Raw genomic sequence first — 57,671 nt, forward strand, 5'->3', positions numbered from 1 at the left:
GAAAAAGAATTTGAGTTAAGTTTGAAAAAGAATTTGAGTTAAGTTTGAAAAAGAATTTGAGTTAAGTTTGAAAAAGAATTTGAGTTAAGTTTGAAAAAGAATTTGAGTTAAGTTTGAAAAAGAATTTATAGAATTTAGAATTAATTCTAAATTCTATTAGCTAAGCTTATTGCTTAGCTCTTTGTTTTTCCCAATCTTCCCAACTATGTGGAGTTGTGTCCTTTAAATCATATAAAGTTTGTGCCAAATCTTTATGCCCTACATGTTTATGACAATCGGTGCATTTCATCTCATCAGCACTACCTTTAAAGCTTAGATAAGTAAGATGGATTGGTAATGTGCTTTCATTGTCTTTTACGAAAGCATTTTCGTGGCATTTTAGACAAGAGCTATCAAAAGTATAATTTTTTCTAGCGTGTTCTCTATTTGCTAGCCAATCTTTTTTAGTTGGGTCTTTTGTTAAAGTTGTAAAGCCTTCTGCTATTCCGTTTTTAGCTTTAGTCAATAAGTATTTTGCCAAATTATCGTGTGGTAAATGACAATCAGCACAATTAACTACTACTCCTTTAGGATTTTTAGCCCCGTGTATATCATCATTAACATTTGTGATTGCTATAGGTCCATCCCAAGAATGGCAACTCCCACAAAACGGATATTTGCCTGTTACATGAACAATTTTTTCTCCTAAGAATACTAAAACAAGAGTTATGATTACTATCATACAAGTAAAAGCTATTTTATTTTTCATGTATTCTCCTTTATTTTACTTTTAAATTTTTTAAGATTTCTTGGCTATGGCATCTAGCACACATATTAACAGATGGTTTGTGAGTTTTATGACAATTATCGCAGTCTAATTTATCATAATGTGGGCTTTGATGAACATTGTTATTATGTCCGTAACCTGCAGTATATTCTGCTAGTTTTGAATAATCCCCGTGGCATTTTATACAACTATTTAGCATAGCTGATGAATAATCTTTCGCTTGTGCTTCTAGGTGGCAATCATTACACTTAAGATTTAATTTTTTATGAATTCCTTTCACTTCATAGGCTTTTTCACTAAAATCTACATTTACTTTTCCTAACGAATCCTTTAATACATTTTCATTTGCAAATAAAAAACAGGCAAATAAGCATATAATGCTAATAAATCTCATTGCTAACCCCTTAATAAATTATAATTTTTTGCTAGAGTATTTCCAGCTCTTTTTCCATAAACTAAGCAATCTAAAACCGCATTAGAACCCAATCTATTGTATCCGTGTCTTCCGCCAGTAATTTCTCCACACGCATACAAACCTTGAATTAATTGCATATCATTATCATATACTTCACAATCTTTATTAGTTTTTACTCCACCCATACAATGATGAACTTTTGGTCCTGGTCTTGCAGCAAAAAATGGAGCCTGTTCTATTTTTATATACTTTCCTTTGTAATCTGAAAAATTGCGATTAAATTCTGGGTCTTTATAATCTTTATCTTTTGAAGCAAGTTCAACATATTCATTGTATCTTTTTAACTGCTCTAAGAAAGGCTCTTTATTGATATTATAATGAGCTATTAATTCATCCATTGTTTCAAATTGTTTTACAGCACCAACCAATAAGCCCCTATTTAAATCTTCTATATCAACCGTTTTAGTGCCATTTATATCCATAATTAAAACAGGTGGATTCAAACCTTTTTCATTCATAGCTAATATTGCATCGCTACCTTGTTTTCTATCCGTAATTTCATTTACAAATCTTTTTCCTGTTTTAGGATTTACCATCATTCCATAAGCATAAGCCCTAGTAATCCATCTATAAGCAAATCCAAAACCGCCTTCATCTTGACTTGTTACGTGCATACTTTGAATATATTGCATATCTATGAATTTAACATTATCATTTATTAGTTTTTGTGCTGTGTAGCCAGTAGCTCCTAAATGATTTGTGGTTAATACATCATCTCTTAAACTAGAGTCAAATATTTGTCTAAATTTTAAATCAGCTCCCCAACCACCAGTAGCTAAGATAATACCACCAAAGGTTCTATAATATTTAGTAATTCCACTTTCATTGTTTTTTTCTTCATATCCACGCTCAAAGTTAAATTGATATTTTTCTCTTACTTTAATTCCAACAACTTTATGATTTTTATCATATAAAATATCATCCATTATAACTCTTGTTAAAATCTTACCGCCTCTATTAAGAATTTGTTCTTGTAATGGTCTTGTGATATAACTACCTGCACCTGCTGAATGAGAGCGTGGAACGCTATGACCACCACTTCTGCTAACCCACTTAAAATTAACTCCATTATCTATAAGCCAATCAAGAGTTTTTACTCCATCATTCATCATAATATTTACTAATTCTAAATCATTTAAATTCTTACCACTTTTTAATGTATCTTGTATGTGTAGATTAATATCATCAACTATTCCATCTCTAGCTTGTAATTTTGAGCCAGCAACAGCCATTGAACCACCTGAATAAGCCGAGTTGCCACCTAAATAAGGCATTTTATCAATCATAACAACATTTTTAATACCATTATCCAAAAGACTTAGCATAGCTGCACTTCCTGCAAAACCACTTCCAATTACTATTGCATCATAATATTCATCCCATTTTATATCATCAATATCTATACTATTAGATAAAGCAATATTAGGCATTAAAATAGAGCCATACACTAAGCCAGAAAACTTTAAAAAGTCTCTTCTATCTTTAGTTTTCATAAAACCTCCTAATTAAAAAATAAGTTTAATAATAATTTTATTTTAAAATAAAATATACTTAGTAAATAATAAAAATTTTTTAATAATATTTTTAGTTTAATAATTATTATGAAGTAATAATAAGGATTTTTGATAAGTGATATTAATTTATTCTTATATAAATAAATTAATATAATTAAGGTTTTTGTAAAAAGAATTTGGTTAATGATTAACAATAATTTCAAATGGTAAAATTATGTCGCAAATCAAATTAAGGAGATAATTATGTCAGTAGCAGTAGTTTTCGGAAGTGCTATGGGAAATACAGAAGGCGCAGCAGAAAAAATTGCAGAAGCACTAGGTGCTGAATTATTAAATATCGCTGATGTTGATGCTGATAAACTAAATGGTTTTGATAAATTAGTTTGCGGAACTTCAACTTGGGGTAGTGGTGACTTACAAGATGATTGGGATTCATTTGATTTTAGTGGTCTAAAATTAGCTGGTAAAACAGTAGCTGTATTTGGTATGGGAGATAGCTCAAGCTATTCTGATACTTTCTGCGGCGGTATGGGTAAATTAGCTGCGGCATTAAAAGAAGCTGGTGCAAATTTAGTTGGAGCAGTTTCAACTGATGGTTATGATTTTGAAGATTCAGAAGCAGTAGTTGATGGTAAATTCGTTGGTCTTGCATTAGATAATGACAATCAAGAAGATTTAACAGACGAAAGAATTGCAAACTGGGTAGCACAAATTAAAGCTAACTTCTAATCACGAAATAGCAAGTTTTTTACTTGCTATTTTAAGGATACTTATGAAAAAGTTTTTATTATTATTTTTAGTATTTTCAATTAATTTTTTATCTGCTGATTTAATTAAAGTAGCTATGAAAAATCAACCAAATAATATAAATCCAATTTATAATCCAAATGATGATTTAGTAAATTTATTATATTTAGGTTTGTTTTATAAAAATAATAATAAAGAATTAATTCCTGCACTAGCTAATTCATACAAAATAAGTAATGATAAATTAAGATACGAATTTGAATTAAAAAAAGGTCTTCATTTTATAAAAAATAATATAGATTTTGGAGAATTTACTTCAGAAGATGTAAAAACTACTTATGAAATAATTATAAATCACTTTTTTAATTCAAATTATAGTAGATTTTATAATAATATTTCTCAAATAAATATAATTGATAAATATAAAGTTGAATTTGTATTGAAGTATCCAGATAATGAGTTTTTAAATTCTTTAACGCTAGGGATTATGTCAAAAAATGCTCTTATTAAATATGGTTTAAGTTGGTTTAATAGTGATGCTATTGGTCTTGGTACTTATAATTTAAAGCAATTTAACAATGAACAAATAGTTTTAGTAAAAAATCCTAATGCTATTTTTAAAGCACTTAATGACGGGGTAGTTTTTAAGTTTTATCAAAATGAAGTTCAAATAAAAAATGCTTTAAATAATGACATAATTGATGTTGGCTTGATTAATTATAAAAATATAAAAAATATTGATGATGATTTAGTATATAAGACTTTAGAATCAGATCATGCTATAGCGTTACAATTAAATAATAAAGTAATTTATGATAGGAAATTAAGATATGCAATTTCTTTAATTATTTGTAACAAATCTATTTTAAATCAATTGCCAAATTTTAGTATCAATAAACATATTTTAAATCTAAATAATAATGGTTGTGATAGAGCAGAAGCTAGAAAAATTATAAATGAATTAGGATTTTATAAAGATAAAAAGAGTATAGAATTAAATATTAATAAAGAAAGCACAGCAAATTATTATAAAAAATTAGATTTACCTTTAAAATTAGAAATTTATGTAGATAAAAACAATAAAGACTACTTAAGTATAGCCGAAAATCTTGCTATGCAATTAAAAGATTTTGGAATATTAACAGATGTATTACAAACCAACAATGATGATAATGAAGCTAGTAAGATTGTAGATATTGAAGTATATGATAGTATTAATTTTGCAACTATTTTAAATACAAATAAGATTAATAAAACTCAAGCAAAAAATACCATAAATCAAGTGCAAGAGAATTATTACAAAGAGTTTCAAGAGCAGATTAAAATGAACCCTTCTTATGTATTTTTGGTAAATTACAATTATTTTTTAGCTTATAATAAAAAAATTAAAGGTATTGAAAATATGCCAATAGGATTTAATGGAAACGGATTATTTTCTCAAGTAATTAAGTGGTATAAATATGAATAATTTCATTATTAGCCTAAAAGATTTTTTTACATTTAGATTTTTAGCATTTTCTTTATTTCCACTAATTATAAGCTCAATTATATTTATTAGTTTATTAACACTTGCATTTAGTTATGTTAGTAGTTTAGATTTTAACGAAGAAGCTTTTAACTTTTTTTTAGGTGCGATGATACTACACGCCATACAAATATTTATTATGATAATTACTATTTCAGGTGGCGGTTTTTTAGCTTTATATTTATCTATATTTTTTGCTTTAGTTATTACTTCATTTTTAACTCCAATGATAGTTAGAGAAATCAATTTAAAGCATTATAATTACAATAAATTAGATGAAATAGGGTTAATTCAAATAACTTGGCTTTTGTTTAAAATCGTATTGAAATTCTTATTTTTTTTATTTTTTGTGCTTTTATTTCACATAATTCCTATATTAAATTTCATAGCATCATTTTTAATGTTTTGCTTAATGTTTTATTTATTTTTTAATTTTTTAATTTACGATGTGGCTAGTTGTGTTTTAAATAAAAATGATTTTTTAAGTTTTAAACCTTTTAAATTTAAATATATTTTTTGCGTATTTTTATTTTATTTGGCTTCAAATATTCCTTATGTTGGGTTTTTTCTACCTGTATTTTTTGTAATATTTCTAGCTCATTTATTATTTCAAAATGAATTAAGATTAAAACAGCCTTTAAATTGATTAAAAATAACTTTTATATTTTGATTTTTTTGTAGTATTTAATTTTATTTTTAAGGAGATTATTATGGTTTTAAACAATGAAATTATTTGTAATGTATGTAGTCTAAAAGCTAGCGAAGACGAGCACGCAGTATTTATTAGAGCTCATAAAAACAATAAGCCAGTAGATATTTGCACAAGTTGTATTCCGAGCGTAATTCACGGCTCTGGAATGGTTGTAAAAAGTGATGAAGAAATCATTAAAGATTTAGATTGATTTTAGGAATTTCATTTGAAATTCCTATGGTAATTGTATGTTATTTAGCATTTTAGAATTTTTACATAATTACTATGGCTTAATAATAACTATTTTTTACTTCATATTACTTGGTATATTCGTTGTATTTATAAAAAAGGCAGAAAAATTTATAAATGACAAAAATAAAGAAATTCAAACATTAAAAATAGATAAAGAAGATTACGAAGATACAAAAACTAATAAAAATATTTTGCTATACAAGAATTATAAATATGAAGAAGAATTATTAAAACTCAAAGATGAGTTAAAACGATTACAGACTTTAACAACTTCAGATATTAATAAAATAGCCATTGAAAAAGCACAAGAATTGATATTAGAAAAAGAAAAAGATTATGAAGAAAAATTAAAAGAATTAAATAGATATTATAAGCTAGAAAAAGATAAACTAATTCAGTCTTATGAATTAAAAATAAGTGAAGAAAAAAACGCACAAAATAAAATCAAATTAGAAAATATCAAAAAAGGCAAAAATTACGAATATCAAATAAAAATATACTATGAAAATATAGGTTATAAGGTTTTTCCAAATGGTTTTGTAAATGGTAAAAACGATAAAGGCATAGATTTAATAGCGTATAAAAATAGTGAAATAAGGCTAATTCAATGCAAGTGCTACACAAATCCACCAAAACAATATCTGCTTAGAAAATTTATAGGAGATTGTGAAGTTTTTATTAGAAACAATCCATCATTATGTGATAATAAAATAATTTATAAAGATTTTATAACAAGCTGTAATGATAAAGATTACGGAGTAGTGTGTTATTTAAGAGAATATCCAAATGAAATAAATTATCAAATCATTAACTATATAAATTAAAGCATTAAGACAATAAATAATAGATTAATAATTTTTTTGTTTGCTATAATTAACCTTATTTTTAAAGGTAAGATATGAATGAGTTTTTAATATATCTAACATATTTTTTAGATAATTTACATGATTTAGCTAGTGGGATTATTAGTATTTTAATTCCTATACCATATGCAAGTTTTATTACTTACCCTATTGTTTTTACTCTTACTTTATTTATAGGATTAAAGCTCTATCCTAGATTTATAATAGCTTTATATATTTTATTTTTATATTTGGTTATAAGAATTGGGCTTATTGATAGAGATGCCGGTGGGTGGTTTGTAGTTTTACAACTATTGCTACCAATTGTATTTTCACTATTAATTTGGTGGTTTTATAAGTTAATAATGAAACAAAATCAAAAATTTATTAAAGTTACCTTTTATTTTTTCTCATTTTTAATGATTGCTTTTCACGGAATATTATTAATAAGTCATTTTAATTTACAGCAAAGTCCAAAGCACGAAGTAACAGAACTTAAAAAACCAAATACCTTATTATTAAGCACAATTGAAAAGCAAAACTATACGATAGATGGAAAGTTTTTTAAAAGCGTAAATTTAATAGTTGATAAAGAAGTGCAATTATATGAAGATTATTATGAAAAAATTTTTGAAGAAGAAGCTTCAGAATTACCAACTAGACTTAGTAAAGATAAACTAATAAATTATGATATTTATGGTTATTATAAACCTTGTAGTTATGCAATAACAAATTTAAATAATTTGAGTTTAGAACTTAGCCCTAATCTTAATAGAATTTATGATTCTTTTACTAGGTTATTTATTGATAACTATTATCTTAAATTAGGTAATTATTATAGAAGAGGTAGTTGCTCTAATGATGTTTATACAAATTATTTAAATAAATTAAAAGGAGAATTAAAATGAAAACAAGTTATAAAAATATTAGTAATTTTTATAATTAGTCTTATTAAAAACAAAGGATAAATTTGAATATAGATAATTTAAAAGATTATAAAATAAAAAACGATTATTTATATAGCTTAGAGCTTATTAGATTTATTAGTGAAATTTTCGTAATTTTAATTTTATGTCGCATAATTTATGTTGGTATAGATAATTTAATTTTTTTATATAATAGACCAGAACGAATAATGTCGGATTTATGGTGGATAAAAAGGATGGATGAAGCAATACTTCGTAGCATATTCTTTATTATATTCTTTTTAAACCTTAGACAAATAAAAAGACTTAGATTTGTTAAAAATAATGATTTTTATATTAGCATAGATAATGAAAAGATATGTTTTGATACTTATGAGATAGATAAAGAAGGTCTTTTTGGTATAGCAAAAAGTTACAAAAAAGTAACCACAACAATAAATAAAAGCGATATAGTTTTTAGATTGCAATCTAAACGACCTGCTTTAGCTTATTCGTATATATTCAATAAAGACGCTTTCAATACTCAAGAAATGGAAGTAAAAAATTTAAATCATAAATCAGATTTTATATTAATTAGAATATTATTCTTTCCTATACTTATATTTTTTGTAATATTAGATATTTTATCAAGTTATTTAATATTGTTTTTATTAAATGGTAAAAACTTAAAAACTTACACAATATATCAAACTAAAACCAAGCTAGTTTCATTGCCTTTTGTTGATGATTTATCAGTTTATTTTTTATACACAGAGTTTAGACAAAAGTATTCTGCAATGAGTAAAGGTGGATTTGAAATGGAATTTAGAGAAGAAGAAGCACAACCACTAGGCGAAAAATACATAGCAAAACAACAAAAGAAAATTGAAAAGATTTTAAGTGAAAAGTCTTCAAATACAATTAAATAATTTTAATTTTTATATAAATTACCTTTAAAATATAATGTATTATAAAATAAATTCTAATTCAAATCACAAGAATTTGAATTAGATATTTTTGTCAATCAAGAGAATTAATATCGCTTATTTCGTGATGGATATATCTTTCATCGTTTTCTAAGGTATCAACGCTTTTAAACATTCTTTCCCAGCGGATATTATAATCATCATCCCAGCTTAGATAAACAAACCAAGGCTTACCTTCAATATATTTATAATCTACACTTCCCCAAAAGCGGCTATCGTTTGAGTGGTCGCGATTATCACCCATCATAAAGTATTCATTGCTAGGCACCTTATAATAATACGCTTTAATATCACTTCTTAATTCACTAACATAAATTGGCTTCATTACAAACTCACCCTTAGCCATAAAGTATTCTATGACCTTATCAAAATCCACTCTTTCATCATAATGAATACCCTTTTTAGTATAAGGCTCTTTTATGTATAATTTGCCTTGTAAAATCACTTGTTTATTAGCAGGATAATTTGCTCTCATGTATTCATCTCCTTCGTGCATTCTCACATAAAGGGTCTTATTTGCAAATATTATCTCATCATCTCCTAAAGCAACGCAGCGTTTAACATAATGTAGCTTTGTATTGTGCGGATACAAAAACACCACTATATCATCTCTTTTAGGCTTAGCATAGCTTAATAAATGCCCATCGCCTTTAAAATCAGGCAACACAGGAACTTCTAGGAATGGAATTCTAGGAGTTGGTATCCCGTAGGCGAATTTTTTTACAAATAAATGATCTCCTACTAAAAGTGTGTTTTTCATAGAGCCACTTGGTATTGTAAAAGCTTGAGCTACGAAAAATATAAAAACAAGAACAAATACAATAGTCCCTGTCCATGAATTCCAAAAATCAACTAATTTTTGCCATTTTGTTTTATTTTCTTGCATTTTCTTCCTTTTTTAATCTTGCTTCATATGTGTTTTGCATTAGTGCATAAATAGTCATAGGTCCTACTCCGCCAGGAACTGGAGTAATCATACTAGCCTTATTACTTGTCTTAAGATAATCTCCTGATAGTTTTTTGCCATCAATTTCTTTGCAAATCCCAACATCAATTAAAATAGCTCCATCTTTTATAAAATCATCATTTATTAGATGAATTACACCTGTAGCACTTATTAAAATATCAGCGTTTAAAGTATGCTCTTTTAAATCTTTTGTATATTTGTGGCATACGCTAACACTTGCACCTTCATTAATCATCATAGCAGCAAGTGGGCGACCTACTATGATACTATCGTTTATTATGCAAATATTTTTGCCTTTTACACTGATACCATAATGCTTCATCAAAATATCAATTCCAAGCGGGGTGCAAGCATAAAAATGTGGTTTTAAATTCGCTAAAACTAAACCTAAATTAAGTGGAGTAAAACCATCTACATCTTTAATAGGATTTATAGCGTTTATGATATTGTCTTTATTGATATGATTTGGTAAAGGTAGCTGCACTAAGATAGCATCTACACTATCATCATCATCATTTAAATCTCTTATGATTTTTAATAATTCTTCTTCGCTAATACTACTATCTAGCTTATAATCTTTACTAATTATTCCTAATTCATTACAAGCTTTTAATTTACTTCTTACATAAACCCCACTAGCATAATCATCTCCTACTAAAATTACAGCTAAGCAAGGTTTGGTTTTTAGCTCATTAATTTTGAGTTTTAATTGTGCGTATAATTCTTTGCTTAATTTTTTTCCATCTAGTATCAATTTGTAACCTTTATAAAAATAAAGATTGTATTATAACCCTTAAAAACAACGGATTATAAAATGAAATCAAAATTAATATTATTAGTTTTTAGCGTATTTGTTTATGCTAATAGTGATTTTTTAAGCAAAGATGAATATCAATTAAGCTTGTATCAAAACCCAAGGGGAATTGGCTGTGATAAATGCCACGGGCTTGATGGAAGTGAGCAAATATTTGCTACTTATAAAGAAAATAGAAAAACCATTCAAGTAATAATCCCTAGTATTAAAAATATTAGTTATGAGAATTTTTATAAAGCCTTAGTTAGTAAAACAAGTTCAAAAAATATAATGCCAAATTATTATTTAACAAATGAAGAAATAAAAAATTTATACTTATATATCAAGAAAAAAGGAGAAAAAAATGACAAATAAAGAAGCTTTCGCACAAGCACAAACATTAATAGCAGGTGGGGTTAATTCTCCTGTAAGAGCGTTTAAAAGTGTAGGTAGTGAGCCTGTATTTATAAAAAAGGGAGATGGCGCTTATATAATTGATATTGAAGATAAAAAATACCTTGATTTAGTTCAAAGCTATGGGCCTTGCATTTTAGGACACGCTGATATAAATGTAACAAACGCTATTATTAATGCAGCAAAAGATGGCACAAGTTATGGTGCTCCTACATTAGCTGAAAGCAAATTAGCACAAAAAGTTATATCGTTGTATCCTGCAATAGAGCAAATTAGATTTGTAAATAGTGGGACAGAAGCTACTATGAGTGCAATTCGCTTAGCAAGAGCTTATTCTAATCGTGATGGGCTTATAAAATTTGATGGTTGTTATCACGGACACGCTGATATGCTTTTAGTAAATGCAGGAAGTGGCTTGGCTACTTTTAATACTCCAAGCTCAAGTGGAGTTAGTAAAAACGCTGTAAAAGATACTTATACAGCTAAATACAATGATATAGAAAGCGTAAAAGAGCAAATTGCTATAGCAAAGAGTAATGGCAGTGAAATAGGTGTGATTATTATTGAACCAATTGCAGGAAATATGGGTTTTGTCCCTGCTAAAAAAGAGTTTTTAGAAGACCTTAGAAAGCTTTGTGATGAATTAAAAATCGTTTTGATTTTTGATGAAGTTATGAGTGGTTTTAGAGCTGCTTTAGGTGGGGCTTTAGAGATTTATAAAGTTGTGCCTGATATGGTTTGTTTTGGTAAGGTTATTGGCGGGGGACTTCCTGTTGGAGCTTACGCTGCAAAAAAAGAAATTATGCAACTTCTAAGCCCACTAGGCGGAGTATATCAAGCAGGAACGCTAAGTGGAAATCCACTTGCAATGGCAGCAGGTATTGCAAATCTTGAGCAATTAAACGATGATATTTATAAAAAATGTGATAAATGGGCAAAAAATGCAATTAATGCTATGTTAGATGAGAGTAAAAGTGCAGGAGTGCCTTTTGTAGCTAAAAATATAGGTTCAATGTTAGGATTTTTCTTTAATGAAAAATACCCATTAAATTACGATGACGCTAAGACAAGTGATACAGCTAAGTTTTCAAGATTTCATAAAATTATGCTAGAAAATGGAGTAAATCTTGCACCATCAACCTATGAAACTGCATTTATTTGCTCTAAGTTTGAAGATAAAGAATTTGAAATATTTATAAATGCGTTCAAAAAGGCTATTCGTGCATAACGAAGAAAATAAAAGAGCTAAAAAAGTAAAAAGTGTAATAGACGCTGCAAATCATCTAAGCTTAGGCATTAGCATTGTAGTTGCAGTGCTAATTGGCGTTGGTTTAGGAATTTTACTTGCTAAGATTTATAAGCCTTTATTTTTCGTAGGACTTGCGTTTGGAATAGCAGCTGCAATTTCAAATGTATATAAGGCTTATAAATTATTATTAAAAATCAACGAAGATGATAAGAAATAAAGTCTTTTTAACCTTAAATCAAGGTTAAAAAGGCCAAATAGTTTCAACTGCTTTTGTTCCCCAAGGTTTTTTAGTAGCTTTATCAATTTCGCCTTGAGTTGAATAAAGTATTTTAGCGTCTGCTATGTATTTACTCTCAATTGTGTTTTGACCTGTTATATCATAAGGTCTAATTACTCCAGAGATTTGAACGATTTGTTTTTCTCCGTTTATTAATAATTGTCTTTTTCCTTCAATAAAATAATTTCCATTAGCCAATACCTTTATTACTCTAGCACTAATTGTTGTTTGAAATTTTTCATTTCTACTAGCTTGACCGCTACCACTAAAATCTGAATTATTTTTTGTTTGAAAGCCAATATCTGCTGATTTATTAAGACTTGATAATAATCCTGCAAAAACTCCGGAATTTAAATTAGCATTAGAAGATTTATTCGTGCTTTTACTAGCTTTGCTACTTTGGCTAGTATCTTCTTTAATAATTATCGTAACTATATCATTTACATTCATAGCTTTATTATCGCTAAAAAGTGGATTAGAGCCTTTTCCAAAAAGTGAGCCTGGACTTCCTAAATTATTATCAGCCTTAGGTTCAATTTGCTCTACATATGTTGGAGCTTTCATATCCATTTGCGGATCAGCCAAACCACAACCCGAAATTAACAAAGGGAAAACAAAATATTTTATGTAATTTTTTTTCATATTTTCTTCCTTATTTATTAATATTTTAGGCATATACTCTAGCGAAAATTAATCAATGAAGGAGTAGCAATGAATGCGATTTACTTTCAAAAACAAAGCAGGGAAAGTTTAGATAATCTTGCTATAAAATTATCAAAAAAATATTCAAATATTGTTGTTTTCCAAGCACTTGCTTGTGAAGACGGGGTGTGTGGTTTAAATAAATTATCAAAAGAGCATAATATAAAAACTGAATACTTATACGATAGTGCAACAGGCGTTAAAGAGTATTTGAAAAATGAAAATACTTTTTATAAAAATATAATCATTAAAGTTAATGAATTAAAAGCTAAATATGATTTTGTATTAGTTGCTAGTTTTGGAGTTTTTGGTGGTCTTGATACTTTTTGGATAAATCTAAAACTAAGTAAAGAGCTTAATTTAAATTATGTAATTGATAATGATTTAACCAAATTTGAGTTTGCTAAAATTCATCATAAATACGCAAGTTTATATAATGAAAATACAAGCTTAGATGAGTTATTAAATCTTAAAAAACCTGATTATATAAGCCCAATGGCATTTGAAGTTATGCTAGAGAGCAAGGCTAAAGAAAATATTAAAACCATAGTTTTACCAGAAGGAAATGATGAGCGTATTTTAAAGGCTGCTAGTATTTTATTAGAAGGTAAAGCTGTTAAATTAATTATCTTAGGAAACAATAAAGAAATAGCACAAAAAGCTAGTGATTTAGGTATAGATTTAGATGATGTTAAGACTTATAATCCAGGTAATTCATCATTAGATGATGAATGTGCAAATGCACTTTATGAAGCTAGAAAATCAAAGGGAATGAGCCTTGAGCAAGCAAAAGAACTTATAAAAGATAGAAATTATTTTGGAACTTTATTAGTTCATTTAGGCTACGCTGATGCTATGGTTAGTGGGGCTGCATGTTCAACTGCTGATACAATTCGCCCAGCTCTTCAAATAGTTAAAACTAAACCAGGTGTTAAGAGTGTAAGTGGTGGATTTTTTATGTGCTTAAGTGATAAGGTTTGGTATTTTGCTGATTGTGCAGTAAATCCCAATCCAACTCCTGAAAATCTAGCCGAAATTGCAAGTGTTAGTGCAGCTACTTATAAGGCTTTTGGTTTTGAGCCAAGAGTTGCAATGCTATCTTATTCAACTGCAAATAGCGGTAGTGGAGTAAGCGTTGATTTAGTAAAACAAGCGTGCGAATTAGCAAAATCTTATGAGGGATTAAATTATGATGGTCCTATACAATTTGACGCAGCAGTAGATATTGCAACAGCAAGTAAAAAAATGCCTGATAGCAAAGTAGCAGGAAAGGCAAATGTATTTGTATTCCCTGATTTAAATGCAGGAAATATAGCTTATAAAGCAGTGCAAAGAAGTGCAGGGGCTATTGCGGTTGGTCCTGTTTTGCAAGGTCTAAATAAACCTATTAATGATTTAAGTAGGGGTTGTTTGGTTGAAGATATTGTAAATACATGCTTAATTAGTGCAATTCAAGCACAATAAATTATAAAAAAGGAAAAATTATGAAAAAAATATTAGTTTTAAATGCAGGTTCAAGCTCACTGAAATTCCAATTATTTTTTAATGAAGATAGTGTTGCGAGTGGTTTGGTTGAGCAAATTGGAGAAAGCAATTCAAGAGCAAAAATTAAATTTGATGGCAAAGAATTAGAGCATTTAGGTGGCATAAATAATCACGAAGATGGCTTAAAAGTAGTTCGTGATTTATTTGCTAAAAGCGGACTTTTAACTGATTTTAATGAATTAGCAGCAGTAGGTCATCGTGTGGTGCATGGTGGGGATAAATTTATTAAAGCAACATTAGTTGATGATAAATGTTTAAAAGCTTTAGATGAATTAGTAAAATTAGCACCTTTACATAATCCTGCAAATATTTCAGGAATTAAAACAATCATAAATCTTGCTCCAAGTGTTAAAAATATAGCAGTATTTGATACAGCATTTCATCAAACAATGCCAGAAATCGCATATCGCTATGCAATAGCTAATAAATATTATGAAGAAGATGGCGTTAGAAGATATGGCTTTCACGGAACATCTCATGAATTTGTAACTCGTGAAGCAGAAAAATTCTTAGGTATTAAAAACATAGATGCAATTACAGCTCACTTAGGAAATGGTGCAAGTATTAGTGCTATTAAAGATGGTAAATGCGTTGATACTTCAATGGGTCTTACTCCACTTGAAGGATTAATGATGGGGACTAGATGTGGGGATATTGATGCTGGAGCTTTATTTTATTTAGCATATAATAAAGGTTTAAGCATTGCTGAACTTGATAAAATTTGCAATAAACAAAGTGGTTTATTAGGAATTTGTGGTGCAAATGATATGCGTGAAATTGAAGAAAAAATGCAAAATGGTGATAAAAAAGCAAAATTAGCATTTGATATGTTTTGCTATAGAATTGCAAAATACATAGGCTCATACCTTGCAGTAACTCCTGCTAAGGCTCTAATTTTTACAGCAGGTATTGGTGAAAATGATGATTTAATGAGAGCTGCGGTTTGTAAGCAACTTGCACATCTTGGCTTTAGCATTGATGAAGAAAAAAATGCTAAGCGTGAAAAAGTAGCTAGAAATATAGCAAAAGCTGATTCAAAATACCCAATTTTAGTTATTCCAACTAACGAAGAATTATCAATAGTAAAACAAACAATGGAACTTATTTAATCCTATTGATTTAAATTCTTGTAAAACTATAAATAATTAAACATTATTTGTAGTTTTACTGCCATTATATCTTCTTAATTGTATTTTATTTTATATGTTGGGATTACATAACCACACCCATCTATATAATATTCTCTCTCTTCTTTTTCCTTAGTATATGAGTTATATAACATTACTTGCATTTCATCTCCATCTATAAATTGAAATGAATTTTTATCAAAAAATCTATTTTTAAAAAATACTAGATTATTGTTAAATTCATTAACTTCTTTTAATTCTAAACTATCTAGAGTTTTAAGAGATTTAACTTCATCAATGCTATTATAATTTTGCACTTCATATATTTTTGCATTAGTTAATTTAAAATAATTTGCAATTGCTCTTTTATATTTTTCTTCTTTTTCCAAATTACATTTATATCCGCTTTTAGAATAATCATATTTATAATTTGTATACTCATTTTTAAAATCCCAAAATAATAAATAGCCTTCTGCTTCTAATTGCCTTTCAAGAGAGCAAAGCTCTTTTTTGGTTTTAAGAAATTTATCATAAGTTGAATTAAAATATTTACTATAGATATCGTATGAATACTGAACAAGCATTAAAAAAGCGAAAATAGCAATGATAAAAAACGCTAAACTCAAACCAACAAATAAAGATTTTTTTATTAATTCTTTCATAAAAGAAAACATTTAACACCTCATATTTTTAATATAATCTTGTATTCTAATTTAAATCCTTTAAGGAATTTAAATTAGATTAATTATTTTTTATTGATTATATTTTTTATGATTGTTTCTAATTTATCATTATTAAATTGTTTTTCAAAAGTAATATTTATACCTTTAAAAAGACTTTCTGCGTTAGTAATTTTCGCATTTTCATCACTTCTTAGATTGATTTTGCTATCTACGCCTTTACTTTCAAGCACAATAATATATAAGCAATATACTTTGTATATTTTACCTTATTTATAAAATACTATATCAATAATATATAATTATCAATATATATATTTTGCTAGTATTTTATTTATTATGTTGTTTTTATCATCGATGTCTTTTTCGAGTTCATAAATCTTATTCTCTATTTTATCTATAATGTTGATTAAAAGTTTTTGTTTATCAATAGGTATTAATGGTATTTCAACTTCATCTTTTAAAATTTGAGAATTTAAGCTAGTGCCAAATGTATTTTTATTTTTTAGATCTAAATCTATAACTTTATTTTTAAATAGATAAAACAAATACTTATCTAAAACTATATTTTTATCCTTAGGTATTAGCCCGGCAATGGCTTCGTTTGTGTATAAGTCAGCTCCGGCTAATGCAACCTTGCCTATGCTTAATTTAAAACTTAATAAAGTAGTCCCACTTGGTATTAACTTAACATTTGATTCTTTTACACCTAGTTCTGTGATTTTTTCTTTTGTATCAGATATTATATTGCCATTCATTTCAGCAATACTAACCCATAAATTATTTCCACCATAGTATAAATGGTTTTTCCTACTAGGTGTACCACCGATTAAAACCTTACAAATTTGTCCTAATTTTTTATTATTTATTAATATATTTGATAGGTCATCAATAAAATCTAAAGAAATACCTAAGAATTTTAATAGCTCAACTCTTAAATCCCTCCCCCCGTTACTGCTAATAATTCCAACTTTACTTAATATCTCAGATATTAATCTCTTATATTCTTCTATACTCATTCTTATTGTTTCAAATTGCTTATTTACTTCTTCGTATTCTTTTACTATTTGTTCTTGAATATCTAAAGGAGGTAATGGAATTTGAAAACTACTAAGAGTTGAGACATTTATGTATTTAACACTCGATTTACTAGCTAGATTTTCAAGTTCATTTGAGTACTTTCTAAAAATATATACCAAATATTCAGGTATTACTTTATCAAGCTTACAAACTAAAGCATTAATTTGTTGATTTGTGGTTAATATATCTTTGTTTATTGCACACTTACCTATTGTTGCTGTACAAGACAACAACACTGAATTTTTAGGCACAATTTTTACTTTTTTTTCATCTACTGCTAATTGTGAAATATAATCTTTTGTCTCATTTATATATATGCTATTTGTAAAATCAGGTATGGTTAACCATTGTATATCTTTTTTGTCCCAATACTTATTTTGAGATTTTAAAGGTGTTGAACCATTAATAATATCATTTACACATTCTTTGATACTTATGATTGGATATTTGCTATTTTTCCAAAAATATTCTACATGATTATGCGAATTGGTTAAATTGATATTAATTTTTAAATTAAAATTTGCATTTTTAAAATCAATTAAATTATAATTTTTTTCATAACTTACATATTTACTTAATTCATCGTTAATTATAATTTCATTATTTAAAAATAATTCTTTAATTTTATAAGATATTTTTTTGTCATTATTAATATTATTTTTATCATATAAGGGTGTATTGTATGGATCGTTTAATTCTCTTAATCCTGGATCATCTTTATCTGTGCTCCATTGATAGCCTAAAAATTTCTTTTTTTCATCGTTTTTATCAGGAGCTTTTACAATAATCAATTTATTATCTTTTATCATAGAAAAATATAGCAACTTTTTATTTTCAATATTTTTTACAAACTCTATAAAAACACCATTTTCTAAATCTTCTTTTATAGTAGAATCTTTATAAACCTTGCTTTTTGTTAATTTTTTATAAATATTGCTTTTATAAAAATCATCCAAATAATCTTGAAAGCATTCTAATAACTCATCTGTATAATTTTCGTTTATTAAATCCATAAAAATATCTTTTTTTATACCTCTAAAAGATACATATTCGTCTATATATCCATTATCCATAAAATTATCATCATCTATCAAATTAGAAGCTTTTAATCTATCTTGCAAGGTTTTAAATTTTATAGAACTAGATGTTAAACCTAAATCCTTATCTTTATCATATGTTTTTAATTTGTGCAAAAATAAAATAATAGTGTTGGTTCCAGTAGCTCCAAATGTACCAGATGGCAACTCAACAATAGCCTTTATTTCAAAATTTTGAAATATCAGTTCTCTTACTTCTTGATATTTTCCAATATTACTATTACTTAAAAATGGTGATGGCAAAATTATTGCTGCATTTGCGTTATCATTTAATAACTGAATAGCCCTTTCTATAAAAAAGCATTCTATAGAATTAAAAGTATCTTTATTTATGTCTTTATTAAATAGTATATATTTTTCTAAGTCTTTTTCGCTTAAAGTTTCTAAAAAACCCTTGACCGAATAAGGCGGGTTAGCAATTAATAAATCAAAAGAATAATTTTCAATATTTTCATTACTAGCTAAAGCATCTGCATAAAAAATATTTATCTCATTTTGTCCATACATGCTTGCACTAACTTTTGCAACTTTGCTCAATCTATATTCTTTTTCAATTCCATAAATATTTTTATAATACTCTTTTAATTTTTCTTTATCATTAATTTGTTTTTCAATAAAACTTGCATATGTATTTAAAAAATGTCCTGCTCCGCAAGCATAATCAATCACTCTTAAAGGCTTATTTATATTATCAATAGGTAAAGAATGCATAATAAACTCACATATTTGAATTGGTGTAAAAAATTGCCCCTCATCTTGTTTCATGCCTTTTTGCAAAAACAATTCAAATAAATTACCTAAAAATTGCTGAACTTTATTTTCTGTTAATCGTATATCTTCAAAAAGCCTAACTATATTTTTTAAAACTATAGCATTTTTATAAAATAAATCTTTATTATGAACTTCCAAAAACGCAAAATCATTATTAGAATAAAATTTTAATTGCCTTATATAATCTTGAATTTGTTCTTGCATACTTTGCATAGACTTTTTGCTTCTTGAAGTTGTGTTAAAAACATCTTCTATATTTGCATTTTCAACATAAGTAATATCTTCATTTAAAAATTCTTTCATTGCATTTTTATATAATTTCATAAGTCTATCTTGCAAACTTTCGTAAGTGTCTGCCATAATTCCACGATATTTAAATTCCAGATTATTTTTATTAAATGTCTCATCATAAATTTTGCATAAAAACAAATTTACAAGCTTATCAAAAGCATTTTCTTTACCTGATATATTATGTTGTCTTAGAATAGTCGCAAAATCATTGTATAAAGAATTGTTTTGATGGTCAAATTCTTTTAAGTCTGTAAATTTTAATGATAATTTACCAGCTTCATATGGGTTTATATCAGACTCAAAAATTCCACTTGTCAAATAATTTTGTTGATAAATTTCTTTCCATACTTTAAAAATTTCATTTTCATCACTTGCTGATATATAACTCAATTTATAATCATTTTCTTTAAGGTATAGTTCATTGTCTTGCATATTGAGTATATAGTTAAAATAATATATTTCATCGTTTATAAAATCACTAGTATATAAACATAAAAATTTTACTTTTTTATTTTGTCTAAAATAAGATAATAATTGCCCTCCATCTTTAAGCATATTATTCCACTCATTTTCAAATTCACTACCTTTAGCATCAACTTTTGTTTTGTATGTTTTGCATTCAATTAATATATATGATTCACCTAATTTATCTTTTACTAAAATATCTGCTTTTCCGCTAGACTTCGATTCTCTACCTAATTTATATTTTGGTTCTAATTCTATATGGTTTGGATCGTAGCCTTTTGTTAATAACCTATCTATACACTCTAATACTACAAAATTTTCATTTTTTTCAAAATTTGATGTAGTTTTGTCATGGAGTTTAATTTGTTCTGGAAATATAATTTTTCTATTTTTAAAATCAACCATAATAAAAATGTTATTTAAATATTGCTTTTTATAAATAAAATCATTATCTTTTTTAAAATTTAATTTATTTAAAACTTGTAATAGGTTATCATTTGTAATCACTTTTCTCTCCTTTTTTTCGTGGAATTTAAAATAGGAATTTCATAAAGAAATTCCTAAAATTATTTTTTATTAAACTCTTTATATAATTTTATTAGATTTGTAGTTGAGCTATCGTGCTCGTAACTCACATCACTTCTTAGCTCTTCAAGTATTGTTTTAGCTAAAGTTTTGCCTAATTCAACGCCAAATTGGTCAAAACTATTTATCCCCCAAATCACACCTTGAACGAATATTTTATGCTCATATAATGCAATTAGGCTACCTAGATTTCTAGGGCTTATTCTTTCTAATAAAATCGTATTGCTAGGGCGATTTCCCGAAAATTCTTTATGTGGGATTAGCTTTTCTATCTCACTTTCACTTAAATTACTTTTACTAAGTTCAGCTCTTACTTCATCCTTGTTTTTGCCTTTCATAAAGGCTTCAGCTTGAGCGAATACATTGCTAATTAAAATTTCGTGGTGTTCTGGCATATCGTGTGGTTTTTCAAGACTTACTATTAAATCAATCGGACTTATATGAGTTCCTTGATGAAGTAGTTGAAAAAATGCGTGTTGAGCGTTAATTCCTGTCTCACCCCAAATGATTGGAGAAGTTTCGTAATTAATTAATTCCCCATTTTTACTAACTTGTTTTCCATTACTTTCCATATCAAGTTGTTGAATAAATCTTGGAAAATGCTTTAAATATTCATCATAAGGTGCGATTATATGTGAGCCACCACCATAAAAATTAATATACCAAATACCTATTAAAGCCAAAATTACAGGCAAGTTTTTAGAATATTCAGCAGAGCTAAAATGCGAATCCATTAAATATGCACCTTCTAGCATTTGCCAAAAATGTTCTTTTCCTAAATAAATCATAATAGGAAGACCAATTGCAGACCACAAACTATAACGCCCACCGACCCAGTTCCAAAACTCAAACATATTATTACTATCTATTCCAAATTCTTCAACAGCTTTTTTATTAGTTGAAACTGCTACGAAATGCTTAGCTACAAAGCGTTTGTTAACTGCGTGATTTAAAAACCACTCTCTAGCAGTTAAGGCATTTGTTAGGGTTTCTTGAGTTACGAATGTTTTTGATGCTATTATAAAAAGCGTAGTTTCTGGATGAACGCTATCTAATACATTTTGTAATTTTGAGCCATCTACGTTTGATACAAAGTGCATTTTTAGTCTTGGGTGTGCGTATTTTTTCAAAGCATCACAAGCCATCAATGGTCCTAAATCAGAGCCACCAATTCCTATATTTACAATATCAGTTATTACTTGATTTGTATAGCCTAGCCACTCTCCTGATCTTATTGCGTGAGAGAATTTCTCCATTTTGTTTAGCACTGCATTTACATCATCCATTATGTTTTCATTATCTACATAAATAGGTGTATTTATACGATTTCTAAGAGCAATATGTAAAGCTGCTCTATTTTCTGTGGTATTAATCTTTTTACCACTAAACATATCTTTAATGTTTTGTTCTAAATTAGCTTCTTTTGCAAGATTAATAAGATTGCTTAAAATCTCTTCATCTATTCTATTTTTAGAATAATCAACCTTAATCCCACCAACTTCTAAAAAGTATTTATTCGCTCTATTATTATCATTAGCAAATAATTCTTTCATATGAGTATCTTTTGTTTTGTTGTATAAAGACCATAATTTTTCATAGCTTTTTAATTTGCTTAACATTATTTATCCTTTAAATGATTTTGCAGTGCCACACTAGCGCCGTTTATACCTGGAAATTTTGATAAAACCACAAATACAGGAATTGCTGCTAAATAACTATCAAATCTACCTTTATTCTCAAATCTTGCTCTAAATGATGAGTGTTTAAAATACTCTAATATCTTAGGAATTATTCCACCACAAATATAAACACCACCCCTAGCACCTAGAGTTAATGCTAGATTTGAAGCAATAGTTCCTAGCATTGCGCAAAATATATCAAGACTTAATCTACATAAAGCTGATTTTTCGCTTAATGCTAGTTCGCTAATTTTACTAGCGTCTAAAGTATCATTTATACCTTCTTTATGTGCTAAAGCTTCATATATTAGCTCAAGTCCCATTCCGCTAAGTAGTCTCTCAGCTGAAACGTGCCCGAATTTGTTTTTTGCATAATGCCAAATCATTGATTCAATCTCATCAAAAGGTGCAAAGCTAACATGTCCGCCTTCACCTGATAGTGCAATATAGCCATTTTTACTAGGGATTAATCCACTAACTCCAAGTCCTGTTCCAGGCCCTAAAACAGCTTTTACGCAATTTTCTTCAGCTTCTCTTCCACCAATTTGAACTAATTCATCACTATTTAATTTTGTAATAGCAAGTGCTTGAGCAGTAAAATCATTTAGGATTAATAAAGTATCAAATCCTAATGCAAGTCTTGTGGTATTGATTGAAAAAGCCCAATGATTATTAGTCATTTGTATAAAATCACTTGTAACAGGATTTGCCATTGCAAAAGCAGCGTGTTTTACATTTACATTTTTATCTTTTAAATATGCTCTTACAGCATCTATTATAGTATCGTAGTCTTTGCATTGTAAGACTTCTATTTTATCTATATTTCCTGATTTAAATTCTAATGCAAATCTAGCATTAGTTCCACCAATATCTGCTAATAATCTTGGATATTCATTTTGCGTAATAGACATCTAAATTTCCTTTTGAATTAATTACATAACTTATTGGATATTTTTTATTTTTTTCTTTACAAGCTAATAAAAATACTTGATATTTCTCATCTCCACTGATATTTAAAAATATTCTTTTAGCTTTTAATATGCTTTCTAAACTAAGGCTAATTCTATCGTAATTAGGAGTTTTTACTATGTGATAAGCTTGGTTTTCATCACTTAATAATTCATCTAAATTAGAAGCTGTTGGAAAGATTGATGCAGTATGAGCATCAGCTCCCATACCTAAAATCAAAATATCAGGAGTTTGATAAATATTATTAGCGTGGTTTTTTAAAGCTTCATAATCATTAATTAATTCATCTTTAATACAAGTAATTAAATTAGCCTTACTAGCGTCATTTTGTAATAGATTTTGTTTTACTAGATTTGTATTGCTATCTTCGTGATTTGTAGGTAAAATCCTTTCATCTACTAAAAATACATTTACTTTAGTCCAGTCAAGCTTTTCTTTACTTAATTTAATAAATAAATCTTTAGGACTTTTACCACCTGATACATAAAAATTTACGCTACCTTTACTATTAATACATTCATTTAATGAAAATACTAATTCTTTGTATAAAGCGATTTCGCTTATGTTTTTGTCATTGAATGTAAATAATCTCATCTTAGTCCTTAAAAATAATTTCATTTGTGTAGGCTTTGTATTTATGCATTGTAAAATCATCATTATCAATTACATCTTGCACCCATTTCCAAGCACTCTCTAGCTCATCTTTTTCATTAAATGAACTTAAATCTTTATTAATTACATTTAAAAGTAATCTTTCATAAGGTGGCATTTTTTCAATATCACAAATTCCTATTTCAAATTCTTTAAACTCTTCGGCTATTTTTAAAAGGAATTTGATTTTAGGTTTTGGTTGGATTTCTATATACATTTTTCCACCATTTTTAAAGTCAATATCAAAATATACTTTATTTTCAGCCATTCTTTTGCCTGTTGCAAGTTTTATTAAAACGCCTTTGTAATTTTCTTGATTTGAACTAGTTTTAATTGATACGAAAGTTTCTGTCCTGCTATCTTTAGCCACATTTAATTCGTCTAAATAACTTAAGCTATCTTCATTAGCTTCATATTGAGCTTTAATTACATTTTTAAAATCAATTTTTTCAAGTGAGTTAAAAAACTCAAGCTTAGCTTTTCTAATATTAGTTGAATTAATATCAATCATAAATAAAGCTAACATTTGTAACATATGATTTTGTAACATATCTCTTAAAGCACCGCAACTATCATAAAACTCTCCACGACTTTCAACACCTAAACGCTCTAAAACATATAAATTAATGCTTTTTACATAGTCTTTATTAAGTAGTGCATTAAAATGTGGATTTTGTTTTCTAAACTCAAATAATTCTTTAACCATACTTTTGCCAAGATAATGATCAATTCTATAAATTTGTTCTTCTTTATAATATTTTGCTACGCTTTCATTGATTGCTCTGCATTCATTTAAGCTCATTCCCAAAGGTTTTTCAAGAACTATTCTAACATTGTCTTTATTCATATTTAATTCGCTTAAATTCTTACAGCAAGTGATGAAAAATTCAGGCGAAATTGAAAAATATATAATAGTATCTTTGCCATCTCTTAAATTGCTTTTAAGTTTTTTAAAATCTTCAAGATTATTAATATCTACGCTCTCATAAGATATTTTTTCTAAAAAATCGTTCCATTTTGTAGTATCTTTTAAATGGATTTTTGATTTGTCGTTTAATTTTTGCTTAAATTCTTCTAAGCTAAGCTTGCTTCTACCTGTAGCAAGTATTTTAAAATCTTCGTGAAGCAAGTCATTTAAAAAGGCTTCATAAAGTGAAGGAAAAAGTTTTCTAAGAGCTAAATCTCCAGTAGCTCCGAATAATAAAAAATCAAAATTAGTTTTCATAAATAATCCCTAAATAAAAATAATTTTTTAAATCTTACTAAAAAGGATTTAACATTAATAACATTTATTTATTTATAATAAATCAAATATTTTAAATGAAAGAAGCTTATTTATGACAAATAAAAAATTATTAGAAATCACTGAAAAGATTATAAAAAGAAGTGAAAAAACTAGAAAAGATTATCTTAATTTAATAGATAATGCTAATGAAAAAATCAATCGCTCAAAGTTAGGTTGTGCTAATTTAGCTCACGCTTATGCAGCAATTCCTGAAAGCGTAAGAGAAAAATTAAATAATTCAAATAGCACTCATTTAGCTATTATTTCAAGCTATAACGATGTTTTATCAGCTCACGAACCTTACAAGGATTATCCTTTAAAATTAAAGCAATCTTGTATAAAAGAAGGTGTAAGCGTTCAAGTTGCAAGCTGCACTCCTTCAATGTGTGATGGTATTACTCAAGGCTATGATGGTATGCAACTTAGCCTTTATTCTCGTGATGTAATAGCAATGAGTACGGCGATTGGATTATCTCATAATATTTTTGATGGGGCGTTTTATCTTGGAGTGTGTGATAAGATAGTTCCTGGGCTTTTAATGGGAGCATTAAGATTTGGGCAATTACCTGCTATGTTTATTCCAAGTGGTCCTATGCCAACAGGACTTAGTAATTCTGATAAAAGTATTGCTAGAGAAAAATACGCTCAAGGACTTATTTCTAAGCAAGATTTATTAAATACTGAAATGAAAATGTATCATAGTTCAGGCACTTGCACCTTTTATGGAACTGCTAATTCAAATCAAGTTATGATTGAATTATTAGGTCTTCATATGCCAAATTCTGCTTTTATTAATCCAAATACAAAGCTAAGAGAAAAAATAATTGATTTTAGTGCTAGACATTTTGCAAAAGGTGTAAAAGATAAAAGTATTTTACCAATAGGCAAAATGATAGATGAAAAAAGTATAGTAAATGCAATAGTAGGGCTTATGGCAACAGGTGGCTCAACCAATCATACTTTACACTTAATTGCAATTGCAAAGGCTGCGGGAATTATTATTAATTGGGACGATTTTAATGATATTTCAAATATTACTCCACTTTTAGCTAAGGTTTATCCTAATGGTAAGGCTGATATAAATGATTTTTATGAAGCTGGTGGATTGTCGTTTGTAATTAATGAATTATTAAATAATGGTGCATTGCATGATGATGTAAATACTATAGCAGGATTTGGGCTTAGTAATTATACGAAAGACCCTATCTTAAAAGATGATGAAATTACTTATGAAAAATGCCTTGAAAATAGCAGAAATGTTGAAATAATCACGACTTATGATAAGCCATTTAGCACTACAGGTGGGCTAAAAGTTTTAAGTGGAAATATTGGTCGTTCGGTAATTAAAGTAAGTGCTGTAAGCGATGATAATTTATATATTAAACAAAGAGCTATCGTATTTAACGACCAACTTGAGTTAATGAAAGCTTACGAAAAAGGCGAATTAAATAAAGACTTCATAGCAGTTGTAAAATATCAAGGCCCAAGAGCAAATGGAATGCCTGAACTTCATAAATTAATTCCACCTTTAGGGGTATTAATGTCTAAAGGATATAAAGTTGCATTAATTACTGATGGTAGAATGAGTGGGGCTAGTGGAAAAGTTCCTGCAGCAATCCATACAAGTCCTGAAGCCTTGTTAAATGGAAATATTGCTAAGATTAAAGATGGGGATTTGATAGAATTTGATGCAATCAATGGCACTTTAAATGTATTAGAAGATGATTTCTTAACTAGAGAAATTAAGCATATTGATTTAAGCGCAAATGAGTTAGGTAGTGGTAGAGAGCTTTTTAAAGCTTTAAGAAATAGTTGTTTAAGCGCCGAAGAAGGCGGAGTAAGTTTTTAAGGAAGAAATAATGAATGCAAGAGAAATTTTAAAAATAAATCCAGTAATTCCTGTGATAGCAATTGACGATATAAATGATGCCTTACCTTTAGCTAAGGCTTTAGTTTTAGGTGGAGTAAGAGTGCTTGAAATTACTCTTAGAACCCCTGCAGGGCTAAAAGCAATTGAGTTAATTAGTAAAGAAGTTCCTGAAGCAATCGTTGGAGCAGGAACAGTAATTAATGCTAAGCAATATAAAGATGTTGTTAGTGCTGGTGCAAAGTTTGCAATAAGTCCAGGTATTACTGAAAAATTATTAAAAGAGATTGATTATAAAATCCCTTTAATAGCAGGTATTGCAAGTCCAGCAGAGCTAATGCTTGGGCTTGAATATGGGCTTGATACCTTTAAATTATTTCCTGCTAGTGTTGTTGGTGGAGTGCCTATGTTAAAGGCTATTTATGGGCCATTTAGTGATGTTAGATTTTGTCCTACGGGTGGTATTAGTGAAAATAATGCTAAAGAATATTTAAGCCAACCAAATGTGCTTTGCGTTGGTGGTTCTTGGCTTGCACCAAAAGAGCTAATAAAGGCTAAAAATTGGGATGAAATCACGAATATTGCAAGAAAAACTTTAGAGTTAAAAAATACTTTATAAGGTTTTTATTTATAAGTAGGCTTAGTGCGAAAACTAAGCCTATAAAAATTAAATTCTTTACTTAAAAACATTGGCAATACTAGAATTTAAATCAGCATAAACCAATCAAACAAAAACTTTAATAAAATAATATTTTTAAGTTTAAATGTAAGAATTTTATAAGAAATTCAATTATCAAAATTAAATAATTTTAAGATTTATTTTGTCTTTTTTGTAACTTTTAGATTTTAAAAAAATACTATTATTAATAAATTTTTTTAAGGAGAGATTATGCAAATAAATCCTAATAATAAAAAAGATTTAATGCAAATACTAGGCGAACACGGCTTTAGTAGAAGAGATTTTTTGAAATGGTCTAGTGGAATGGCTACTATGCTAGGACTTGGAGCTACTTTTGCACCAAGTATTGCAAATGCTGTTGAAAATAATGCTAGCAACACCCCAGTAATTTGGCTTCATATGGCAGAATGCACAGGCTGTAGTGAGAGTTTATTAAGAAGTGATGCACCTACTATTGATAGTTTGATATTTGATTATTTAAATATTGAATATCACGAAACTGTTATGGCAGCAAGTGGTCATCAAGCTGATGAGAATTTAGAAAACGCTATTAAAAAACACGCAGGAAAATATGTATTATTAGTAGAAGGTGCAGTTCCTGCAGGAAGCTCTAGTTTTTATCTAACTTTAGGTGCTAAAGGGCATACAGGCGAAGAAATAGCAAAAAATGCCTGTGCTAATGCAGCTGCTATTTTAGCAATTGGAACTTGCTCAAGCTTTGGTGGTATTCAAGCAGCAGCACCAAATCCAACAAACGCAGTTCCGATTAGTAAAATCACAAATAAAAGTGTAATTAATGTCCCAGGTTGTCCGCCTAGTGAAAAAAATATCGTAGGTTCAATCTTGCAAATATTATTATTTGGAACAATGCCACTTGATAATTTTAATCGTCCAAAATGGGCATACGAGCATAGAATTCACGATTATTGTGAGCGTAGGGGACATTTTGATGCGGGTGAGTTTGTAGAAAGTTTTGGCGATGAAGGTGCAAAGAAAGGCTATTGTCTTTATAAAGTAGGATGTAAAGGTCCATATACATTTAATAATTGTGCTAAGCAAAGATTTAATCAGCACATAAATTGGCCTATTGGTGCAGGACATGGGTGTATAGGTTGCTCTGAGCCTGATTTTTGGGATAGTATGAGAACTTACGAAGAACCTTTAAAATCACATTTATTTCAAAGTGTATTTAGCGGAATGGGTGCTGATGCTATGAGTGATAAAATAGGCATTGGTGTTTTAACTCTAACAGGAGTAGCAATAGCTGCTCACGCAACAATTTCAGCAATTAAAAAAGACAAGGAATAAAAAATGCAAAAAATAGTAGTAGATCCAATTACAAGAATTGAAGGACATTTAAGAGTAGAAGTAATAGTTGATGATACAAATGTAGTAACTGATGTTTATGCGGGTTCAACATTATGGCGTGGAATTGAAACTATTGTAAAAGGAAGAGACCCTAGAGATGTTGGCTTTATGACTCAAAGAATTTGTGGAGTTTGCACTTATTCGCATTATAGAGCAGGTATTGAAGCGGCTGAAAATGCTTTAGGTATAGTTCCACCAAAAAATGCAAAACTTACAAGAACATTAATGAATGCAGCTTTATATATGCACGATCATTGTGTGCATTTTTATCAATTACACGGGCTTGATTTTGTTGATGTAGTGAGTGCTTTAAGTGCTGATCCAGCAAAAGCTGAAGCTGAAGCTTTAAAATGGTGTGATAAGCCTTTAGTTTGTGGTGTAGGAGAACTTAAAGCAGTTCAAGAAAAATTAAAAACATTCGTAGATAAAGGAGAATTAGGAATATTTGCGAATGCTTATTGGGGACATAAAACTTATCGCTTTAGCCCAGAGCAAAACTTAGTAGCGTTAAGTCATTATTTAGAATGTTTAAAAGTGCAAAGAACAGCAGCACAATTAATGGCTATTTTTGGTGCAAAACAACCACACCCACAAAGCTTAACCGTAGGTGGTGTAACTTGCGTTATGGATATACTTGACCCTGCTAGAATTGGCGAGTATAAAACTAAATTCTTAGAAATTAGCGATTTTATTCATCGTGCTTATTTAGCTGATATTAAGATGGCTGCAGCTGTTTATAAAAATGAGCCAAGTGTAATGAATGATGTTGGCGTTGATAATTTTATGTGTGCTGATGAGTTTTATTTAGGAGATGATTATTTATTTAAAGGTGGAATTGTAACTAATATGCTAAGCAATCCTGTATTAGGTGCTATTGATGAGAGTAAAATCACAGAAGAAGCAACAAGGTCTTGGTATAAAAACGATAAAGCATTACACCCTTATGATGGCGAGCAAGAGCCAAATTATACAGGTCTAAAAGATGAAAAAACTCTAAATGCTAAAGGCGAATTAGAAGATTCTAAAGTATTTGATATGAATGGAAAATATAGCTGGATTAAAGCTCCAAGATATGATAATTTACCTGTTCAAGTAGGACCACTTGCTACTATAGTTGTAAATTACTTAGCTAAAAATTCAATCGTTACAAAAGAAGTTGACGCTTTATTAGCTGAATTAAATATTGAACTTAAAGACTTACTTAGCACTTTAGGAAGAACTGCAGCAAGAATGATTGAAGCAAAAATCATAAGCGAACACGCACTTAAAGCTCTTGATAGTTTAGTTGAAAATCTAAAAGTAGATCAAAGCACTTGCGCTCCATATAAAATAGATAATTCTAAAGAATACAAAGGTCGCTTTATAGGTAATGCTCCTAGGGGAATGCTAAGTCATTGGATTAGAATTAAAGATGGTATAGTGCAAAATTATCAAGCAGTAGTTCCATCTACTTGGAACGCAAGTCCAAAAGATGCAAATGGTAAAATGGGAACTTATGAAGCTTGTTTAATTGGTCTAAAGATTGAAGATTTAACCAAGCCACTTGAAATTATTAGAAAAATACATTCGTATGACCCTTGCATTGCTTGTGCTGTGCATGTATTAGATAAAAAAGGTAATAAGTTAGGCGAATATAAAGTAGGAGTTTGATATGAAACATTATGAGTTTTCAATAGGGCTTAGAGCAACTCATTGGCTAAGAGCATTTGCTATTTTAGCCCTTTGTATAAGTGGCTTTTATATTGCTAGTGTATTTATTGCACCTGATAAATCAACCGAGCCAAATCTATTTATGCAGGCTAAATTTCGTTTCGTGCATAATGTAGCTGGGTTTGTTTTATTAGCTTGTTTTATTTTTAAACTTTATCTTTTTATATTTGATAAACTTAGTAAAAAAGAAAGAGTTAGTATTAAAGATTGCTTTAGTTTAAGAGTATGGATAGAGCAAATTAAGTTTTATTTGTTTTTAGGAAAACACCCGCATTTAAAAGGTGTATATAATCCACTTCAATTTGTGAGTTATTTTTTCTTTTATATTGTTTTAGCATTATTAATAATCACAGGTTTTGTGCTATATATTAATGTTTATCACGAAGGTTTTGCTGGTGCAATAACTCCTTTTGTTAAACCATTTGAAGTAATGTTTGGCGGACTTGCAAATGTTAGGATAATTCATCATATTTTAACTTGGATTACTATGATTTTTGTTGGTGTTCATATTTATATGGCAGTGTTTAATGCAATTAAAGGTAAAGATGGTGCAATGGACGCTATTTTTAGTGGATATAAATACAAATGAGAGTTTTAGTCCTAGGAATTGGAAATATTTTAATAGGAGATGAAGGAGCTGGAGTTATTTTTCTTGAGTATTTTAGGAAAAATCTAGCTCCTAATATTTATATTAAAGAAGAATTTAAAAATCAAGATTCGCATCAATTAGTATTTTTAGACGGCGGGACGATGGCTATGAATTTAGCTCATATAATTGCTGATTTTGATAAGGTTTATGTGATTGATTGTATAAATGCTGATGATTTAGAAGTGGGCGATGTTGTATTTTTTGACTATGATAAAGTGCCAAGTAATATAAATTATCAAGGAAGTGCTCACGAACTTGAAATGCAAATGATGCTTAATTTTATGAGTTTAGTAGGCGATTTGCCAGTTTGCAAAATCTTAGGCATTGTGCCTAAAAGACTTGAACCTATGAAAATATCTTTAAGCGATGAGGTTAAAAAATCTTTTGCTTTAATACAAAAATGTCTTTTAGAAGAGCTTAAACAAGATGGATTTTTGTTAGAATTTAAAAATGATTTTAGTATAGAACAAGCGATAGAAAATTATAGGAATTTAAGCAGTGTTAATTAGATATGATTTCAAAATAAAATTAAAAGATTTCGGATTATTTTTACTAAAAATTGCCAAGATAAATAATGTAAATTATAAACTTTATTATGAAGATGATGAGTTTTCTTTAGTTATAGATGATAATGAAGATAAGGTTTTAGCCTTTAATGAATATTTTAAAAAAATACCTTATTTTTTATTTTTAGAAGATTTTAAAATAGAGCTAGAAAATACACAAAAAACAAAAGAATTTGAAATTGAAATTCCAAGATTGCCTTTAAACTTATGTGATGAAGTTTTTGATGATTTAGGTTTAAATGAGTTAGATTATACTAAAACAACAAAAAGTGATTTTGTAATAATTGCTAATTATGAATTATTACAAAAGGCTTTTATTTGTGATAAAAATACTCAAATTTTACTTAATGCTTATGAAAAACCATTTGTGAAATTAGCCTTAAAACCACTTTATAAAAAAGCACATAATTTAGGAGATTTTTTATATGTATCATTTGCTAATAGCAAAAAGCTTTTTAATGAGTTAAAAAATGCAGATGAGCTTTATTTTGTAAAAAAGCCTAAAGATTTATTATTAATAGCTCCTTTTGCTGATACATTTTGTGTAATTAATAATCCGTATTCAAATCAATTATCAACTGCTTTTAATATTGATAAATTAAGCTTTAATGTCCCTAAAAATAAAGATGAATTAATAAAATTATTACTTAGCTTAGAACAAGGCGAAAAATTATTGAAAAATTATCAAGAAAAGTTCATTTTAAATGAGTTTAGTTTAGAAAATAAAAATATATTTTCATTAATAAAATTAGCAGATATTTTGCTAGATTCTGATATTTTAAAAGTAGTGCCAAATACTTATACAAAGGGAGTTAGAATTGATTGTGAGATTAATGAAGATGGCTTAAATGTAGCTAAGTTTATCTCATCAATTATGAGCTTTAGATTAGCAAATGCAGCTTTAATAGAAGTTGGTGTTTTTGAAGCACTTGTTTTAATGATAGGAAAACTTAATGAAAACGAGCGTGAGATTTGCTCAAAGCTTATGAATTATCAGAGTTTTTTAAATTACAATGCGTTTTTAAACAAGCAATTTAAGTTCAGTAAATGGGCTAATTGTGAGTGTTTTAATTAAGCTTAGTGGCAGGGTGCAAGGAGTTGGATTTCGCCCTGAAGTTTGCAAATTAGCCAAAGCAAAAAAGCTAAATGGCTATATCTTAAATGATACTTTAGGAGTTAGCTTAGCACTTGATTGTGATGAAAAAATAGCAAAAGTTTTTATAAAAGACTTAAAACAAATTCTTAAAAAAAATCGTCCATTAGCAAGTATAGAAAAAGTAAAAATAATTAAAACAAATGAAACTTATAATGATTTTGTTATTAAAAAACCAAGCAAAGATAAGCATAATCTTGCAGTGATTTTGCCTGATTTCGCCCCTTGTAAGGATTGTATAAAAGAGCTTAATAATCCTAAATTAAAAAGAAGATTTAATCACGCCTTTATAAATTGCACTAATTGCGGCACTAGATTTAGTGTAATTTCTAAAATCCCTTACGATAGAACAAATACTTCTATGAGTGTTTTTAAAATGTGTAAAAATTGCGATAGTGAATATAATAATCTTAATGATAGGAGATTTTACGCAGAGCCTATTGCTTGTAATGATTGTGGGGCTAAGCTTAATTTTGATTTAGCAAAGGCTGTTAAATATCTAAAAGCTGGAAAAATAGTAGCTTTAAAAGGCGTTGGTGGGTTTAATTTATTATGCAATGCTAATGATTTTAATGCGGTAAATAAATTAAGAATGCTAAAAAATAGAGCTTTAAAACCACTTGCAATAATGGTTAAAGATATAAAAATGGCAAAAAAATATGCTAGTTTTACTAAGTTTGAAGAGCGTATTTTAAAGAGCAAAGAGCGACCTATATTGCTACTAAAAAGCCTTAATCAGAGTGCTTTTAATATACATTTTGATTTTAAAAATATCGGAGTGTTTTTGCCAAGCGCTCCGATATTTCATATATTATTTAAAGAGCTTGATTTTGCAATAGTAGCTACAAGTGCAAACAAAAGTGGCGAGATGATTTATTCTAAAAAAAGTGATTTTAAGATTTTAAAACCTGATTTAATAATAAATCATAATAGAAAAATAATTAATAAAATTGATGATAGTGTAGGGCAAGTTATAGCTAATAAATACCATCATTTAAGAAGTGCTAGGGGCTTTAGACCTTTTTATTACGAGCATAAAATTAAAAAAAATATAAATATCCTAGCTCTTGGAATGGAAGAAAAAAACGAGTTTTTGATATACATAAATGGGTTTTGTATTAATTCGCCTTATATTGGGGATTTAAAGGATATTAGTGTTTATAATCATTTTGTAAAAACTCTAAGATTTTTTGTGAAAAATTATAAGATTAAATTTGATTATGTTTTGTGTGATTTGCACCCACATTTCATTCATAGCGAAAAAATAACAAAAGAATTTGAAATAGGAATTAGCAAAAAGACAAAGATTATAAAAATTTACCATCACGCAGCCCATGCGATGAGTATTGGGCTAAGAAATATTAGAGCATTTTGTTTTGATGGCACAGGATATAAAAACAATCATCATATAAGTGGTGGCGAAGTGCTAGATATTACTAAAAACACTATAAATACAGCCTTTTGTTTTGATGAGTTTAAGCTAGTTAATGTAAAAAATAATGAATTATTAGCTTATAGTATTTTAAAAAAATACGAAATCCCGTGTAAAACTAATCTAAATTATGATATAGCATTGCAAAATTGCACTATAAATACTAGCTCATTAGGTAGAATTATTGATGCTTTTGCCTTTTTAGTTTTAGGGGTCAAAAAAAACGAATTTGAAGCACATTCAGGAATGCTTATTGAGAGTTTTTATGATGAAAATATCAAAGATATTTACAAAATTGAGTTTAAAAATAATAAGATTATTTATAAGGATATTTTTGCAACTTGCTTAAATGAAAGCAAGGTTTTAGCTTGTTCAAAATTTATTAATACCATTGTTTATATTATTAAGTTTTTAAGTCCTAATAAAAAAGCGATTTTAAGTGGCGGGGTGTTTTGTAATAAAAGCATTTTAAATCTTTTGCTAAATGATAAAGAATACAAATTCTATACTCCAAAAAATGAAGCGATAAACGATGGCTGCATAGCTTTAGGGCAGTTAAACTATTTCTTAAACAATATGGAATTTAAGGATTAATTTATTATTTATTGTTAAAATCTCGCCTTTTTTTCAAGGAGAGAATATGAAGATATTACAAGAATTTAAAACATTTGCAATGCGTGGAAATGTTGTAGATTTAGCTGTGGGTGTGGTTATAGGAACTGCTTTTGGTAAGATTGTAAGCTCACTTGTGGCTGATATTATTATGCCTATTGTTGGAGTTTTAACAGGCGGAGTTGATTTTAGTGATTTAAAATTGGTTATTAAAGAAGGTGCTAAAGAAGCTGAAAATGTAACCGTTAATTATGGTTTATTTATTCAAAATATAGTTGATTTTTTAATCATTGCGTTTTCAATTTTCGTTGTTGTAAAGCTAATCAATAAGCTTAAAAAAGCAGAAAAAGAAGAAGAAAAACCAGCTCCTGCTCCAGCTCCAAGCGAAGATATAGTGCTGCTAACAGAAATCAGAGATTTATTAAAAAATAAATAGTCTTAAGCTAATCTTAGTGATTAGCTTTTTATATTTTATTTTCTTCATTTTTCTTTTTAATTTCATCTATGCTATTTACAATTATTGCGATGATTAGGTTCATTATGATAAAGGTGCAAATTAGTATAAAAGATACAAAAATCACCCAAGCATAAGGATAAACTCCCATAGCTTCTTTTACGATAGCAGAACCTCCATCAAGCGTCATAATGGTAAAAAGAGTAAAAAAGCAACCCCCTAAAGTACCAAAATGCTCATTCATACTAGTAGCAAATAGACTACAACAAAGCACCCCATAAATGTAGTAAAACAGTAGCAAAAGCATAACAATACTAATGATTTGTGGCACAGCAAAAAGCATAGTAGAGCATACAAATCTCATAGATGGCACCACACGAAGAAGCCTTAACACTCTAAACACCCTAAACGCTCTAAGCACCACAAAATCATAGCTTATATAAGCACTAATAATCACTATAAACAAATCATAAATATTCCAACCCTTTTCACTACTTGTAAAAAAACTCAGCCTAAAAGCATAAAGCTTTAAAATACTTTCAACGATAAAAATCCAAAGACATATCATATCTACATAATAAAAAAAGCTAGAAAACTTCTCACTAAACTCACTTGAAGTTGCAAATCCTAGCGTGATAGAGTTAAAGACTATTATTAGGATGATGCCTAGTTTGTAAGTCTGTGAACGGAAAAAATTTTGAAATAATTTTTGCATAAAAGTCCTTTGAAAAAATTTTTTGTATTTTAATATATTTAAAAGACATAGTGTGTCTTTTGCTGATGGTATCATTTCAATACTTGTTTAAAACAAGAAATTATTTTTTAAGGAGATGTTATGGGATACATTTGTTCTTATTGTGGGTATAAAAGCTCTAGTGGTTCTGGTGGGAGTTGCAATCATAGTCCAAGTAAAACTCATATTTATATAAATGAGAGTTCTAGTGGGTATATTTGTTGTTTTTGTGGATTAGTAAGCTCACAAGCTGCTGGCAATCATTGCAATAAAAGTCCGCACAAAAATCACGAGTATATTTAATGTCTAAATGCAAATATTGTGGTTCTAGTAGTTATGGTGGATGTAGTTATAGCCCACACAAAAAGCACGAGCATATAGCAGATGGTAGTTCTGTTTGTAGATATTGTGGATTAAATACGTTTGGTGGATGTAGTTATAGCCCATATGGAAAACACGAACATTGTTAAAATTTAAATTTCGTATGTTTTAAAACATACGAAATTATTTAAAGACATATCGTGTCTTTGCAGATTGCTATCATTAAGACAATTTATTTTATTATGAAAGGATTTTTATGAAAACATTAGCAAATGCTACCAAACAAGACTTAGATATTATTTCTAAAATAGAATTTAAAGATAATAAATATCATCCTATGAGTAAAGAAGAATTACAAGTATTGATTAAGTATGAAGATATTGCACTAGATACTATAAATACAAGTGCTATTACTGATATGAGTGAATTGTTTAAGGGTAGTAATAGAAAAGACTTTAGTGGTATAAATACTTGGGATACAAGCAATGTGTACGATATGAGTGAAATGTTTAGAAATTGTTATAATTTCAATCAAGCTTTAAACTTTGATACATCAAATGTAACTGATATGAGTGAGATGTTTTATAATTGTTTTAATTTTAACCAAACTTTGAGCTTTGATACAAGCAAAGTAACTAATATGAGCGAGATGTTTAGAGAATGTAAAAACTTCAACCAAGTTTTAAACTTTGATACAAGCAATGTAACAAATATGCGCTCTATGTTTAGTTGTTGTTCTAATTTCAACCAAGTTTTAAATTTTGATACATCAAAAGTAACTAATATGAGCGAGATGTTTAGAGAATGTAAAAATTCAACCAAGTTTTAAATTTTGATACATCAAAAGTAACTAATATGAATGATATGTTTAGTTGGTGTAGAGATTTCAACCAACCTTTAAGTTTTGATACAAGTAATGTAACTGATATGAGCTGGATGTTTGGTGGTTGTGAAAATTTCAATCGGCCTTTAGATTTTGATACAAAAAATGTAGTAAATATGAGTTATATGTTTGATAGTTGTTTTAATTTTAACCAAGCTTTAAACTTTGATACAAGCAATGTAGCCAATATGCGCTTGATGTTTGATGGTTGTGAAAATTTCAATCAACCTTTAAACTTTGATACCAAAAATGTAGCCGATATGAGCTCTATGTTTTATGATTGCTCTAATTTAACCCATAAACCTAATTTTGATATGAGTAATGTAAAAGAGCAAGAAGATATGTTTGAAGGTTGCGATAAGCTAGGCAAATAATCACTAAATTTCGTTTGTTTGAGTATTTTCTAGTATTTCAAACAAACGAAATTCCTATTTTAAATTCTTTTTAACTTAAAGAAATTAAAATAAGAATCTGACAATCAAACAAAAATTTATAAGGATAAAAGATGACAATTGCAAATTTAATCAAAAATATTAAAAATAAATCATATCTACTACCTGATATACAGCGTGATTATGTATGGAAAGAAGAGCAGATTATAAACCTATTTGATTCTATTATGCAAGATTATCCTTTGGGTATGATTTTATTGTGGGAATTAGATGGAGATGTACAAGGTTTTTATACATTTTTAGAAAGCACAAACGACAAGAAAAAACAATACGATGGTGGTTCAATCGACCTAAAAGCTGTTTTAGATGGACAGCAAAGGCTTACTTCTTTATATCTTGCTACTTATGGTGATTACAATGGCAAAAAGCTTTATTTTAACGCCAGTTATAAAGATGAAGAAAGCGAAGAAAATGTTTATGAGTTTGATTTTAAATCAAAAGAAGAGTTAGGCAAATACACCATCCTAAAAGATGGTAATCATAATGATTTTGCTTTTGTATATAAAGATGATTGTGATAATGTTTGGGTAAAAGTAAGTTATATGTTAGATATTAGTGAAAATGAGCTAGAGAAATTAGGTGAAGAGTTAAATTTAAAAAATAAAGAATATAAAAATTGTGATAGATTAAGAGATAGATTTGCAAAAAAAGATATACCCGAACACACTATCACAAAAGACAATTCAAATAAAGCTTTAGATATTTTTGTGAGAGTAAATAGTGGTGGTAGAAAGCTAGAAAAATCCGATTTACTTTTTTCTTTACTTATTAGTGAAACTCAAAATCTAAAATCAAAGATAGAAGAGCTTTTAAGCGATATCAATGATGAGTACAAAAACAAGTCAAGTAGCTTAAATTCTTTAGACAAAGATGTATTTTTAAGGACTTGTTTGTGTATTTTTGCAAATTCAGTTAAATATGACTTAAAGACATTTAGAGAGACTGATATTATAGAACAGATTGAAAATAATTTTAAAAGTATTGAGAATTCTTTAAAATCAAGTGTTAAATTTTTAGATAGATATTGTGGTTATGGGGATTTAAAAGGCTTATCTTTTTATCCTATAGTTTTGGTTGCTTTTGTCATGTATCATCAAAAAAATATGGATAAATTAATAGACTCAAGTGAGCCAAGTTATGCAAAATTAAGAGAAGATTTGATTAGTTTCATTCAAATAAGTATTATTGTAGGGACTTATAGTGGTAGTTCAGATACTACTTTAGGGCAAATTAGAGATGTTATTAAAAACGATAATTACACTATAAGTATAGATAATATAAATAGTGTTTTAAGTGACAATAAAAAAGCGATTTTAAGGGATAGTAAAATAGATGACATTTTAGACAAATATCAATACACAGTCCAAAGTCATAAAAATCAAATGTTTTATATATTAAGCTTGTTAAATCCACAGATAGACATCACAGCCGCACAATACGATATAGACCATATTTATCCTAAGTCTATATCTAAAAACAATTCTGAGCTTAAAAAACTAATAAATTCTTTAGGTAATACCCAGTTGTTGTTTTTTAGAGACAATAGAAAAAAATCAGATGAATGTCCTTTAGAATGGATGAAAAAGCTAAAAGAATATGAAAAAAATAAAATAATTAAAGGAAATTTAATAACAGAAAATAAGCTTGTTTCTAAAGATGATATCGAAGGTATCAAAGAATTTATAGAAGATAGAAAAAAAGAGTTAAAAAAGAAGTTAAAAGAAAGGTTTAAAGCCTAAGCATGAGAACACCAAGCGTAGGAGATTTTTTGGTAGTTAGGGTTATGCAAATCCTAATTAGACTTTATAATAAAGAGCATTTAAGTAAAGCAGAACTAGCACTTGAATACGGAGTAAGTGAGCGAACAATTCAGCGTGATATTATGCAAAGGCTTGAGAGTTTGCCTATCGCTAAAGATGAGCTTGGAAGGTATTATTTAAAAGATACAAATTTACTTAAAACTTCAAAAGATGATTTAAATAAACTCGCAGCACTTTTTGGCTTAAGCTCATTTCCTACTAAACTTAGTGATGATTTTATAAATATGCTTTTAAGCTCACCCATAAGTCCTTTAAAATCTCAAAATTATGAAGCAGTTTGCAACCTTGATAGTTTTGAAATCCTTAGCAAAGCCATAATGGAGCAAAAAATCATAAAAGCTATTCACAACGAAAAAGCTAGAGTTTTAAAGCCATATAAACTCATAAATCATCTAGGCGTTTGGTATTTACTAGCTACTTATAATGATGAAATTAGAACATTTACAATGTATAAGCTAAAGGCTATAGTAGTAACTAATGAAAAGTTTATCCCAGATGAAAATGTTTTAAAAAACATAAAAGAACAAAAGCATTTTTTTGCTACTAGCTTAGAAGAAAAAGAAGTTGTTTTAGAAGTAAATGGCTTTGCTAGAGAGTATTTTTTGTATAGAAAAATACTAGCAAATCAAGAAATCATCTCAAAAGACAAAGATAAGTTAATCCTAAGCACAAAAATATCTTTAGATGAAGAATTGCTTAGCACTATATGGCAATTTATCCCTTATGTAAAAATACTAGCCCCAAAAGAACTAGCTCTTAAAAACGAAAATACCATAAAAGAATATTTATGGTATTTAAAGACATAGGATGTCTAGCTGATGTGGTAAAATCTTTTTTGTTTTAAGGAGATTTTATGAAAACAGCTAGAAAAAAATTAAGAAAAAACTATGCAAAAACCATAGCAAAAGGTTTTAAAATCCACACATATCAAAGGTGGAGCAAAAAAGAGCAAAAACAGATTAAGTATCTTAGTAAAAAAGATATATTTTTTATAAAAGATGATTATTCTTCTAAAAGAACCATAAAAGATAGCCAAAGAAGACTATATAAAAAGTTAGGCTCTAAAAGGCTTAGAAAAATTCAAAACCTTTACCCACACCATCCTAATATCTACGGACTTTTTAAACTAGTTCCTTGGGGACTTCTTCGTAAAAAAGAAAATAATTTTTCTTTAAATGCCGATAAATTAGATGAGATTTTGGCTATGTTTGATAGTGGTAGGGTGGATTTATCAAAGCTTGGTTTAGGATCTTGGAAAGATAGAGAAGTTATAAAAGATATAGAGTATAAAGATGAGCAATTTATCCCTAAAAATATCTATGAGCTTTATGTTTTGCATACTAATGGTGCTATATATAGGGTTGATACAAGCAAGATTTGTAACACTATAGAATATAAAGATAATAAATATTATCCAAGCAATAATTATGAAGTGATGTCGCTATGTTTAAATGAAAGTATAAATTTAAAAGATATTGATATATCAAATACTACTAGCCTTGAATGTGCTTTTTTAAATAGCAAAAGGAGTGATTTTGGTGGGATAAATGAGTGGGATACTTCTCGTATCAAATCTATGCGAAGTATGTTTAGTGGGTGTGGTAATTTTAACGAAAAGCTTAGTTTTGATACTAGTAGTGTTGAAGACTTTTCATATATGTTTAGTGATTGTGGGAATTTCAATCAAGAAGTGAATTTCAACACCCAAAATGCAAAAGATTTTGAAGGTATGTTTGATGGTTGTACTAAGTTTAATCAAAAAATCAATTTTGATTTTTCTAATGTAATTGCAACTTGCAATATGTTTAAAGACTGCGTTAGCTTTAATCAAGAAATAAATGCAAGTAATTCTAAAGAACTTCTTAGAACCTGCTCGATGTTTAGTGGGTGCAAGAGTTTTGATAGTAAGGTGATGCTAGATACACATAAGGTGCATAATATGGCTGAGATGTTTAGAAACTGCGTTAAGTTTAATCAAAGGCTAGATTTTAATACTTGCTCGCTTGAAAATATTAGGGAGATGTTTAGGGATTGTATTAGTTTTAATCAAGAGTTTATTGTCAAAAACGATTGTTTATATAATGTGAAAAATACCTTTAATGGCTGTATAAATCTAGCAAAAAATATCCACTTTGTAAGAACTCTTGATTGTGAAGAAAAAGATATATCTTTAAAAGATTATGTAAATTTATCTTTAATCACACCAAAAGTGCTTGAATATGAAGATACTTTTAAGGGTTGTGAAAAATTAAAAAATATAAGCATACAAACAAACGAAATTAAAGCAAACTAAGGAGTTTTTATGATAAAAGAACAGATAAAAGATTTAGATTATAAAGAATTTGGCTATAACACAAAGGCAAAATTTGATAAAAAGGTGCAAATATATTTAGAATGTAATAGCGATGAAGAGTTTTTAGATAGAGCTACTTGGGATGGTTGCACTAGTAATAGGGCTTTTTTAGTTTTAGCTTATGAGCTTTTAGGGATGAATATTGATGATAAATTAAATGAATACGATAAATTAAAAGATGAAATTCAAAGGCTAAGTGTTTGTTATTGTCACGCAATCACAGATTATAAAGTAACTAGTTGGAGTAATGCTTTAGCGTATGGTTTAGAAACTAAAGTAAAGCTAAATAAAGATGATTTTATGTTTTTGAACACTAATGCAACTGAACAAAAGCTAAAAGCTCTAGCAAAAGAGCATTATAAAGAAAAAAAACGGTATTATAAGAGGATGTGAGATAATAGAATATTATGCTAAAGTAGGCACAAATGCTTATTATATAAAGGTAGATTATGATTAAAAAAGATTTAGTGATAACTTATTCTTATGCTAAGGCAGAGTTTGTTAAAAGGCATTTAAAAGATTTTGGTTTAAATGCCTTTACTAAGTGTGTTACGCTTGAGAGTTTATACACTGATGAATTAGATGAATTTATGCTAACTTATATCATAAAGCAAGAATTAGGCGATGTAGAATGTAGTGATTTTATATACGCTTACAGGCAAGATTTAGATATAAAAGATGAATATAAAGATAGCTTTTTAAAGGTAAAAAAAGCCTGTGATGAGCTTAGAAAAAGATTTAATCTAAAGTGTGGATTTGCTGATGTCAGCGATTTTAACGATATTTATGTGGATGAGTTTTATGTGGATAATATATGTTTATATAACAACAAATTTGAAGAAGATTTTATAAACAATCTAAACGCAAAAGCCCTAAAAAAATTCCCTAAAAATAATCAAATCCCTAAAATCTACACCTACAAAGATAAAATCACAAGCATACACGAAGAAGTAAAACTAGCCCTAAGCCTAGCAAGAGAATTTATACAAAATAAGTTTAGCTTTAGGTTTGTTGCTACTTCTTTGAGTATTTATTCTAGATATTTTGAGCTTTATAAAACCATGGCAAAAATTGATGTGTATTCTTATCATAAAAGCATAGTAATTGATAATGACTTGCTAGAGCAAAAAACAAATGCTTATATGAAAAAATACGAAAAATATTTTTCTAATTTAAATAAAGATTTTATTAAAGAATACCTAAGCAAAAATCTAAGCAAAGACTATCCAAAAAATGGCATAAGATTAGAAGAATTAAGCGAATTTATAGGTTCAAATGAGCTAAATGAAAGAGTTATTTTACTAGGACTAGATTTTGAAAATTTCCCTATTAATTCAAGCGATAATGTGTTTTTAAAAAAGGATATTTATAAATATAATTCTTATGAGTTTTCTAAAGCTGTTTATGAAAATCTAAAGCAAAATACAAAAGAATTATACCTACTAAGTACTGATTATCTAAACGCTAAAAGTGTAGCTAAGTCTATAATTTGTAAAGATGATTTTACTAAGGCCAAGTTTTTAAAAAAGCGTGTTTTAAAAGATTGTTTTGCTTTTAGTCCTAAAGTAGCTAAACCCGTGAAGCTAGAATGTAAAATGAGTGCTAGTAAATATAATACTCTAAGGCTTTGTCCTAAAAGATTTTTGTATGAAAGTGCTTTAGGGATAAAAAATGATGAATTAGAACAAAGCGATTTAGAGCCAAACGAAAAAGGCACTATAATGCATAGTTGTTTTGAGTATATTGTAAAAGGTTGGGGTGATAGTTTTAATAAACAAAACCTAGCAAAAAATAGCATTGATTTAGCATTTGATGATTTTTTAAAAAAAGAAAAAAATGGACTAAAAGAGCTAAATATTTATATGAAAATATATAAAAACAAGCTTTTAAAGGGTATTAGCAACGATGATGAGCCTAGTGCGGTGGCTAAGTTTTTGAAATATTACGAAGATTATAGAAGTGAAAATAATATTAATGATACAAAAACTGAATTTGAGTTTTTCCTAGATAAAGATTTAAACCCTAGTGACGAGAATAATTATTATATAAAAGGCTTTATTGATAGACTTGACATAGGAGATGATTTTATAAATATCGTTGATTATAAAAGCAGTAAAAAGGACAAAATAGATGAAAAAAGAATGGAACAAATAAAGTCTTATGAAGATTTTCAACTAGGTTTATATTTGTTATACGCAAGTAAAAAATATCCAAATATGAAGTACTATAAAGCATCTTTACTCACATTTAACACAAAGAATTTGAAAACGGAATTTGCTTTTTTAGAATACAGCCAAGAGTATTTAAAGGGTTTAGAGCAAGAGATAAAAAAGCTTGATGAGTTTATACAAAAAGGCGAGTTTAAAGCTAAAGAAAACGATAATTGTAAATATTGTCCTATAAACAATATTTGCGATAAAGGAACAAATGATGAATAAATACAGCATACAAAAAAGCTTTACTATAAATGCAGGTGCAGGAACTGGCAAAACCTACACTCTTAGTAGAAGATATATAAATGCTATTTTAGGGTTTGATTTGTTTGCTAGTAGTGTAGATGATGAGTTTTTTTATACAGAACAAAATAGTAAAAATGTAGAAAATATCCTAACGCTAACTTATACAAATGCAGCGGCAAATGAGATGAAAAGCCGTATTTTTACACTAATGCAAGATATTTTAGATGATAGATTAAGTGGGATTGATAAGGCTAGATTTGAGAAGGTTAAGAATTCAAATTACATAAAACAAACCCTAAAAACAGCCATAAAAAATATGCATAAAGTAAATATTTGTACTTTTCATTCTTTTGCTACAAAGCTTTTAAAAGAGCAAAATCCTTTTTTTAGCTTTGAGTTATTAGATGATGAGCTTAAAAATAAATGCTTTAATGAGCTTTATTTTGAGTTACTTAGTAACAATGAAAAATTAGTAAAAGAGCTGGACTTAAATACTTTAAATGAGTTTTGTAAGGCGTATATATTTGATGATAGGTTTAGACAAATTTGCAAAAATTTTAAGCTTGATGAAATTGAATATGAGTATTTAGAGCTTAAAAAAATTGATATAGACTATCTATACCAAAACGCCGATATTTTAGGGGATAAAAAGGACTTGGCTTTAGGTGTATTAGACGGCGTAAGTGATGAAATACTACGAAAATCAGGCACAATGGAACAAAAAGAATATATAGAAAAACTAAAAGAATTTGTATGCTATAAAAGAGCTTTAAATGTCCAAGATGAGTTTGTTAAGCTTTTTGAAATTATGCTAAAACTAGCAAACGAACTTAGACAAAATTACGAGCAATTAGCTAAAAATGAGAAATTTATGGATTTTGATATGCTTATTAATAAATTCATAAAAGAAATTGATAAGCTAAAAGATATAAATTACATTATGTTTGATGAGTTTCAAGACACTAATGAAGAGCAATATAGCATAATAAATAAGCTAAATAATGCAAATATTTTTAGCGTTGGGGATATCAAACAATCAATTTATGCTTTTGCGGGTGCAAATGTAGATGTATATAAAAATGCCATAAAAGATTTAGAGCAAGTTTTTATGAATGATAATTATAGAAGTAGCAAAGAAATCTTAAATATAATAAATCAAATCACAAGAAAGCTTTTTTCACATTTAAAAGATACGGACTTAAACGCTAAAAATGACAATTTAAAAGGTGGAAGTATTAGTTATATTGTAGAAAATAGCGATGAAAGATATGAAAATACGGCGAAATTTTTAGCTCAAGTAGATGATATTTATAAACTAAACAAAGATGATAAAATAGCGGTGATGTTTGATACAAGAGCACAAATGAATAATCTAGCTAAAAAACTAGATGAATTTGGTGTGAAATATTATGTTGATGATAATACTAAATTTTATGAAAGAACAGAAATAAATCATATTTTAAACCTTATTTTTGCACTATATGATATAAAAAATAAAAAAGAAGATGAAAAATACACAAACTATGAAAAACTAGCACTTTTTAATGATATTTTTAATCTAAACGATGATGATAGACTTAGGCTTATAAAATCTAATGATTTTAGTGTTTTTAGCGAGTTTAAAAGTTGGTTTGAAAGCTTGAGTTTATCAGAATTTTTAGTACATTTATACTACGAAAAAGGCTTTTATGATGTATTTAGCGATGAAAAATCAAGGGCTAATTTAGATGAGTTTTTAGATGAGATAATCAAGCTTGAGAGTAAAAAAAGCAAAGAAAACATAATAAAAGAGCTAAAAAAACGAAAACAAACTAGCACAAAATCCCAAGCAAAATTTGTAAATAATTATAAAATCAACCTATGTACAATTCATTCAACTAAAGGATTGGAGTATGAAATGGTTGTTTTGATGAATGTAAACAAGGCTTTAGGAGTGAATAATTCTTCTCTTAAAATTAGCGAGAATTATATAGGATTTAAAATAGGCGATGAGCCAAGTCTAAGCTATGAGCTAAGCAAAAATCAAGCTAAAAAGCAAGATATTGATGAAAATAAAAGACTATTGTATGTAGCGATAACTAGGGCTATTAAGCATATAGTTTTATCTTATACTTTATCAAAAACTAAGCCAAATGATAATTCTTTTTTAGCTATGCTTGATGAACTATATAAAGATGAAAGTATGATTTGCAAGGATTTAAAGGATTTAGGAGAAAAATTATTACTAGATGAAATTAGCCCTTGTAAGCAAACTAGCCCTAAGCAAGAAACAATAAAGCTAAATAAATTAAAAATAGATAAACATATCACTACAGCCACAAATACAAATAGCGTTGAAAATCTTAATACAAAAATAGGAAGTTGCGTTCATAAAATGATAGAGAAATTTCACGAGCATTCTACAAATGAGATTTTGATGGGTTTTATAAATGAATGTGAACTTAGTGAATACAAAGATAAGATTATTGGTTTGTTTAATAATTATATCAATTCAAACCTTGCAAAAAAAGTGGCACAATCATCTAACAAACATTATGAATTAGAAATCAACACACCTGATAAAACAGGGATTTGTGATTTAATTTATTACGATAACGATTGTGGTGCTTATGTAATAGTAGATTTTAAAACAGGCAAAAAATCCCAAGAAAAAGAAAATACCTATCAAAAACAGCTAGAATTTTATAAATCAATGATGGAAAACGAAGGATATAAAATAGCAAAAACTGAGATTTTTTGGTTAGAAAATAAAAATGATTAATAATAACTTAGCAAAATCAAACGAACTTTTAAAAAAGCTAGGTATTTAAGCTTTGTGGAAAAATATAATAAACGAAAAAAATCGTTTAGTGATTTTAATAAATATAAATTTTAATTATTTGCAGTGGAATTTAAAATAGGAATTTCGTTTGGTATTTGTAATTTAAGCTTATTTTGTATATGATAAATATTTTAAAAATTAAAAGGAAATAAAATGATTAAAACACCATCTAATTCAATAACTAAAAAAGTAGGTTTTATATTTTTACTTGCAATACTACTTCAAATACCATTGTTTTTCATAAACGGCATAATAAATGAGAGAAATGATACTTATGAAAATATGGTTGATACTCTAGGTAATGAATGGGGTCAAAAGCAAACAATACACGGGATTTTTCTAGTAATAAATGGCACTAAAGAACAAAATATAAAAGATGAAGAAGGCAATACGATTACGCAAAAAGTTCCTTACGAAAAAATCATAATCCCAAGCCAAATTGATGTAAAAATTGATATTTTAGATGAGATTAGACAAAAAGGAATATATAAAGCTAGTGTTTATAACGCAAATATTAACATTGGTGGTAATTTTGCTGATTTAGATGAAAAATTACCGCAAGACTTTGATGAAATTTATTTATCTTTAGGTTTATTAGATGCAAAATCGTTAGTAAATATCTCAACTTTTAAACTAAATAGCATTGATTTAAAACCAAATGCAGGGACAAATAGTAAAAATTCTCATTTAAGATATGGAATTTCATCACTAATTAATAAAAATATGTTGAAAAATAATACACCTTTTGAAATTTCTTTCACATTAAGGGGCTCAAAAGGTATAGAGATACTTCCTTTAGCGCAAAAGAATACCTTAGATATTAATTCAAAAGAAAGCAAACCAAGTTTTTATGGGACATTGCCTGTTAGTAAAAATCTTGATAATAACGGCTTTAATGCAAAATATGAAATTATGCCATTTACTATGAATTATCAAAAAGCTATAAATAATTCAAATCATTATCTAAATGATAATCTAATCGGTATTAATCTATACGAAGGCATTACTCATTACAGACAAGTAATAAGAGCTGCTAAATACGGCATATTATTTATAATGCTTAGTTTATTTGTGGTTTATGTTTTTGAAATTTTAGGCAAAAAACCAACTCATTATATCCAATACGGAGTTGTTGGATTTTCGCTAACTTTGTTTTATTTGGTTTTGCTTTCAATGTCAGAATATTTTAGTTTTGAACTTGCCTATATTATCGCTACATTAATGGTTGTAATACCAAACGCACTTTATATAAAAGCTCTTACAAATAGCAAAAAATTTGGCTTTGGAATGCTGCTATTTTTAGGCGGTGTTTATGCAGTATTATTTTCTGTGCTTCAAATGGAGCAATTCGCACTAATTACTGGAACAATTCTTATAATGATAGTTTTATATGTTCTCATGTATATTACAAAAAATATTGATAATTTTTTGGATAAAAAGGCTGAATAATTAGGATATTAAAGGATAAAAAATATTGAAATTCCGATTTTAAATTCCGTTAAAATTTAATGTATTTTCAAGATATTTTAAAAGGAATTTAAATTAGGAATTTCAATTTTATTTTTAGTGATTTTTAAATTTAAATATTTTTGCTTTTAAGGATAACAAAATGGCTTTAAAAGGTTTTTTAGCAAAAGCTAATGTGATTTTTAAAAATACGCTTTTTTATCTAGCTTGGTTTTTGTTTTTTATACCATTTTATATAGGAGATTTTAGTTATATTCCTTGCTTTATATTTGCTTTTCTTTTTTCTAGGATTTATCTTTTACTATCTCAAGATGATTTAGATAGTAAGATAATCTTGCAAGATAAGTTTTATTTACTTTTAAGACATATTTCGCTTTTTATATTGTGTGTTTGCCTTGCTAAGATTGTTTATAATTTTTGTCTTTATGATAAAAGCGTTTATAAGAGCATTGATACTCTTAAAAATCTCGTGCTATTTGCGATATTTGGCTTTGTATATTTATATACTGCTAGAAAAAACTATAATGTTTATTTTAAAAAATACTTAGCTTTAACTTTGGCTATGCTTTGTGCTTGGTGGTATTATGATGATTTTTTAAAACAACCCAATGAGCTTATAACAAGGATTTTAAAGTCAAATTTAAAGTGTAGTAACCTTGAAAGAGTTTGCCTTGTGCTTGATAAAAGTGTATTAGATGATATAAATAATGATATAAAAGGCAAAAGCTATGATGAGATACAAAAGACTTTAAGCCAGTTAGAATTTAAAATGAAAAATGAATATTTTTATTTTACTAAAATACTTTTGGGCAAAAGTGTTAGCATTAGGCTTGAATTAGAAGATGATAAGATAATTGAGATTATAGTTTCTAGGTTTTAAATTATAGTTTTATTGGAAAATAATATTTTAAATTCTAGTTAAATATTGGCAAATTAAAATCTTAATTTTGCCCTAAAATAGGGCAAAATTTATAAGTAACCATAAAAACTCGCAAGAAAATATCCAAATATACTTGAAGTAATAACACCTATAAAACCAGGAATAATAAAACTATGATTTATTACAAATCTTCCTATACGAGTTGTTCCGCTTCTATCAAATTGAATAGCTGCTAAATCACTTGGATATGTTGGTAAAATAAAATAGCCATAACAAGCTGGTGCGAATGCTAAAATAATTGCTGGATTAACTCCTATATTTAAAGCTAGTGGCACAAACGCTACAAGTGCAGCTGCTTGAGAATTTACTAATTTAGAAATTATTATTAAAACTATTGCGTAAGTCCAAGGATATTCGCTTAATATATTTCCTAAGCTATCTTTTATCATTTGAGTATGTGTTGCAACCATACTATCAGCCATCCAAGAGATTCCAAATACAGCCACAAGAGCAACCATTCCTGATTTAAATATCTCACTTTTTGAAATATTATTTGCATTAGTTTTTGTAAAGATTATTATTAATGAACCTGCCAAAAGCATAAAAATTTGAATTACTTCAACCATTCCTAAAGGTTTTGCTTGTTCTTTTTTATCGCTAAAAATAATTTTTGCATTTTCAAATTTTTCATTATTAATAATTACATAGTTATTTTCTTGTGTTATTTGTAGATTGTTATCAATGCTAATTGCTTTTATATTTTCTTTCGTACTTTTTACTTTACCATCTTTAATAGTTTTATTTAATTCATTATAAGTAATTATGAGATTTGAATTCTTAATAGGTATTTCTTTCATTGTTTTAGCATTATTATCTACGATTAAAATACTTGCTGAATCAACTTTTGTGTTAAATGCAGGTCGTAGATTTGAAAAATATCCTAAAATAGCAACTAAGGCAATAGCGCCTAAAAATATCCACATTGATAACCAAGCACTATTAGGTAATTTTTCACCTATTAATGATTTGCACCCACCACCATAAACATATTTTTTAAATTCTTCATCTTTAATTTTTTCTTGAAATTCACTATCTTTATCTAAATCTTTACCCCTAAACCAGCTAAATATTCCAACGCAAAGCACTCCTAAATAAGTTGATGGTATTGTAATTTTAAGTAAGTCCAAATATCCATCAAATCCTGCTAAGTGATGATTACTATTAATAATAAATGCTGTTAGAGTTACTACAGCCACTGATACTGGGCTAGCAATTATTCCAAGTTGTGCTGAAACACTACTTGCTGCCATCGGTCTTTCAGGTCTAATATTGTTTTTAATAGCTATGTCATATACAATAGGTAAAATTGTATAAACAACATGCCCTGTGCCACAAAGAACGGTTAAAGTACAAGTTGTAATTGGAGCTAAAATACTAATATATTTTGGATTTTTTCTAAGAATTTTTTCAGCTATTTGAAGCATTACATCAAGACCACCACTAGTTTGAAGTGTCGCACTAGCCACAACAACTGCTAAAATAGTTAGCATAACATCAATTGCTGGTTTTCCTGGTTTTACACCAAAGCCAAAAATCATCACAATAAGCCCAACGCCGCCTAACATTCCAAGAGTAATTCCACCTTTTTTTGAGCCATAAAATAGGCAAATACATACAATAGCTAGTTGTATAGCAAATTGTAAAGAATTAGGTAAATTCATAAGAATATCCATTTTTTATCCTTTAATTAAAAAAAAATTGATAAATTTTATATTTAAAAGTTAAATATTTAAATTAATTTTAAAAATTAAGTTTTAATTAATTTAAATATTAGTATTAAATTTTTTACTTAGAATTTGGTCTATTATTTATAAAATGATTTTTGTTGCCATTGTAAATACTTTTACTTAGTAAAATGTGAAAAATTTAAGGAGTAGGTAATGAAAGTAATCATTGAAGCAAAAGCAAAAATTATGGCTGAAAACGAAAATCAAGCAAAAATCAATCAAGAGTTTTTTAAAAAATCTAATTTATATTGCCTTAATTTTATGAGCTCTCCTGGTAGTGGTAAAACCACTCTACTTGAGTATATTATAAAAAATAATTTATTAAAATTATGCGTAATTGAAGGGGATTTAGAGACTAATAAGGACGCTGATAGGATTATCAAAGCAGGTGCTAAAGCATATCAAATAAGCACAGGTCAAAGCTGTCATTTAGACGCAAAAATGATAGATTTAGCTCTAAAAAATCTTGATATTAGTAATTCAGAGTTTTGTGTAATAGAAAATATAGGCAACTTAGTATGCCCTGCATCATATAAATTGGGCGAGAATTTAAATGTTGTACTTTTATCAAGTCCTGAAGGAAGTGATAAAGTAGCAAAATATCCTGTTATGTTTAAAAGAGCTGATGTGATAGTTTTAACTAAAATGGATATAGCAAAATATTTTGATTTTAGCCTAGAAACTATCACACAAGAAGCAAAAAAATTAAATCCAAATGTAAAAATCTTTTGTGTAAGTAGCACTACAGGCGAAGGAATTGCCGAACTTTGTGAATATTTTAAATCTTTAAGGAGTTAATATGTGTTTATCTATACCATCAAAAGTTTTAAGTGTTGATGAAAATAATTTTGCACAGGTTGATACTTTAGGGATTAAGCGCGGGGTTAGCCTTGATTTGATACCTGAGCAGGTTAATGTGGGGGATTTTGTATTAATTCATGTTGGTTTTGCTATGCAAAAAATTGATGAAGCAGCTGCTAAAGAAAGTTTAGAATTATATAAGCAAATTGCAGATGAAATAGGTAGCGAAGAGATTGAAAGTAGGTTTTTATGAATTACATAAAAGAATATAAAGACGCAAATATTATTAATAATTTAAAAAAACTAATTAATAATGTTAAGCTTGATAGGGTTTATAATGTAATGGAAATTTGTGGTGGACATACACATTCGCTTATAAAATACTCAATCCCTTCTCTTTTACCTAATATTAACTTCATCCATGGGCCAGGTTGTCCTGTTTGTGTAATGCCAAAAAGCAGGCTTGATGAAGCTATTTTTTTAGCAAGTATGGAAGGTGCTATTTTTTGCACGCTTGCTGATTTGATTAAAGTTCCTGCTAGTAATACGAGTTTAGAAAAATTAAGAGCGCAAGGCAAGGATATTAGAGCGCTTTATAGTCCACTAGAAGTATTAAAAATTGCAAATGAAAATAAAGATAAAAAGATTATATTTTTTGCAATAGGTTTTGAAACTACTACTCCTATGAGTGCGGTTTTGATTGAAAAAGTGCTTGAAATGGGACTTAAAAATGTATTTTTCCATATAAATCATGTAAGAGTTCCTGAGCCTGTTGAAGCCTTATTAAATGATAAAGATTGTAATATTGATGGCTTTTTAGCCCCATCGCATGTAAGTGTGATAATAGGAGAAAACGCATATTTAAATATGGCTAATACTTATAAAAAACCATTTGCTATAAGTGGTTTTGAGCCTGTTGATTTAATGCACTCGCTATTAAATTTAAGCTTACAATTTAAGAATAAAACTCATAATGTTTATAATGAATATTCAAGATTAGTTAGTAAAAATGGTAATGAAAAAGCTAAAGAATTAATTGATAAATACTTTAGGCGTGATGATTTTGAATTCCGTGGCTTAGGTGTTATTAGTAATGGCGGTTTGGAGCTAAAAGATGAATATGATTATATAAACGCAAAAAAAGTATTTGATATAAAAACAAATACAAAAGCAGAAAACAAAGCCTGTCTATGCCCTAAGATTTTAAAAGGACTTGCAAAGCCAACTGATTGCAAAGTTTTTGGTAATTTATGCACGCCTAATAATCCAATAGGAAGTTGTATGGTAAGTAGTGAAGGTGCTTGTGCTGCTTATTATAAATACAATAGAATTTAAATTAACTCCTTTTTATAGGAGTTAATATGATTATTTGCTTATAAATCTTAGCCAAATATAGCCTAATACAGCTGATACAAAAGAAGCACTAAGTATTGCTAATTTTGCACTATTAAATAATTCAGGATTATTTTCAAATACAAGAGTGTTTATAAAAAAGCTCATAGTAAAACCAATACCTGTTAGTATGCAAACCCCGTATAATTGAACTTTATTTGATGGTAATTTAAAGCCAAATTTACTAGCAATTAAGCAAAAGCTAAATACACCTAATTGTTTGCCTAAAAATAGACCTAAAAATACTCCAAAAAATACTGCATTAAAATCATTTAAATTAAGACCATTAATTAAAACTCCAGCATTAAATAAAGCAAATAAAGGCAATATAAAATAATTTATATAAGGTGTTAAATCGTGCATTATATGTTCTAAAAATTCTTTATTATCTTTAGTATTTAATGGTATAAAAAACGCACACGCCATACCAGCTAAAGTCGCATGAACTCCACTTTTAAGAACGCAAACCCAAATAAATGCACCAATAATCACATAAAGGCTTTTTATACAAATATGCAAATAATTTAACAATAACAAAATAGCTAAACCACAAGTAGCAAGGCTAAGACTTAAAATACTTAGCTCATTTGTATAAAATAAAGCGATTATAATAATTGCAGCAACATCATCAAATATTGCAAGGCTTAGTAAAAATATTGTTAAAGATTTTGGAATTTTATTTCCAAGTAATAATAAAACTCCTAAAGCAAAAGCAATATCAGTTGCAGTCGGTATTGCAAAGCCTTGTAAAGCAAAGCTATCGTTTATATTAATTAAACTATAAATTATAGCAGGGACAATTACTCCGCCAAGTGCTGCAATTAGTGGCAAACTAGCAGCTTTTATATTGCTTAATTCTCCTATTAGGATTTCTTTTTTAACTTCTAATCCAACCCAAAAGAAAAATATAGCCATAAGCCCATCATTTACCCATAAAGTAAGTGGTTTTATAAGGTTTAAATCTCCAAAAATCACACCTGCTTTATAATTAGTAATGAGTTCATAATAAGTGTTTAGATTTGAATTTTTAAGAGCTAAAGCAAGTATAGTCATAAAAATCAATAAAATTGGAGCAAAAAGCTCGTGAGTTATAATTTTTTTAAGCATAATATCTCCTTGTTAAAAATTATTTTTTAGCAAGAAAAGTTTGCAATACATTAAACGAAAGCTCATTTAAGCATTGATAGGCAATGCTATTTTGCATTAATTCATTTTTTGTTTTATTAGAAAATGCTTTTGTTAAAGAAAAGCAATTTTTAAAATCACTATTATTTAAACCACAAAATATTATTAATTTTTTATCATAAATTTTACAAATTTGATTAATTTCTCCGATTACTTTTCCCATTAAACTTTGATTATCAAAAGCACCTTCTCCTGTTATTATTAAATCAGAGTTTTTAATCAATTCTTCAAGATTTAAAAGGTTTTTAATATACGAAAAACCACTTTCAAATTCCGCATTTAAAAATGCTTTAAAGCCAAATCCAAGCCCACCAGCAGCACCACAACCTTGAAATTGTGAATAATCTTTAGCTAAATATTTTTCACAAACTTTTGCAAAATTTTTTAAACCCAAATCAAGCATTTTAATTTCATCATCATTTGCACCTTTTTGCCTTGCATAGACATACGCTGCACCATTTTCTCCATATAGTGGATTTTTCACATCACAAGCTATTTTAAAGCTGCAGTTTTTAAGCTCTTTTAATACATTTTTATCATTTATTTTTGCAATTTTTATTAGATTTTCTCCGATAGGTTTTAAAATATTTTCAAATTCATCTAAAAACTCGTATCCTAAAGCACTTAGCATTCCTATTCCAGCATCATTTGTAGCTGAGCCACCAATGCCTATTATAAACTCATTTGCACCATTATTAATAGCATCTTTTATAGCAATACCTAGTGAAATTGTGCTAGTTTTACAAGGATTTTTTTCATTTTCATTAAGAGCGATTAATCCTGCAAATTCTGCCATTTCAAAATATGCTTTATTTTCTTTTAAAAGATAATAACCATTATAATCTCTAATACCATAAGCGTTTTTTAAGTTTAAATAGATTTTTGTAGCATTGATTTTATCATTTATACTTTCTAAAAAGCCTTCTCCACCATCAGAAATAGCTAGTTGAATTGAGTTTATATTTAATTTATCGCAAGATTTTTTGATAGCTTCGTTTGCTTGTTTTGAACTAAGAGAGCCTTTAAAACTATCACAAATAATTAATGCTTTCATTTTTTTATCCTTTTAATTACAAAATAAATTAGTAAAAAACTAAAAAATAAAGTAGCACTTATATCAAGTATAAATTCATTCATAAAAAATCTCCGTTTTTTTAGGTAGCATTAGGGTATTATCTGTGTATTTTAAATATTTTAGCTTTAGCGCATAAATTTTGTGATTTAGTGCAAAATTAGCAGCCTTATATGTATTTAAATAAAGCTTTTTTTGGGTTTCATTTGCTAATAATAATTTTCCTATTATTTGAACGCCTTTAATTGGATTGTTTGTATAAATTGCTGCACTTAATAATTCATCTAATTTAATATGCCTTGAAGTAGGCGATGAAATAAAAAGCAATGCTTCATTAATCTCATCAAATTTATAAAATAAAGTAGCCGAATAAGGCTCATTTGTAGAAACTACGCAAATATTGTTAGAATTTAAAAACTCATTTATTTTAGATTTCAATATCAATACCAACAGGACAATGATCAGAGCCCATTACATCGCTTAATATAAAGGCGTCTTTTAAATAAGGGGTAAGATTATTTGATATGAAAAAATAATCAATTCTCCAACCAACATTTCTATTTCTAGCAGCTGCACGATAGCTCCACCACGAATATTTTTCAGGAATATCTCCGTTTATATATCTAAATGTATCAACAAATCCAGCATCAAGCAATCTATCAATCCACTCACGCTCAATTGGTAAAAATCCACTTGTTTTTTCATTAGCTTTTGGGTGAGTTAAATCTATTGGGCGGTGTGCTGTATTTACATCTCCACAAATTATGATTTTTTTACCTTCTAATAATAATTTTTTTAAATATTCTAAAAAATCATCATAGAATTTCATTTTATAATCTAATCTTTCATCACCGCTTTGTCCGTTTGGAAAATATATATTAAACAAAACAATATCTTTAAAACTATGCTCTAAAACTCTTCCTTCATCATCAGGAAAAAATTGGGCAAATCTACTCTCGCATTCAAAATTTAAAAAGCTCATAACACCAGAATATCCAGCTCTTTTTGCTGAATTTGATTTAATATCTTTAAAGCCTAAATTGTTTATATCTTTTGGAAATTTATCAGGTGTTGCTTTTATTTCTTGAATACCTAAAAAATCAGTAGGGTATTTTTCTAAAAATGAAAACCCATCTTTATCACAAATTGCTCTTAAACCATTTACATTCCACGAAATTAATCTCAAAACTATTCCTTAAATTAAGTTATTTATAATGATAAAAACTATACAAAAAGGTAGTAAATGTTAAAGATAAATCCAATTTTATTTAATTTTGTTTTAAGTGCATATATAATCGCTTTGAATTATTTTTCTATGCTTACATTTTTGAGTAATAAAATAAGTGATATTTATTTTTTTACAATAGTAAATATTATATATTTTACATTGATATTTTTAGTTATTAATATATTATGTTTTTTTAG

The 57,671-nt window shown here is 27.9% G+C and carries 56 protein-coding genes (1 of these 56 running past the window's edge); 37 read left to right on the forward strand and 19 right to left on the reverse strand.

All coding sequences use genetic code 11. The annotated features are described in order from the left end of the window. Positions 1–166 precede the first annotated feature (166 nt). The 3 genes from KJR01_RS06720 to KJR01_RS06730 are packed head-to-tail and all read right to left on the reverse strand — an operon-like array spanning position 167 to position 2,734. Positions 167–748, reverse strand: a complete 582-nt coding sequence (locus tag KJR01_RS06720; RefSeq protein WP_214117904.1) for a cytochrome c3 family protein — start codon at positions 746–748, stop codon at positions 167–169. A gap of 10 nt (positions 749–758) precedes the next feature. Further along, entirely contained in the window at positions 759–1,160 is a 402-nt protein-coding gene (locus KJR01_RS06725) for a cytochrome c3 family protein (RefSeq protein WP_214117905.1), read from the reverse strand. Positions 1,161–1,162: 2 nt separating this feature from the next. Then, positions 1,163–2,734: a flavocytochrome c gene (locus KJR01_RS06730; RefSeq protein ID WP_214117906.1), complete on the reverse strand. Its 1,572-nt coding sequence runs from the start codon at positions 2,732–2,734 to the stop codon at positions 1,163–1,165. A 264-nt stretch (positions 2,735–2,998) separates the two neighbouring features. Between KJR01_RS06730 and fldA the strand changes: the two genes are divergently transcribed. From fldA to KJR01_RS06765, 7 genes are all read left to right on the forward strand, one after another. Beyond that, positions 2,999–3,484, forward strand: coding sequence for a flavodoxin FldA (gene fldA, locus KJR01_RS06735; protein WP_214117907.1), 486 nt, complete (start codon positions 2,999–3,001; stop codon positions 3,482–3,484). A gap of 43 nt (positions 3,485–3,527) precedes the next feature. Further along, complete coding sequence (locus KJR01_RS06740) at positions 3,528–4,970, forward strand: ABC transporter substrate-binding protein (protein WP_214117908.1); 1,443 nt, start codon at positions 3,528–3,530, stop codon at positions 4,968–4,970. Beyond that, complete coding sequence (locus KJR01_RS06745; RefSeq protein WP_214117909.1) at positions 4,963–5,673, forward strand: EI24 domain-containing protein; 711 nt, start codon at positions 4,963–4,965, stop codon at positions 5,671–5,673. The genes KJR01_RS06740 and KJR01_RS06745 overlap by 8 nt, the downstream gene beginning before the upstream one ends. A gap of 64 nt (positions 5,674–5,737) precedes the next feature. Continuing rightward, a complete protein-coding gene (locus tag KJR01_RS06750) occupies positions 5,738–5,929 on the forward strand; it encodes a hypothetical protein (RefSeq protein ID WP_214117910.1) in 192 nt (63 codons plus the stop codon). A 37-nt stretch (positions 5,930–5,966) separates the two neighbouring features. After that, positions 5,967–6,794, forward strand: a complete 828-nt coding sequence (locus tag KJR01_RS06755; RefSeq protein WP_214117911.1) for a restriction endonuclease — start codon at positions 5,967–5,969, stop codon at positions 6,792–6,794. Positions 6,795–6,868: 74 nt separating this feature from the next. After that, entirely contained in the window at positions 6,869–7,720 is an 852-nt protein-coding gene (locus KJR01_RS06760) for a hypothetical protein (protein WP_214117912.1), read from the forward strand. 62 nt (positions 7,721–7,782) lie between these two features. Then, positions 7,783–8,646 carry a hypothetical protein gene (locus KJR01_RS06765; RefSeq protein WP_214117913.1) on the forward strand — a complete coding sequence of 288 codons (864 nt, stop codon included), beginning with the start codon at positions 7,783–7,785 and terminating at the stop codon, positions 8,644–8,646. A gap of 91 nt (positions 8,647–8,737) precedes the next feature. On the opposite strand, the gene lepB is transcribed toward KJR01_RS06765, so the two are convergent. Together lepB and KJR01_RS06775 are read right to left on the reverse strand one after the other, a co-directional pair. After that, the gene (gene lepB, locus KJR01_RS06770) at positions 8,738–9,589 is read right to left on the reverse strand and encodes a signal peptidase I (protein ID WP_214117914.1); all 852 of its coding nucleotides are present in this window, start codon (positions 9,587–9,589) and stop codon (positions 8,738–8,740) included. Further along, positions 9,576–10,424 (reverse strand): bifunctional 5,10-methylenetetrahydrofolate dehydrogenase/5,10-methenyltetrahydrofolate cyclohydrolase, encoded by an 849-nt coding sequence (locus KJR01_RS06775; protein ID WP_214117915.1) that lies wholly within the window; start codon positions 10,422–10,424, stop codon positions 9,576–9,578. The genes lepB and KJR01_RS06775 overlap by 14 nt, the downstream gene beginning before the upstream one ends. A 60-nt stretch (positions 10,425–10,484) precedes the next feature. Here KJR01_RS06775 and KJR01_RS06780 point away from each other — a divergent pair, with 60 nt between their 5' ends. Genes KJR01_RS06780 through KJR01_RS06790 form a run of 3 tightly spaced genes read left to right on the forward strand, consistent with a single transcriptional unit; the run spans position 10,485 to position 12,343 of the window. Continuing rightward, positions 10,485–10,838, forward strand: a complete 354-nt coding sequence (locus KJR01_RS06780) for a hypothetical protein (protein ID WP_214117916.1) — start codon at positions 10,485–10,487, stop codon at positions 10,836–10,838. Then, positions 10,828–12,105: a glutamate-1-semialdehyde 2,1-aminomutase gene (hemL, locus tag KJR01_RS06785; protein WP_214117917.1), complete on the forward strand. Its 1,278-nt coding sequence runs from the start codon at positions 10,828–10,830 to the stop codon at positions 12,103–12,105. The genes KJR01_RS06780 and hemL overlap by 11 nt, the downstream gene beginning before the upstream one ends. Next, the gene (locus tag KJR01_RS06790) at positions 12,098–12,343 is read left to right on the forward strand and encodes an AtpZ/AtpI family protein (RefSeq protein ID WP_336608663.1); all 246 of its coding nucleotides are present in this window, start codon (positions 12,098–12,100) and stop codon (positions 12,341–12,343) included. The genes hemL and KJR01_RS06790 overlap by 8 nt, the downstream gene beginning before the upstream one ends. Before the next feature lie 24 nt (positions 12,344–12,367). Here KJR01_RS06790 and flgH read toward each other — a convergent pair whose 3' ends face one another. Beyond that, complete coding sequence (gene flgH / locus KJR01_RS06795; RefSeq protein WP_214117919.1) at positions 12,368–13,045, reverse strand: flagellar basal body L-ring protein FlgH; 678 nt, start codon at positions 13,043–13,045, stop codon at positions 12,368–12,370. A 69-nt stretch (positions 13,046–13,114) separates the two neighbouring features. On the opposite strand from flgH, the gene pta reads away from it, so the two are divergent. Together pta and KJR01_RS06805 are read left to right on the forward strand one after the other, a co-directional pair. Next, the gene (gene pta / locus KJR01_RS06800) at positions 13,115–14,569 is read left to right on the forward strand and encodes a phosphate acetyltransferase (protein WP_214117920.1); all 1,455 of its coding nucleotides are present in this window, start codon (positions 13,115–13,117) and stop codon (positions 14,567–14,569) included. A gap of 20 nt (positions 14,570–14,589) precedes the next feature. Next, on the forward strand, positions 14,590–15,759 hold the full coding sequence (locus KJR01_RS06805) for an acetate kinase (RefSeq protein ID WP_214117921.1): 1,170 nt from the start codon (positions 14,590–14,592) through the stop codon (positions 15,757–15,759). Positions 15,760–15,833: 74 nt separating this feature from the next. Here KJR01_RS06805 and KJR01_RS06810 read toward each other — a convergent pair whose 3' ends face one another. The 7 genes from KJR01_RS06810 to KJR01_RS06840 all read right to left on the reverse strand — a co-directional run bounded on the left by KJR01_RS06810 (position 15,834) and on the right by KJR01_RS06840 (position 25,270). After that, on the reverse strand, positions 15,834–16,451 hold the full coding sequence (locus tag KJR01_RS06810; RefSeq protein ID WP_214117922.1) for a hypothetical protein: 618 nt from the start codon (positions 16,449–16,451) through the stop codon (positions 15,834–15,836). A gap of 71 nt (positions 16,452–16,522) precedes the next feature. Then, positions 16,523–16,690, reverse strand: coding sequence for a hypothetical protein (locus KJR01_RS06815; protein ID WP_214117923.1), 168 nt, complete (start codon positions 16,688–16,690; stop codon positions 16,523–16,525). A gap of 72 nt (positions 16,691–16,762) precedes the next feature. Next, a complete protein-coding gene (locus tag KJR01_RS06820) occupies positions 16,763–20,668 on the reverse strand; it encodes a restriction endonuclease subunit S (RefSeq protein WP_214117924.1) in 3,906 nt (1,301 codons plus the stop codon). 59 nt (positions 20,669–20,727) lie between these two features. After that, on the reverse strand, positions 20,728–22,365 hold the full coding sequence (gene pgi / locus KJR01_RS06825; RefSeq protein ID WP_214117925.1) for a glucose-6-phosphate isomerase: 1,638 nt from the start codon (positions 22,363–22,365) through the stop codon (positions 20,728–20,730). Beyond that, complete coding sequence (locus KJR01_RS06830; protein WP_214117926.1) at positions 22,365–23,336, reverse strand: glucokinase; 972 nt, start codon at positions 23,334–23,336, stop codon at positions 22,365–22,367. The genes pgi and KJR01_RS06830 overlap by 1 nt, the downstream gene beginning before the upstream one ends. Next, positions 23,317–23,988 carry a 6-phosphogluconolactonase gene (pgl, locus tag KJR01_RS06835; protein WP_214117927.1) on the reverse strand — a complete coding sequence of 224 codons (672 nt, stop codon included), beginning with the start codon at positions 23,986–23,988 and terminating at the stop codon, positions 23,317–23,319. The genes KJR01_RS06830 and pgl overlap by 20 nt, the downstream gene beginning before the upstream one ends. 1 nt (position 23,989) lies before the next feature. Next, on the reverse strand, positions 23,990–25,270 hold the full coding sequence (locus KJR01_RS06840) for a glucose-6-phosphate dehydrogenase (RefSeq protein WP_214117928.1): 1,281 nt from the start codon (positions 25,268–25,270) through the stop codon (positions 23,990–23,992). Positions 25,271–25,382: 112 nt separating this feature from the next. Here KJR01_RS06840 and edd point away from each other — a divergent pair, with 112 nt between their 5' ends. The 9 genes from edd to mscL all read left to right on the forward strand — a co-directional run bounded on the left by edd (position 25,383) and on the right by mscL (position 35,802). Next, a complete protein-coding gene (gene edd, locus KJR01_RS06845; RefSeq protein WP_214117929.1) occupies positions 25,383–27,179 on the forward strand; it encodes a phosphogluconate dehydratase in 1,797 nt (598 codons plus the stop codon). Positions 27,180–27,189: 10 nt separating this feature from the next. Then, complete coding sequence (locus KJR01_RS06850) at positions 27,190–27,816, forward strand: bifunctional 4-hydroxy-2-oxoglutarate aldolase/2-dehydro-3-deoxy-phosphogluconate aldolase (protein ID WP_214117930.1); 627 nt, start codon at positions 27,190–27,192, stop codon at positions 27,814–27,816. A gap of 270 nt (positions 27,817–28,086) precedes the next feature. After that, entirely contained in the window at positions 28,087–29,184 is a 1,098-nt protein-coding gene (locus KJR01_RS06855; RefSeq protein WP_214117931.1) for a hydrogenase small subunit, read from the forward strand. A gap of 3 nt (positions 29,185–29,187) precedes the next feature. Then, entirely contained in the window at positions 29,188–30,894 is a 1,707-nt protein-coding gene (locus KJR01_RS06860; RefSeq protein WP_214117932.1) for a nickel-dependent hydrogenase large subunit, read from the forward strand. A 1-nt stretch (position 30,895) separates the two neighbouring features. Next, the gene (gene cybH / locus KJR01_RS06865; RefSeq protein ID WP_214117933.1) at positions 30,896–31,543 is read left to right on the forward strand and encodes a Ni/Fe-hydrogenase, b-type cytochrome subunit; all 648 of its coding nucleotides are present in this window, start codon (positions 30,896–30,898) and stop codon (positions 31,541–31,543) included. Continuing rightward, the gene (locus tag KJR01_RS06870; RefSeq protein WP_214117934.1) at positions 31,540–32,112 is read left to right on the forward strand and encodes a HyaD/HybD family hydrogenase maturation endopeptidase; all 573 of its coding nucleotides are present in this window, start codon (positions 31,540–31,542) and stop codon (positions 32,110–32,112) included. The genes cybH and KJR01_RS06870 overlap by 4 nt, the downstream gene beginning before the upstream one ends. Further along, positions 32,102–33,244 (forward strand): hypothetical protein, encoded by a 1,143-nt coding sequence (locus tag KJR01_RS06875; protein WP_214117935.1) that lies wholly within the window; start codon positions 32,102–32,104, stop codon positions 33,242–33,244. The genes KJR01_RS06870 and KJR01_RS06875 overlap by 11 nt, the downstream gene beginning before the upstream one ends. Then, on the forward strand, positions 33,228–35,348 hold the full coding sequence (hypF, locus tag KJR01_RS06880; protein WP_214117936.1) for a carbamoyltransferase HypF: 2,121 nt from the start codon (positions 33,228–33,230) through the stop codon (positions 35,346–35,348). The genes KJR01_RS06875 and hypF overlap by 17 nt, the downstream gene beginning before the upstream one ends. A gap of 46 nt (positions 35,349–35,394) precedes the next feature. Then, the gene (gene mscL / locus KJR01_RS06885) at positions 35,395–35,802 is read left to right on the forward strand and encodes a large-conductance mechanosensitive channel protein MscL (RefSeq protein WP_214117937.1); all 408 of its coding nucleotides are present in this window, start codon (positions 35,395–35,397) and stop codon (positions 35,800–35,802) included. A gap of 28 nt (positions 35,803–35,830) precedes the next feature. Here mscL and KJR01_RS06890 read toward each other — a convergent pair whose 3' ends face one another. After that, the gene (locus tag KJR01_RS06890) at positions 35,831–36,535 is read right to left on the reverse strand and encodes an ion transporter (protein WP_214117938.1); all 705 of its coding nucleotides are present in this window, start codon (positions 36,533–36,535) and stop codon (positions 35,831–35,833) included. A 120-nt stretch (positions 36,536–36,655) separates the two neighbouring features. Here KJR01_RS06890 and KJR01_RS06895 point away from each other — a divergent pair, with 120 nt between their 5' ends. From KJR01_RS06895 to KJR01_RS06950, 12 genes are all read left to right on the forward strand, one after another. Continuing rightward, the gene (locus tag KJR01_RS06895; protein ID WP_214117939.1) at positions 36,656–36,856 is read left to right on the forward strand and encodes a hypothetical protein; all 201 of its coding nucleotides are present in this window, start codon (positions 36,656–36,658) and stop codon (positions 36,854–36,856) included. Then, positions 36,856–37,023, forward strand: coding sequence for a hypothetical protein (locus KJR01_RS06900; RefSeq protein ID WP_214117940.1), 168 nt, complete (start codon positions 36,856–36,858; stop codon positions 37,021–37,023). Before KJR01_RS06895 ends, KJR01_RS06900 begins: the two co-directional genes overlap by 1 nt. Before the next feature lie 107 nt (positions 37,024–37,130). Beyond that, positions 37,131–37,703 (forward strand): BspA family leucine-rich repeat surface protein, encoded by a 573-nt coding sequence (locus KJR01_RS06905; protein ID WP_214117941.1) that lies wholly within the window; start codon positions 37,131–37,133, stop codon positions 37,701–37,703. Positions 37,704–37,729: 26 nt separating this feature from the next. After that, the gene (locus KJR01_RS06910; RefSeq protein WP_214117960.1) at positions 37,730–38,131 is read left to right on the forward strand and encodes a BspA family leucine-rich repeat surface protein; all 402 of its coding nucleotides are present in this window, start codon (positions 37,730–37,732) and stop codon (positions 38,129–38,131) included. Positions 38,132–38,262: 131 nt separating this feature from the next. After that, positions 38,263–39,948: a DUF262 domain-containing protein gene (locus KJR01_RS06915; protein WP_214117942.1), complete on the forward strand. Its 1,686-nt coding sequence runs from the start codon at positions 38,263–38,265 to the stop codon at positions 39,946–39,948. A gap of 2 nt (positions 39,949–39,950) precedes the next feature. Further along, positions 39,951–40,835: a helix-turn-helix transcriptional regulator gene (locus KJR01_RS06920; RefSeq protein WP_214117943.1), complete on the forward strand. Its 885-nt coding sequence runs from the start codon at positions 39,951–39,953 to the stop codon at positions 40,833–40,835. A 47-nt stretch (positions 40,836–40,882) separates the two neighbouring features. Beyond that, positions 40,883–42,322, forward strand: a complete 1,440-nt coding sequence (locus KJR01_RS06925) for a BspA family leucine-rich repeat surface protein (protein WP_214117944.1) — start codon at positions 40,883–40,885, stop codon at positions 42,320–42,322. Between the two features lie 9 nt (positions 42,323–42,331). Then, on the forward strand, positions 42,332–42,775 hold the full coding sequence (locus KJR01_RS06930; protein ID WP_214117945.1) for a hypothetical protein: 444 nt from the start codon (positions 42,332–42,334) through the stop codon (positions 42,773–42,775). A 56-nt stretch (positions 42,776–42,831) separates the two neighbouring features. Beyond that, positions 42,832–44,820, forward strand: a complete 1,989-nt coding sequence (locus KJR01_RS06935) for a PD-(D/E)XK nuclease family protein (RefSeq protein WP_214117946.1) — start codon at positions 42,832–42,834, stop codon at positions 44,818–44,820. Beyond that, a complete protein-coding gene (locus KJR01_RS06940; protein ID WP_214117947.1) occupies positions 44,813–47,602 on the forward strand; it encodes a UvrD-helicase domain-containing protein in 2,790 nt (929 codons plus the stop codon). Before KJR01_RS06935 ends, KJR01_RS06940 begins: the two co-directional genes overlap by 8 nt. A 213-nt stretch (positions 47,603–47,815) precedes the next feature. After that, positions 47,816–49,111 carry a cell envelope integrity protein CreD gene (creD, locus tag KJR01_RS06945; protein ID WP_214117948.1) on the forward strand — a complete coding sequence of 432 codons (1,296 nt, stop codon included), beginning with the start codon at positions 47,816–47,818 and terminating at the stop codon, positions 49,109–49,111. Positions 49,112–49,271: 160 nt separating this feature from the next. Beyond that, positions 49,272–50,009 carry a hypothetical protein gene (locus KJR01_RS06950; protein WP_214117949.1) on the forward strand — a complete coding sequence of 246 codons (738 nt, stop codon included), beginning with the start codon at positions 49,272–49,274 and terminating at the stop codon, positions 50,007–50,009. 89 nt (positions 50,010–50,098) lie between these two features. On the opposite strand, the gene KJR01_RS06955 is transcribed toward KJR01_RS06950, so the two are convergent. Continuing rightward, positions 50,099–51,742 carry an anaerobic C4-dicarboxylate transporter gene (locus tag KJR01_RS06955; protein ID WP_214117950.1) on the reverse strand — a complete coding sequence of 548 codons (1,644 nt, stop codon included), beginning with the start codon at positions 51,740–51,742 and terminating at the stop codon, positions 50,099–50,101. A 207-nt stretch (positions 51,743–51,949) separates the two neighbouring features. Here KJR01_RS06955 and hypB point away from each other — a divergent pair, with 207 nt between their 5' ends. The 3 genes from hypB to hypD are packed head-to-tail and all read left to right on the forward strand — an operon-like array spanning position 51,950 to position 53,932. Next, on the forward strand, positions 51,950–52,594 hold the full coding sequence (hypB, locus tag KJR01_RS06960) for a hydrogenase nickel incorporation protein HypB (RefSeq protein WP_214117951.1): 645 nt from the start codon (positions 51,950–51,952) through the stop codon (positions 52,592–52,594). Between the two features lies 1 nt (position 52,595). After that, positions 52,596–52,850, forward strand: a complete 255-nt coding sequence (locus KJR01_RS06965; RefSeq protein ID WP_214117952.1) for a HypC/HybG/HupF family hydrogenase formation chaperone — start codon at positions 52,596–52,598, stop codon at positions 52,848–52,850. Beyond that, complete coding sequence (gene hypD, locus KJR01_RS06970) at positions 52,847–53,932, forward strand: hydrogenase formation protein HypD (protein WP_214117953.1); 1,086 nt, start codon at positions 52,847–52,849, stop codon at positions 53,930–53,932. Before KJR01_RS06965 ends, hypD begins: the two co-directional genes overlap by 4 nt. 30 nt (positions 53,933–53,962) lie before the next feature. Here hypD and nhaA read toward each other — a convergent pair whose 3' ends face one another. From nhaA to KJR01_RS06990, 4 genes are all read right to left on the reverse strand, one after another. Then, positions 53,963–55,096 (reverse strand): Na+/H+ antiporter NhaA, encoded by a 1,134-nt coding sequence (nhaA, locus tag KJR01_RS06975; RefSeq protein ID WP_214117954.1) that lies wholly within the window; start codon positions 55,094–55,096, stop codon positions 53,963–53,965. 19 nt (positions 55,097–55,115) lie between these two features. After that, complete coding sequence (locus tag KJR01_RS06980) at positions 55,116–56,228, reverse strand: glycerate kinase (protein ID WP_214117955.1); 1,113 nt, start codon at positions 56,226–56,228, stop codon at positions 55,116–55,118. A 75-nt stretch (positions 56,229–56,303) separates the two neighbouring features. Then, on the reverse strand, positions 56,304–56,684 hold the full coding sequence (locus KJR01_RS06985; RefSeq protein WP_214117956.1) for a hypothetical protein: 381 nt from the start codon (positions 56,682–56,684) through the stop codon (positions 56,304–56,306). After that, on the reverse strand, positions 56,674–57,432 hold the full coding sequence (locus KJR01_RS06990; RefSeq protein WP_214117957.1) for an exodeoxyribonuclease III: 759 nt from the start codon (positions 57,430–57,432) through the stop codon (positions 56,674–56,676). Before KJR01_RS06990 ends, KJR01_RS06985 begins: the two co-directional genes overlap by 11 nt. Positions 57,433–57,489: 57 nt before the next feature. Here KJR01_RS06990 and KJR01_RS06995 point away from each other — a divergent pair, with 57 nt between their 5' ends. Continuing rightward, positions 57,490–57,671, forward strand: the beginning of a protein-coding gene (locus tag KJR01_RS06995) for a phosphoethanolamine transferase (RefSeq protein WP_214117958.1). It continues 1,336 nt past the right edge of the window; only the first 182 of its 1,518 coding nucleotides appear in the window; it begins with the start codon at positions 57,490–57,492; its stop codon lies off the right edge, out of view.

Origin of the sequence: Campylobacter sp. 2018MI10 (assembly GCF_018501175.1) — a bacterium.
GTDB lineage: Bacteria > Campylobacterota > Campylobacteria > Campylobacterales > Campylobacteraceae > Campylobacter_E.

Bases quoted from the DNA above. Each gene is read 5' to 3' on its own strand.
- KJR01_RS06720 (WP_214117904.1), bottom strand. From the start codon at position 748: ATGAAAAATAAAATAGCTTTTACTTGTATGATAGTAATCATAACTCTT.
- KJR01_RS06725 (WP_214117905.1), bottom strand. From the start codon at position 1,160: ATGAGATTTATTAGCATTATATGCTTATTTGCCTGTTTTTTATTTGCA.
- KJR01_RS06730 (WP_214117906.1), bottom strand. From the start codon at position 2,734: ATGAAAACTAAAGATAGAAGAGACTTTTTAAAGTTTTCTGGCTTAGTG.
- fldA (WP_214117907.1), top strand. From the start codon at position 2,999: ATGTCAGTAGCAGTAGTTTTCGGAAGTGCTATGGGAAATACAGAAGGC.
- KJR01_RS06740 (WP_214117908.1), top strand. From the start codon at position 3,528: ATGAAAAAGTTTTTATTATTATTTTTAGTATTTTCAATTAATTTTTTA.
- KJR01_RS06745 (WP_214117909.1), top strand. From the start codon at position 4,963: ATGAATAATTTCATTATTAGCCTAAAAGATTTTTTTACATTTAGATTT.
- KJR01_RS06750 (WP_214117910.1), top strand. From the start codon at position 5,738: ATGGTTTTAAACAATGAAATTATTTGTAATGTATGTAGTCTAAAAGCT.
- KJR01_RS06755 (WP_214117911.1), top strand. From the start codon at position 5,967: ATGTTATTTAGCATTTTAGAATTTTTACATAATTACTATGGCTTAATA.
- KJR01_RS06760 (WP_214117912.1), top strand. From the start codon at position 6,869: ATGAATGAGTTTTTAATATATCTAACATATTTTTTAGATAATTTACAT.
- lepB (WP_214117914.1), bottom strand. From the start codon at position 9,589: ATGCAAGAAAATAAAACAAAATGGCAAAAATTAGTTGATTTTTGGAAT.
- KJR01_RS06780 (WP_214117916.1), top strand. From the start codon at position 10,485: ATGAAATCAAAATTAATATTATTAGTTTTTAGCGTATTTGTTTATGCT.
- hemL (WP_214117917.1), top strand. From the start codon at position 10,828: ATGACAAATAAAGAAGCTTTCGCACAAGCACAAACATTAATAGCAGGT.
- flgH (WP_214117919.1), bottom strand. From the start codon at position 13,045: ATGAAAAAAAATTACATAAAATATTTTGTTTTCCCTTTGTTAATTTCG.
- pta (WP_214117920.1), top strand. From the start codon at position 13,115: ATGAATGCGATTTACTTTCAAAAACAAAGCAGGGAAAGTTTAGATAAT.
- KJR01_RS06805 (WP_214117921.1), top strand. From the start codon at position 14,590: ATGAAAAAAATATTAGTTTTAAATGCAGGTTCAAGCTCACTGAAATTC.
- KJR01_RS06810 (WP_214117922.1), bottom strand. From the start codon at position 16,451: ATGTTTTCTTTTATGAAAGAATTAATAAAAAAATCTTTATTTGTTGGT.
- pgi (WP_214117925.1), bottom strand. From the start codon at position 22,365: ATGTTAAGCAAATTAAAAAGCTATGAAAAATTATGGTCTTTATACAAC.
- KJR01_RS06830 (WP_214117926.1), bottom strand. From the start codon at position 23,336: ATGTCTATTACGCAAAATGAATATCCAAGATTATTAGCAGATATTGGT.
- pgl (WP_214117927.1), bottom strand. From the start codon at position 23,988: ATGAGATTATTTACATTCAATGACAAAAACATAAGCGAAATCGCTTTA.
- KJR01_RS06840 (WP_214117928.1), bottom strand. From the start codon at position 25,270: ATGAAAACTAATTTTGATTTTTTATTATTCGGAGCTACTGGAGATTTA.
- edd (WP_214117929.1), top strand. From the start codon at position 25,383: ATGACAAATAAAAAATTATTAGAAATCACTGAAAAGATTATAAAAAGA.
- KJR01_RS06850 (WP_214117930.1), top strand. From the start codon at position 27,190: ATGAATGCAAGAGAAATTTTAAAAATAAATCCAGTAATTCCTGTGATA.
- KJR01_RS06855 (WP_214117931.1), top strand. From the start codon at position 28,087: ATGCAAATAAATCCTAATAATAAAAAAGATTTAATGCAAATACTAGGC.
- KJR01_RS06860 (WP_214117932.1), top strand. From the start codon at position 29,188: ATGCAAAAAATAGTAGTAGATCCAATTACAAGAATTGAAGGACATTTA.
- cybH (WP_214117933.1), top strand. From the start codon at position 30,896: ATGAAACATTATGAGTTTTCAATAGGGCTTAGAGCAACTCATTGGCTA.
- KJR01_RS06870 (WP_214117934.1), top strand. From the start codon at position 31,540: ATGAGAGTTTTAGTCCTAGGAATTGGAAATATTTTAATAGGAGATGAA.
- mscL (WP_214117937.1), top strand. From the start codon at position 35,395: ATGAAGATATTACAAGAATTTAAAACATTTGCAATGCGTGGAAATGTT.
- KJR01_RS06890 (WP_214117938.1), bottom strand. From the start codon at position 36,535: ATGCAAAAATTATTTCAAAATTTTTTCCGTTCACAGACTTACAAACTA.
- KJR01_RS06895 (WP_214117939.1), top strand. From the start codon at position 36,656: ATGGGATACATTTGTTCTTATTGTGGGTATAAAAGCTCTAGTGGTTCT.
- KJR01_RS06900 (WP_214117940.1), top strand. From the start codon at position 36,856: ATGTCTAAATGCAAATATTGTGGTTCTAGTAGTTATGGTGGATGTAGT.
- KJR01_RS06905 (WP_214117941.1), top strand. From the start codon at position 37,131: ATGAAAACATTAGCAAATGCTACCAAACAAGACTTAGATATTATTTCT.
- KJR01_RS06910 (WP_214117960.1), top strand. From the start codon at position 37,730: ATGAATGATATGTTTAGTTGGTGTAGAGATTTCAACCAACCTTTAAGT.
- KJR01_RS06915 (WP_214117942.1), top strand. From the start codon at position 38,263: ATGACAATTGCAAATTTAATCAAAAATATTAAAAATAAATCATATCTA.
- KJR01_RS06920 (WP_214117943.1), top strand. From the start codon at position 39,951: ATGAGAACACCAAGCGTAGGAGATTTTTTGGTAGTTAGGGTTATGCAA.
- KJR01_RS06925 (WP_214117944.1), top strand. From the start codon at position 40,883: ATGAAAACAGCTAGAAAAAAATTAAGAAAAAACTATGCAAAAACCATA.
- KJR01_RS06930 (WP_214117945.1), top strand. From the start codon at position 42,332: ATGATAAAAGAACAGATAAAAGATTTAGATTATAAAGAATTTGGCTAT.
- KJR01_RS06935 (WP_214117946.1), top strand. From the start codon at position 42,832: ATGATTAAAAAAGATTTAGTGATAACTTATTCTTATGCTAAGGCAGAG.
- KJR01_RS06940 (WP_214117947.1), top strand. From the start codon at position 44,813: ATGAATAAATACAGCATACAAAAAAGCTTTACTATAAATGCAGGTGCA.
- creD (WP_214117948.1), top strand. From the start codon at position 47,816: ATGATTAAAACACCATCTAATTCAATAACTAAAAAAGTAGGTTTTATA.
- KJR01_RS06950 (WP_214117949.1), top strand. From the start codon at position 49,272: ATGGCTTTAAAAGGTTTTTTAGCAAAAGCTAATGTGATTTTTAAAAAT.
- KJR01_RS06955 (WP_214117950.1), bottom strand. From the start codon at position 51,742: ATGGATATTCTTATGAATTTACCTAATTCTTTACAATTTGCTATACAA.
- hypB (WP_214117951.1), top strand. From the start codon at position 51,950: ATGAAAGTAATCATTGAAGCAAAAGCAAAAATTATGGCTGAAAACGAA.
- KJR01_RS06965 (WP_214117952.1), top strand. From the start codon at position 52,596: ATGTGTTTATCTATACCATCAAAAGTTTTAAGTGTTGATGAAAATAAT.
- hypD (WP_214117953.1), top strand. From the start codon at position 52,847: ATGAATTACATAAAAGAATATAAAGACGCAAATATTATTAATAATTTA.
- nhaA (WP_214117954.1), bottom strand. From the start codon at position 55,096: ATGCTTAAAAAAATTATAACTCACGAGCTTTTTGCTCCAATTTTATTG.
- KJR01_RS06980 (WP_214117955.1), bottom strand. From the start codon at position 56,228: ATGAAAGCATTAATTATTTGTGATAGTTTTAAAGGCTCTCTTAGTTCA.